Origin of the sequence: Pseudomonas sp. GD03858 (assembly GCF_029840925.1) — a bacterium.
Classification (GTDB): domain Bacteria; phylum Pseudomonadota; class Gammaproteobacteria; order Pseudomonadales; family Pseudomonadaceae; genus Aquipseudomonas.
In genome coordinates this window covers 57,672-114,220 of record NZ_JAOCDM010000003.1, presented here as the reverse complement: position 1 = coordinate 114,220, position 56,549 = coordinate 57,672, and the positions used below count along the sequence as shown (strand labels likewise).

Annotated in this window: 53 protein-coding genes and 1 pseudogene (2 of these 54 cut by a window edge); 30 read left to right on the top strand and 24 right to left on the bottom strand. The window is 66.2% G+C overall.

What is annotated here, in order from left to right:
- Positions 1-1,021, top strand: partial view of a TonB-dependent siderophore receptor gene (locus tag N5D48_RS02055; RefSeq protein ID WP_279880537.1) — the 3' end only. Its footprint begins 1,373 nt before the window's first position; 1,021 of the gene's 2,394 nt are visible here — the last part of the coding sequence; its start codon lies off the left edge, out of view; it ends in the stop codon at positions 1,019-1,021.
- A gap of 32 nt (positions 1,022-1,053) precedes the next feature.
- On the opposite strand, the gene N5D48_RS02050 is transcribed toward N5D48_RS02055, so the two are convergent.
- Both N5D48_RS02050 and N5D48_RS02045 read right to left on the bottom strand, forming a co-directional pair.
- Positions 1,054-1,695 carry a DUF1109 domain-containing protein gene (locus N5D48_RS02050; RefSeq protein ID WP_279880535.1) on the bottom strand — a complete coding sequence of 214 codons (642 nt, stop codon included), beginning with the start codon at positions 1,693-1,695 and terminating at the stop codon, positions 1,054-1,056.
- Positions 1,682-2,269 (bottom strand): sigma-70 family RNA polymerase sigma factor, encoded by a 588-nt coding sequence (locus N5D48_RS02045; RefSeq protein ID WP_279880533.1) that lies wholly within the window; start codon positions 2,267-2,269, stop codon positions 1,682-1,684. Before N5D48_RS02045 ends, N5D48_RS02050 begins: the two co-directional genes overlap by 14 nt.
- A gap of 215 nt (positions 2,270-2,484) precedes the next feature.
- Between N5D48_RS02045 and N5D48_RS02040 the strand changes: the two genes are divergently transcribed.
- Genes N5D48_RS02040 through N5D48_RS02025 form a run of 4 tightly spaced genes read left to right on the top strand, consistent with a single transcriptional unit; the run spans position 2,485 to position 4,842 of the window.
- A complete protein-coding gene (locus tag N5D48_RS02040) occupies positions 2,485-2,760 on the top strand; it encodes a DUF2282 domain-containing protein (protein ID WP_279880531.1) in 276 nt (91 codons plus the stop codon).
- Positions 2,761-2,776: 16 nt separating this feature from the next.
- Entirely contained in the window at positions 2,777-3,610 is an 834-nt protein-coding gene (locus N5D48_RS02035) for a DUF692 domain-containing protein (RefSeq protein WP_279880528.1), read from the top strand.
- Positions 3,607-4,362, top strand: a complete 756-nt coding sequence (locus N5D48_RS02030; protein ID WP_279880526.1) for a DNA-binding domain-containing protein — start codon at positions 3,607-3,609, stop codon at positions 4,360-4,362. The genes N5D48_RS02035 and N5D48_RS02030 overlap by 4 nt, the downstream gene beginning before the upstream one ends.
- A 12-nt stretch (positions 4,363-4,374) precedes the next feature.
- A complete protein-coding gene (locus N5D48_RS02025) occupies positions 4,375-4,842 on the top strand; it encodes a DoxX family protein (RefSeq protein WP_279880524.1) in 468 nt (155 codons plus the stop codon).
- 50 nt (positions 4,843-4,892) lie between these two features.
- Here N5D48_RS02025 and N5D48_RS02020 read toward each other — a convergent pair whose 3' ends face one another.
- Positions 4,893-7,085, bottom strand: a complete 2,193-nt coding sequence (locus N5D48_RS02020; protein WP_279880522.1) for an OsmC domain/YcaO domain-containing protein — start codon at positions 7,083-7,085, stop codon at positions 4,893-4,895.
- A gap of 862 nt (positions 7,086-7,947) precedes the next feature.
- Here N5D48_RS02020 and N5D48_RS02015 point away from each other — a divergent pair.
- Together N5D48_RS02015 and N5D48_RS02010 are read left to right on the top strand one after the other, a co-directional pair.
- On the top strand, positions 7,948-8,436 hold the full coding sequence (locus tag N5D48_RS02015; protein ID WP_279880521.1) for a sigma-70 family RNA polymerase sigma factor: 489 nt from the start codon (positions 7,948-7,950) through the stop codon (positions 8,434-8,436).
- Positions 8,433-9,371 (top strand): FecR domain-containing protein, encoded by a 939-nt coding sequence (locus tag N5D48_RS02010; RefSeq protein WP_279880519.1) that lies wholly within the window; start codon positions 8,433-8,435, stop codon positions 9,369-9,371. The genes N5D48_RS02015 and N5D48_RS02010 overlap by 4 nt, the downstream gene beginning before the upstream one ends.
- Before the next feature lie 133 nt (positions 9,372-9,504).
- Here N5D48_RS02010 and N5D48_RS02005 read toward each other — a convergent pair whose 3' ends face one another.
- The 3 genes from N5D48_RS02005 to N5D48_RS01995 are packed head-to-tail and all read right to left on the bottom strand — an operon-like array spanning position 9,505 to position 16,802.
- Complete coding sequence (locus tag N5D48_RS02005) at positions 9,505-12,318, bottom strand: M16 family metallopeptidase (RefSeq protein WP_279880518.1); 2,814 nt, start codon at positions 12,316-12,318, stop codon at positions 9,505-9,507.
- Positions 12,308-14,005 carry an ABC transporter ATP-binding protein/permease gene (locus N5D48_RS02000; protein ID WP_279880516.1) on the bottom strand — a complete coding sequence of 566 codons (1,698 nt, stop codon included), beginning with the start codon at positions 14,003-14,005 and terminating at the stop codon, positions 12,308-12,310. The genes N5D48_RS02005 and N5D48_RS02000 overlap by 11 nt, the downstream gene beginning before the upstream one ends.
- Positions 14,006-14,021: 16 nt before the next feature.
- Entirely contained in the window at positions 14,022-16,802 is a 2,781-nt protein-coding gene (locus tag N5D48_RS01995; RefSeq protein WP_279880514.1) for a TonB-dependent receptor, read from the bottom strand.
- A gap of 245 nt (positions 16,803-17,047) precedes the next feature.
- Between N5D48_RS01995 and N5D48_RS01990 the strand changes: the two genes are divergently transcribed.
- The 11 genes and pseudogenes from N5D48_RS01990 (at position 17,048) to N5D48_RS01940 (ending at position 27,630) form a co-directional block, all read left to right on the top strand.
- A complete protein-coding gene (locus N5D48_RS01990) occupies positions 17,048-18,259 on the top strand; it encodes an MFS transporter (protein WP_279880512.1) in 1,212 nt (403 codons plus the stop codon).
- 146 nt (positions 18,260-18,405) lie between these two features.
- On the top strand, positions 18,406-19,329 hold the full coding sequence (locus N5D48_RS01985; RefSeq protein WP_279880510.1) for a LysR substrate-binding domain-containing protein: 924 nt from the start codon (positions 18,406-18,408) through the stop codon (positions 19,327-19,329).
- 158 nt (positions 19,330-19,487) lie between these two features.
- The gene (locus N5D48_RS01980) at positions 19,488-20,351 is read left to right on the top strand and encodes a sensor domain-containing diguanylate cyclase (protein ID WP_279880508.1); all 864 of its coding nucleotides are present in this window, start codon (positions 19,488-19,490) and stop codon (positions 20,349-20,351) included.
- Positions 20,352-20,535: 184 nt separating this feature from the next.
- Entirely contained in the window at positions 20,536-20,907 is a 372-nt protein-coding gene (locus N5D48_RS01975; RefSeq protein ID WP_279880507.1) for a hypothetical protein, read from the top strand.
- Between the two features lie 123 nt (positions 20,908-21,030).
- Positions 21,031-23,313 (top strand): AAA family ATPase, encoded by a 2,283-nt coding sequence (locus tag N5D48_RS01970; RefSeq protein ID WP_279880505.1) that lies wholly within the window; start codon positions 21,031-21,033, stop codon positions 23,311-23,313.
- Positions 23,310-24,080 carry a hypothetical protein gene (locus tag N5D48_RS01965; RefSeq protein ID WP_279880502.1) on the top strand — a complete coding sequence of 257 codons (771 nt, stop codon included), beginning with the start codon at positions 23,310-23,312 and terminating at the stop codon, positions 24,078-24,080. Before N5D48_RS01970 ends, N5D48_RS01965 begins: the two co-directional genes overlap by 4 nt.
- A 188-nt stretch (positions 24,081-24,268) precedes the next feature.
- Positions 24,269-24,607, top strand: a complete 339-nt coding sequence (locus N5D48_RS01960) for a hypothetical protein (protein ID WP_279880499.1) — start codon at positions 24,269-24,271, stop codon at positions 24,605-24,607.
- Positions 24,604-25,260 (top strand): HD domain-containing protein, encoded by a 657-nt coding sequence (locus N5D48_RS01955; RefSeq protein ID WP_279880497.1) that lies wholly within the window; start codon positions 24,604-24,606, stop codon positions 25,258-25,260. The genes N5D48_RS01960 and N5D48_RS01955 overlap by 4 nt, the downstream gene beginning before the upstream one ends.
- Before the next feature lie 107 nt (positions 25,261-25,367).
- A complete protein-coding gene (locus N5D48_RS01950; protein WP_279880495.1) occupies positions 25,368-26,537 on the top strand; it encodes a MerR family transcriptional regulator in 1,170 nt (389 codons plus the stop codon).
- 25 nt (positions 26,538-26,562) lie between these two features.
- Positions 26,563-27,123 (top strand): annotated as a pseudogene (locus N5D48_RS01945) (HD domain-containing protein); the annotation flags it as partial.
- A 6-nt stretch (positions 27,124-27,129) separates the two neighbouring features.
- The gene (locus N5D48_RS01940; protein WP_279880544.1) at positions 27,130-27,630 is read left to right on the top strand and encodes an N-acetyltransferase; all 501 of its coding nucleotides are present in this window, start codon (positions 27,130-27,132) and stop codon (positions 27,628-27,630) included.
- A gap of 145 nt (positions 27,631-27,775) precedes the next feature.
- On the opposite strand, the gene N5D48_RS01935 is transcribed toward N5D48_RS01940, so the two are convergent.
- Positions 27,776-29,008 (bottom strand): DUF1835 domain-containing protein, encoded by a 1,233-nt coding sequence (locus tag N5D48_RS01935; RefSeq protein WP_279880494.1) that lies wholly within the window; start codon positions 29,006-29,008, stop codon positions 27,776-27,778.
- 224 nt (positions 29,009-29,232) lie between these two features.
- Between N5D48_RS01935 and glsB the strand changes: the two genes are divergently transcribed.
- Positions 29,233-30,150, top strand: coding sequence for a glutaminase B (gene glsB, locus N5D48_RS01930; protein ID WP_279880493.1), 918 nt, complete (start codon positions 29,233-29,235; stop codon positions 30,148-30,150).
- On the opposite strand, the gene N5D48_RS01925 is transcribed toward glsB, so the two are convergent.
- The 3 genes from N5D48_RS01925 to N5D48_RS01915 form a co-directional block, all read right to left on the bottom strand.
- Complete coding sequence (locus N5D48_RS01925; RefSeq protein ID WP_279880492.1) at positions 30,033-31,421, bottom strand: MFS transporter; 1,389 nt, start codon at positions 31,419-31,421, stop codon at positions 30,033-30,035. The genes glsB and N5D48_RS01925 overlap by 118 nt on opposite strands.
- A 28-nt stretch (positions 31,422-31,449) precedes the next feature.
- Positions 31,450-32,520, bottom strand: coding sequence for a C45 family autoproteolytic acyltransferase/hydolase (locus N5D48_RS01920; RefSeq protein WP_279880491.1), 1,071 nt, complete (start codon positions 32,518-32,520; stop codon positions 31,450-31,452).
- Positions 32,521-32,620: 100 nt separating this feature from the next.
- Positions 32,621-33,538 (bottom strand): LysR family transcriptional regulator, encoded by a 918-nt coding sequence (locus N5D48_RS01915; RefSeq protein WP_279880490.1) that lies wholly within the window; start codon positions 33,536-33,538, stop codon positions 32,621-32,623.
- Between the two features lie 186 nt (positions 33,539-33,724).
- Here N5D48_RS01915 and N5D48_RS01910 point away from each other — a divergent pair, with 186 nt between their 5' ends.
- The 10 genes from N5D48_RS01910 to N5D48_RS01865 all read left to right on the top strand — a co-directional run bounded on the left by N5D48_RS01910 (position 33,725) and on the right by N5D48_RS01865 (position 44,978).
- Positions 33,725-35,446: an amidohydrolase gene (locus tag N5D48_RS01910; RefSeq protein ID WP_279880489.1), complete on the top strand. Its 1,722-nt coding sequence runs from the start codon at positions 33,725-33,727 to the stop codon at positions 35,444-35,446.
- A gap of 154 nt (positions 35,447-35,600) precedes the next feature.
- Positions 35,601-36,059: a GNAT family N-acetyltransferase gene (locus N5D48_RS01905; protein ID WP_279880488.1), complete on the top strand. Its 459-nt coding sequence runs from the start codon at positions 35,601-35,603 to the stop codon at positions 36,057-36,059.
- Positions 36,060-36,355: 296 nt separating this feature from the next.
- Positions 36,356-37,858 (top strand): glycine betaine/L-proline transporter ProP, encoded by a 1,503-nt coding sequence (proP, locus tag N5D48_RS01900; protein WP_279880487.1) that lies wholly within the window; start codon positions 36,356-36,358, stop codon positions 37,856-37,858.
- Positions 37,859-38,007: 149 nt separating this feature from the next.
- Positions 38,008-38,463 (top strand): 2Fe-2S iron-sulfur cluster-binding protein, encoded by a 456-nt coding sequence (locus N5D48_RS01895; protein WP_279880486.1) that lies wholly within the window; start codon positions 38,008-38,010, stop codon positions 38,461-38,463.
- A complete protein-coding gene (locus N5D48_RS01890; protein ID WP_279880484.1) occupies positions 38,463-40,709 on the top strand; it encodes a molybdopterin cofactor-binding domain-containing protein in 2,247 nt (748 codons plus the stop codon). Before N5D48_RS01895 ends, N5D48_RS01890 begins: the two co-directional genes overlap by 1 nt.
- A gap of 17 nt (positions 40,710-40,726) precedes the next feature.
- The gene (locus N5D48_RS01885) at positions 40,727-42,061 is read left to right on the top strand and encodes a cytochrome c (RefSeq protein ID WP_279880483.1); all 1,335 of its coding nucleotides are present in this window, start codon (positions 40,727-40,729) and stop codon (positions 42,059-42,061) included.
- 169 nt (positions 42,062-42,230) lie between these two features.
- Positions 42,231-43,247, top strand: a complete 1,017-nt coding sequence (locus N5D48_RS01880; RefSeq protein ID WP_279880482.1) for an XdhC family protein — start codon at positions 42,231-42,233, stop codon at positions 43,245-43,247.
- 167 nt (positions 43,248-43,414) lie between these two features.
- Entirely contained in the window at positions 43,415-43,990 is a 576-nt protein-coding gene (locus N5D48_RS01875; RefSeq protein WP_279880481.1) for a hypothetical protein, read from the top strand.
- 63 nt (positions 43,991-44,053) lie between these two features.
- Positions 44,054-44,605: a lipocalin family protein gene (locus N5D48_RS01870; protein ID WP_279880480.1), complete on the top strand. Its 552-nt coding sequence runs from the start codon at positions 44,054-44,056 to the stop codon at positions 44,603-44,605.
- Positions 44,606-44,672: 67 nt separating this feature from the next.
- Entirely contained in the window at positions 44,673-44,978 is a 306-nt protein-coding gene (locus N5D48_RS01865) for an NIPSNAP family protein (protein ID WP_279880479.1), read from the top strand.
- A gap of 20 nt (positions 44,979-44,998) precedes the next feature.
- On the opposite strand, the gene N5D48_RS01860 is transcribed toward N5D48_RS01865, so the two are convergent.
- The 10 genes from N5D48_RS01860 to N5D48_RS01815 form a co-directional block, all read right to left on the bottom strand.
- Complete coding sequence (locus tag N5D48_RS01860; RefSeq protein ID WP_279880478.1) at positions 44,999-45,280, bottom strand: hypothetical protein; 282 nt, start codon at positions 45,278-45,280, stop codon at positions 44,999-45,001.
- Positions 45,281-45,351: 71 nt separating this feature from the next.
- Positions 45,352-45,912 (bottom strand): EndoU domain-containing protein, encoded by a 561-nt coding sequence (locus N5D48_RS01855; protein WP_279880476.1) that lies wholly within the window; start codon positions 45,910-45,912, stop codon positions 45,352-45,354.
- A gap of 80 nt (positions 45,913-45,992) precedes the next feature.
- Positions 45,993-46,775: a glycoside hydrolase family 19 protein gene (locus tag N5D48_RS01850; protein ID WP_279880474.1), complete on the bottom strand. Its 783-nt coding sequence runs from the start codon at positions 46,773-46,775 to the stop codon at positions 45,993-45,995.
- Between the two features lie 91 nt (positions 46,776-46,866).
- Positions 46,867-47,256 (bottom strand): hypothetical protein, encoded by a 390-nt coding sequence (locus N5D48_RS01845; protein WP_279880473.1) that lies wholly within the window; start codon positions 47,254-47,256, stop codon positions 46,867-46,869.
- Between the two features lie 31 nt (positions 47,257-47,287).
- On the bottom strand, positions 47,288-47,461 hold the full coding sequence (locus tag N5D48_RS01840) for a hypothetical protein (protein WP_279880471.1): 174 nt from the start codon (positions 47,459-47,461) through the stop codon (positions 47,288-47,290).
- 43 nt (positions 47,462-47,504) lie between these two features.
- A complete protein-coding gene (locus N5D48_RS01835; protein ID WP_279880470.1) occupies positions 47,505-47,810 on the bottom strand; it encodes a hypothetical protein in 306 nt (101 codons plus the stop codon).
- A complete protein-coding gene (locus tag N5D48_RS01830; protein WP_279805420.1) occupies positions 47,810-48,082 on the bottom strand; it encodes a hypothetical protein in 273 nt (90 codons plus the stop codon). Before N5D48_RS01830 ends, N5D48_RS01835 begins: the two co-directional genes overlap by 1 nt.
- 86 nt (positions 48,083-48,168) lie before the next feature.
- The gene (locus tag N5D48_RS01825; protein ID WP_279880469.1) at positions 48,169-48,786 is read right to left on the bottom strand and encodes a DUF2589 domain-containing protein; all 618 of its coding nucleotides are present in this window, start codon (positions 48,784-48,786) and stop codon (positions 48,169-48,171) included.
- Between the two features lie 11 nt (positions 48,787-48,797).
- The gene (locus N5D48_RS01820; protein ID WP_279880467.1) at positions 48,798-49,277 is read right to left on the bottom strand and encodes a DUF2589 domain-containing protein; all 480 of its coding nucleotides are present in this window, start codon (positions 49,275-49,277) and stop codon (positions 48,798-48,800) included.
- A gap of 185 nt (positions 49,278-49,462) precedes the next feature.
- The gene (locus tag N5D48_RS01815) at positions 49,463-50,512 is read right to left on the bottom strand and encodes a helix-turn-helix domain-containing protein (RefSeq protein WP_279880466.1); all 1,050 of its coding nucleotides are present in this window, start codon (positions 50,510-50,512) and stop codon (positions 49,463-49,465) included.
- Positions 50,513-50,735: 223 nt separating this feature from the next.
- On the opposite strand from N5D48_RS01815, the gene glpT reads away from it, so the two are divergent.
- Positions 50,736-52,088 (top strand): glycerol-3-phosphate transporter, encoded by a 1,353-nt coding sequence (gene glpT, locus N5D48_RS01810; protein ID WP_279880464.1) that lies wholly within the window; start codon positions 50,736-50,738, stop codon positions 52,086-52,088.
- A gap of 96 nt (positions 52,089-52,184) precedes the next feature.
- Here the strand turns inward: glpT and N5D48_RS01805 are convergent, their stop codons facing one another.
- From N5D48_RS01805 to gnd, 4 genes are all read right to left on the bottom strand, one after another.
- Positions 52,185-52,532 carry a hypothetical protein gene (locus tag N5D48_RS01805; RefSeq protein WP_279880463.1) on the bottom strand — a complete coding sequence of 116 codons (348 nt, stop codon included), beginning with the start codon at positions 52,530-52,532 and terminating at the stop codon, positions 52,185-52,187.
- Between the two features lie 194 nt (positions 52,533-52,726).
- Positions 52,727-54,541: a glycoside hydrolase family 15 protein gene (locus tag N5D48_RS01800; RefSeq protein WP_279880462.1), complete on the bottom strand. Its 1,815-nt coding sequence runs from the start codon at positions 54,539-54,541 to the stop codon at positions 52,727-52,729.
- A 160-nt stretch (positions 54,542-54,701) separates the two neighbouring features.
- Positions 54,702-56,195, bottom strand: a complete 1,494-nt coding sequence (zwf, locus tag N5D48_RS01795; RefSeq protein ID WP_279880461.1) for a glucose-6-phosphate dehydrogenase — start codon at positions 56,193-56,195, stop codon at positions 54,702-54,704.
- A protein-coding gene (gene gnd / locus N5D48_RS01790; RefSeq protein WP_279880459.1) for a phosphogluconate dehydrogenase (NAD(+)-dependent, decarboxylating) crosses the window boundary here: on the bottom strand, positions 56,196-56,549 show its 3' end. Its footprint extends 828 nt past the window's final position; the window shows 354 of its 1,182 coding nt (coding positions 829-1,182); its start codon lies off the right edge, out of view; it ends in the stop codon at positions 56,196-56,198.

Here is a 56,549-nt window from a genome sequence, read left to right as displayed (position 1 = left end):
CGCCGACTACCTGCGCGGCCATCGCAGCCAGGACGTGCGCCACGGCGACGCGCCGTCGATCAACATCTATGCCCCCGCGCGCGGGGTGAACATCGACACCTCGCGCTATACCTCGCTGCTGTCCAGCGCCCGTGACGACCGCCAGCTGGGGCTGTACCTGCAGGACCAGATCCACCTGGACAACTGGGTCGCGACCCTTGGCGTGCGCCACGACTGGGCGCGCCAGGACAGCACCAACCGCATCGCCGACAGCCACCAGGTGATCACCGACGAGGCCACCACCACGCGCGCCTCGCTGGGCTACAGCTTCGACCTGGGTCTGTTCCCCTACGTCAGCTACAGCGAGTCGTTCAAGCTGGCCAGCGGCAACAGCTTCGATGGTTCGCCTTTCGAGCCGGAGACCGCCAAGCAGTACGAGGTCGGCATCAAGTACCAGCCGCCCGGCACGGAGAACTACCTCACCCTGGCGGCCTTCGACCTGCGCCGGCAGAACGTCGCCACCTCGGATGTCGCGCATCCGGGGTTCAGCGTGCAGCAGGGTGAAGTCACCTCCCGCGGGATCGAGCTGGAAGGCGTGGCCAAGCCGGTCGATGGCCTGAACCTGATTGCCGCCTACACCTACAACGATGTCGAGGTGAGCAAGGACAATCCCAACGCGCTGGGCCTGAGCAACAAGGGCAACATGCCGGTGCGCGTACCCCGCCACCTGGCCTCGCTGTGGCTCGACTACACCCTGCAGGGCGGGCCGCTGGCCGGGCTGGGCGCGGGGCTCGGCGTGCGCTACACCGGCGCGACCTACGGCGATGCGCAGAACACCTTCGAGGTACCGGGCTATACCCTGGTCGATGCGATGGTGTCCTACGACTTCGGCAAGGCCGACCCGGGCCTGGAGGGGCTGTCGGCCCAGGTGAACGTGAAGAACCTTACCGACAAGTACTATGTGGCGGGCTGCTTCGCCACGGTCGCCTGCCTGCTCGGCACCGGACGCACGGTAACGGCGGACCTGACCTATCGCTGGTGATGGCGCGCCCCGGTCGGCCTGGCCGGGACCGCTCACCAACGCAGCAGTCGAGGCCCCATCAGCGCTCCGAGGACGGTCGGCAACAACATCCCCAGCAGGTACCACAGCCCCCAGAACGGCACCGCCATTTCCGGGCAGTGCAGGCAGTACACGAGGGTCGCGGTGGATCCGGCGAGCAACCCGCCGGCTGCGCCGGCCTGGCGCAGCCGGGTCGGCGCCAGGCCGCGCAGGGCCCAGAACACGGCGGCGAACACGGGCGCCGACAGCAAGGCGATGTTCAACGCGCAGGTGCGCCAGGTGCGACCGAAGATCAGCTCGGCGCGGGCCTCCACCGGCGCGCCGGCCAGGCTCACGGCTGCCCCCAGCCACACCAGCAGCAGCGGCAGGCCGAGCCACCCCCACAGCGCGCCACCGCGCACACCCGGCCTGGCCAGACGCTGGGTCAGCCACAGGGCCAGCAGCCCCAGGCTGGTGGGCAAGGCCAGCTTGGCCCAGAACAACGGCGTGCGCGCCACCTCGGCCAGATCGCTGCGCACGCCGTAGATGGCCAGGGTCATCAACAATGCGCCCAGCATGCCAGCCAATAGCGCCAGCAGCAGGCGTCGCGCCAGCGCATGACGATCCACCGGCTCTGTGGCGGTCGCCAGAAGGCTGATCAGCTCATCGGTCTTCATGGTCGTCTTTACCTCGAATCAACCTTCCCAGGGCCTTGAGCCCCCGGTGTATGCCCACCTTCACCGCCGAACTGGACAGCCCGGTGATACGCGCGGTCTCCTCCACCGACAGCCCTTCCAGCTTGACGTGGACGATGGGCAGGCGCTGCCGGTCGGGCAACTGCCCGAGCAGCTTGTTCAGATCCCGGCTGGCCTGGGCCGGCTCTTCTTCGCCACAGGCGAACAACGCGCTGTCATCCTCCAGCGGCTCGTGGCGCGCCTCGCGCCGGGCCTGGCCGCGCCAGTGGTCGGCCAGCTTGTAGCGGGCGATCGCCTGCACCCAGGCGGTCAGCGGTTGCTGCGCCTGGTAGGTGTGGCGGGCATTGTGCACCGCCAGCAGCACCTCCTGCAGCAAGTCCTCGACCTCGGCCGGCCGCTGCGCCAGGCGCCGACGCAGATAGCCACGCAGGTGCACCGCCAGCGCGGCGAGGAATTCGCGATAGGCCCCGGCGTCACCGGCCAGCCCAAGCAACAGCAGGGCCTGCAGCTGTGACTCACGTGCGCTGAGCACATCCTGTGGGTTAGTTCGTTGCATCGGCCGCCGGGGTTACACCGTCAGTGGGTTTCTTTTTTTATCCAACCATCGCCGCCACGCCGCGCGCAAGCATCGACGCCGCTTCCTTACCTTAGGTGGCCGGCGCAGGTGGCGAAAAAAATTTTGCAGGCGCTGTAACCGCCTCGCCCATCACCGCGAACTACTCCATGAGCCGCCGGTACATCGCCACGGCCCCACCTTCTGGAGACGACACCATGAAAACCCTCGCCCTCGCCACCGCCGCCCTTGCCCTCGCCTCCCTGGCAGGCGCAGCCATGGCCGACGACACCACCAAGGCGGCCACCATGGAGAAATGCTACGGCGTGGCCATGGCCGGCAAGAACGACTGCAAGGCCGGCGCCGGCACCACCTGCGCTGGCAGCGCGAAAAAGGACTACGACGGCATGCACTGGAAAAACGTGCCGACGGGTACCTGCACCTCGATCAAGACCCCCAACGGCATGGGTTCGCTGACCCCGGTCAAGTCCTGAGCAGAGGCCACCGACCATGAACGCACCTGTGCGAATGGGCGCCGGGCTCGGCCTCAAGGCCGAACACTATGCCCAGGCGTGGGACTGCCGCGCCGAAGGGCTGTGGTTCGAAGTCCATGCGGAGAACTACATGGTCGGTGGCCCGCGCCTGGCCTGGCTGCAGCGGATCGCCGAGCGCCATCCGCTGTCGCTGCACGGCGTGGCGCTGTCGCTGGCGGCGGACACCGAGCCGGACGCTGCACACCTGCGGCGCCTGCGCACGCTGATCGACCAGGTACAGCCGACGCTGGTGTCGGAGCACCTGGCCTGGTCGAGCTGGGGCGGGCTGTATTATCCCGACCTGCTGCCGTTTCCACGCAGCCATGAGGCGCTGGCCCGCATCGCCGCCAACATCCAGCGTACCCAGGACGCGCTGGATTGCCGGATTTCCATCGAAAATCCCAGTCACTACCTGCGCCTGGACGGCCATGACTGGGATGAGATCGAGTTTCTCGCCGAGCTGGTGCGGCGTACCGGTTGCGGCCTGCTGCTGGACGTCAACAACGTGCATGTCAGCGCCCACAATCTGGGTTTCGACGCCTGCGACTACCTCGCCCGCTTCCCCGCAGGCGCCGTCACCGAAGTGCACCTGGCCGGACACAGCCAGGACGACCAGGGTGTCCTACTGATCGACTCCCATGATGCCGCCATCACAGCACCGGTATGGGCATCGTACCGGCAGTTGATCGCGCGCATCGGCTCGCGTCCGACCCTGATAGAACGTGACGGCAACCTCCCCGCGTTCGAGGCACTGCTCGCCGAACGTGCGATCGCCCAGTCCACCCTCGACCTGGCGGGAGCCTTGCCATGAGCCTCTCCCTGACACAGTTCCAGAACGCTTTCATCGACGCGCTTTACCTGCGCCCCGCGCCCGAGCTCAGGGTGTTGAGCGCGCAGGCCGCGTTCGCGGTGTACCGCAATACCGTGCTGGCCGGTTGCGTAGACGCACTGCGCGCCAACTTTCCCAGTGTCGAAACCCTGGTGGGCGCGCAATGGATGCACGACGCGGCCGCAGCCTATGCCAGACAATCGCCGCCCTGCGACGCGCGACTGGTGCACTATGGCGCGGCGTTCCCAGCGTTTCTGGATGAGCTCGCAGGCTTCCATTGCTTGCCGTACCTGGCCGATGTCGCACGCCTGGATCATGCCTGGAACGAAGCCTTCAGCGCCCCGGACGACCCTTGCCTGGCACTGGCCGACCTGGCCGGCATGACCGCCTCGGACCTCGAGCACTGCTGCCTCAGCCCTCGTGCCGGCGTGCGCTGGCACTGGTTCGGCCAGCATCCGGCCTACAGCCTCTGGCAGCACTGCCGCGAGGGCCGGGCATGGCCCGAGGATCACCCTTGGGAAGCCGAAGGCGTGCTGTTCGGCGGCGGCCGTGAAGGCGTCATCCACCAGGCACTCGGCCTCGGTGGCTGCATCTTCGTCGATGCCTGTGCCGCCGGCCTACCGCTGGCAAAGGCCTCCCAACTTGCCCAAGGTGCCCAACCCGACCTGGACTTCGGCGCCCTGCTCGGCGCGCTGCTGCGTGCCCAGGCCTTTGGCCCACTGACCTTCGCCTGAAAAGGAGCCGCCATGGACATCAGCCACTCCCGTGCAGCACCCCACGGTCTGCGCCATCACTACAATCGCCTGGCCGAGCGTGCGCAGCACCTGCTCGGCGACAACGTCCTGTGCCTGGTCGCGCGCCTGGGCATCGCCTCGATCTTCTTCCTGTCCGGCCGCACTAAGGTCGAAGGTTTTCTCAGCATCACCCCCGGCACCTACGAGCTGTTCCAGAGCGAGTACGCCTTGCCGCTGGTGTCACCCTGGCTGGCCGCGCACCTGGCGACCTATGCCGAGCACCTGTTCCCGCTATTGCTGGTGCTCGGACTGTTCACCCGACTGTCGGCCCTGGCCCTGCTGGGCATGACCCTGGTGATCGAGATCTTCGTCTACCCCGACGCCTGGCCAACCCACCTGTCCTGGGCAGGTCTGCTGCTGTTGCTGATCGCCCGGGGCGGCGGGGCACTGTCCCTGGACCGGGTGTTGCGGTTGCGCTAAAGAAAAAGGGTCGCCAAGCGACCCTTTTTCCCGACTCGAAGCGGCTCGGCTCAGAGCCCTGCCGCGCGAGCCCGCGCGGCGTGCAGCTTCTTGTAGCTGTCCACCAGGCGCAGGTGGCGGTCCAGCCCTTCGAGCTGCATGCTGGTCGGCGTCAGCCCATGGAAGCGCACGCTGCCCTCGACCGAGCCCAGCACCGCGTCCATCCGCTCGTTGCCGAACATGCGGCGGAAGTTGGCCTCGTAGTCGGCCATCTCCAGCTCATCGTCCAGCACCACCTCGAGCACCACGTTCAGCGCCTGGTAGAACAGCCCGCGCTCGACCGTGTTGTCGTTGAACTGCAGGAACATCTCGACCAGCTCCTTGGCCTCCTCGAAGCGCTGCAACGCCAGGTGGATCAGCAGCTTCAACTCGAGGATGGTCAGCTGGCCCCACACCGTGTTGTCGTCGAACTCGACGCCGATCAGCGTGGTGATGGTGGTGTAGTCATCCACCTCGGCATTGTCCAGGCGCTTGAGCAGCAGCTTCAGCGAACGGTTGTCCAGCTTGTGCAGGTTGAGGATGTCGGCACGGAACCCCAAGGCGCGGTTGGTGTTGTCCCAGATCAGGTCCTCGACCGGGTAGATCTCCGAATAGCCCGGCACCAGGATGCGGCAGGCGGTGGCGCCGAGGTCGTCGTAGACGGCCATGTACACCTCCTTGCCCAGGTCCTCGAGAATGCCGAACAGGGTGGCGGCCTCCTGTACGTTGGAGTCCTCGCCATGACCGCTGAAGTCCCACTCGACGAACTCGAAGTCGGCCTTGGCGCCGAAGAAGCGCCACGACACCACGCCGCTGGAGTCGATGAAATGCTCGACGAAGTTGTTCGGCTCGGTCAGCGCGAGGCTGTCGAAGGTCGGCTGCGGCAGGTCGTTCAGGCCCTCGAAGCTGCGGCCCTGGAGCAGTTCGGTGAGGCTGCGCTCCAGCGCCACCTCGAAGCTCGGGTGGGCGCCGAACGAGGCGAACACACCGCCTGTGCGCGGGTTCATCAGGGTCACGCACATCACCGGGAACTCACCGCCCAGCGACGCGTCCTTGACCAGCACCGGGAAGCCCTGTTCCTCCAGCCCCTGGATGCCGGCGACAATGCCTGGGTACTTGGCCAGCACCTCCTGCGGCACGTCCGGCAGGCACAGCTCGCCCTCGAGGATCTCGCGCTTGACCGCCCGCTCGAAAATCTCCGACAGGCACTGCACCTGCGCCTCGGCGAGGGTGTTGCCGGCGCTCATGCCGTTGCTCAGGTACAGGTTCTCGATCAGGTTGGACGGGAAGTACACCGTCTCGCCGTCCGACTGGCGCACGAACGGCAGCGAGCAGATGCCACGCTCCTTGTTGCCCGAGTTGGTGTCGTACAGGTGCGAGCCGCGCAGCTCGCCGTCGGGGTTGAAGATCTCCAGGCAGTGTTCATCGAGGATCTCGGTCGGCAGCGCGTCCTTCGGTCCTGGCTTGAACCACTGCTCGTTGGGGTAGTGCACGAACGGCGCGTTGGCGATGTCCTCGCCCCAGAACTGGTCGTTGTAGAAGAAGTTGCAGTTCAGCCGCTCGATGAATTCGCCCAGCGCCGAGGCCAGCGCGGCCTCCTTGGTGGCGCCCTTGCCGTTGGTGAAGCACATCGGCGACTGCGCATCGCGCACATGCAGCGACCAGACGTTGGGCACGATGTTGCGCCACGAGGCGATCTCGATCTTCATCCCCAGGCCGGCAAGGATCGCCGACATGTTGGCGATGGTCTGCTCCAGCGGCAGGTCCTTGCCGGGGATGTAGGTGGTGCTGTCGGACACCGGCATCAGCAGCGCCTGGGCGTCGGCGTCGAGGTTGTCGACCTCTTCGATGATGAACTCGGGACCGGTCTGCACCACCTTCTTCACGGTGCAGCGGTCGATGGAGCGCAGGATGCCCTGGCGGTCCTTCTCGGAGATATCCTCGGGCAGCTCGACCTGGATCTTGAAGATCTGGTTGTAGCGGTTCTCGGGGTCGACGATGTTGTTCTGCGACAGGCGGATGTTTTCCGTGGGGATGTCGCGGGTCTGGCAGTACAGCTTGACGAAGTACGCCGCGCACAGGGCCGAAGAAGCCAGGAAGTAGTCGAACGGCCCCGGGGCCGAGCCGTCGCCTTTGTAGCGAATCGGCTGGTCGGCGATCACCGTGAAGTCGTCGAACTTGGCTTCGAGACGGAGGTTGTCGAGAAAATTGACCTTGATTTCCATGCGCAGGGGTACCAGAAAACGGGCGGGAACGAATAAATGGCGGGCATTATCCGGGATTTTTGCCGGTAAGTGTTGCTTCACCGCCCGGCGTGACTGCGGCCACGGCTCGCCGTTGAGCCGGGAGAAGGGGATGCTCCGGATTCTTCTGAGGCCCTAGGTGCTCGCCGGAAGTGTTGTAGCGCTTACAAGATCGAGCGCCGCCCGCGCGGCGCATCGCGACGCAAGGCCGCTCCTACATCTGTTTCGGGCCAGTCAATCCTGTGCCATCACCTGGTCCGCCTTGTTGACCCGACGCGGTTTCAGCGTGGGCACCACCGCCGCTCCACCTGTCTCAAGACATGCGCCAAGGCAGGCAACCATGGCCTGACAGGTTCGGCACGTTGCAACAGATGTAGGAGCGGCCTTGCGTCGCGATGCGCCGCGCGGGCGGCGCTCGATCTGATAGGCGCTGCAAAAACATCGGCGAACACCTGGTGGCCCTCACCGAATATCCCGACATGCACCTAGCCGCCCTCACGCGATCTCAGCCAACAATCAAAGCCAGGTGCCAGACGAAGGCCTTGTAGCGCCTATCAGATCGAGCGCCGCCCACGCGGCGCATCGCGACGCAAGGCCGCTCCTACATCTGTTTCGGGCCAGTCAATCCTGTGCCATTACCTGGTCCGCCTTGTTGGCCCGGCGCGGTTTCAGCGTAGGCACCACTGCCGCCCCACCTGTCTTGAGGCATGCACCAAGGCGGACAGCGGTCCCCTCACAGGCATAACTGGCCCGAAACAAATGTGGGAGCGACAGCAGGAAGGCTAATGGCACAATGATTCACAAATGATTATCATTAGCCTTTATTTCGCATGTCGACTCTCCCATGAACTCCAACGATGTCGTCGCCAACCTCTACCAGGCGCACAACAGCTGGCTGAAAAGCTGGCTGCAACGGCGCCTGGGCTGCTCCAGCGAAGTCGCCGACCTGGCCCAGGACACCTTCGTCAAGGTACTGGGCCGCAACCTCGACGGCCTGCGCGAACCCCGCGCGTTCCTGCGCACCATTGCCCACGGCCTGCTGGTGGACAAGGTCCGGCGCAAGGAGCTGGAGCGCGCCTACCTGGCCACCCTGCAGACACTGCCCGAGGCGCTGGCGCCCTCCCCCGAGCTGACCTGCTCGCTGCTCGAAAGCCTGTACGCCCTCGACCGCCTGCTCGGCAGCCTGCCGCCCAAGGTGCGCCAGGCCTTCCTGCTGTGCCAGCTGGACGGCCTGAAGTACGCCGAGGCCGCCGAGCGCCTCGGGGTGACCGTGAGTTCGGTGAAGAAATACATGCGCACCGCCTTGCTGCACTGCCTGGAACTGGAGGCATGAGCGACAGACAGTCGAGCCTGGACAGCGCGCTGGATTGGTACATCGAGCTGCGCGAAGCCCATGCCCAGGACCCCCGCCGCCAGCGCTGGCAAGCCTGGCTGGACGAGTCCGAGGCGAACCGCCAGGCCTGGCAGCGGGTGCAGGCGTTGCAGCAACGCTGGGCGGGCGACGACGGCAAGCTGTTGCTCTCGGCCTGGCGGGCGACACCGCACGCCACCTCACGGCGCGCCTTCGTCGGCAAGCTGTGCCTGTTGCTGGGTGGCACCGGTGCCCTGGCCTACACCGGCCAGCAGCTCGCCTGGCCGACACTCGACGCCGACCTGCGCACGGCCACCGGCGAACAGCGGCGCCTGGAACTGGACAACCAGCTGGTGCTCGACATCAATACCGCCAGCGCCCTGGACATCAAGGCCCGGCACCAGGACACGCTGATCGAGCTGCTGCGCGGCGAGATCATGGTCGACTCCCGCCAGGCCCTGCCGTTGTCCACCCAGGTACGCAGCGGCCAGGCACTGATCCAGGCCGGCCACGCGCGCTTTGCCGTACGCGCCCTGGACGACCAGCCAACACGCATCTCGGTATACCAGGGCCAGGTCGGCGTGCTGCTGGCCGATGGCGAGCACAGCGTGCCAGCAGGCCAACAACTGCTGCTGGGCGCCAGCCATCTGCAACGCGTGCCCTTGCCCCTGGCCTCCGATGCCTGGACTCGCGGCCTGCTGATCAGCGAAGGCATGCCCCTGGGCGAGTTCGTCCGGGAACTCGACCGCTACCGCCCCGGGATCCTGCGCTGCGACCCACAGGTGGCGCAACTGCGTATCTCCGGTTCGTTCGACCTGCATCAGCCCGAGCAGGTCCTGGCCACCCTGGGCCAGGTGCTGCCGGTGCAAGTGCGCTACCGTAGCCGCTACTGGGCGACAGTGGTGCCCGTCGCGTGAACTCGAATGTTCCCTCACCTCGAAAGCCCTGTACTGCCCCTGCGTGATCAACCGCCTGTGGGAGCAACTGTCTTGCTCAATTTTTAGAATCTGAGCAAGCTAGTTGTTCCCTCCGAAAGCCGACGCCCTGGTGCTATCCCTGTGGTCCCGCGACCTGCGGCGCCAGGACGAACTGCTTGGGATTGCGCCCCAGCCACTGCGCCGCCAGGCGGTTGACCGTCTGCAGGTCGAGCGCACGCAGCCGTTCGGGCTCGCTGGCCAGACTGGCAAAATCGTCATCGACCATGGCCACCTGCAGCAACGCCTCGCTCCAGTACAGCGCGCTGCGACGCTGCTGGCGCTGGTCGTTGAGCAGCGCCTGACGGGCCTGCTGCAGTTCGCCGGCACTGATGCCGGCATCGGCGATCCGCTGGATGACATCACGGGCCTGGGCGGCCAGCGCCTCGGCCCGCTCGGGAGCGGCGGTGAAGTTGAGCCGCGCCAGGTAATAGGACGACGGAAGGCGCGTGAGCAACTGGGAGAAGCCGATGGCATAGACCCCCGAAGCCTGCTCGCGGATCGCCTGGCGCAAGCGCAGGCTGGCGACCTGATCCAGCAGTTGCAGGGCCAGCACATCGTCGCCACGCCACTGCGCGGGACTGCTGTAGAGCACGCTGACCATGCTTTTCGGGCTGCTCGACCAGGGGTAGGTTTCATCCATGACGCGATGCAACGGACGCACGCCCCGGTCCTGCCAGTGCGGGCGCACGCTGTCGGCAAGCGGCAGGCCGGCGACCCAGGTCCGAGTGAGCGCGCGCAACTGCGTCAGGTCCGCAGGCCCTGCGATCACCAGGGTCATGCCTGGGCGCACGGAGAACAGCTCGCCATGCACGCGAGCCAGCTGCGCCACATCGAAGTGCCGCCATGGCCCTTGCGCATCGCTGACCATGCGCTGGCCATTGGCATAGGCATCGCGGTTGATCGCGTCCATGTAACGCCGCTCGGCCGGCTGGTGTCGCAGGCCCTCGGCCATGCTTTGGCGCATCTGCGCCAACGGCGCGGCGTCGAACCGGGCGGCCGTCAGCTTGAGGTTCAGCAACTTGAACAGTGTCTCCAGCTGGTCCGCCGGCGCCGTGCCGCGCAGGCCATGGAACAGGCTGTCGCTGAACGGCTGCACACGCACGCCGTGACGGTCGCCCAGCCGTGTCAGCTGGCGTGGCGAGTAGGCACCATAGCCGCTGCGCTCGGCGAGCTGGATGGCCCAGTGCTGCTGCCCGGCCTGGTCGTCGGGCTCCAGCGAGCTGCCCCCGGCCTGGCGCAGCTCGAGGCGCACGTTGTCCTGCAGGCTGGGGTCGGTCTTGACGATGACCCGGATACCGTTGCCCAGGCGCCACTGCTGCGCACCCACTTCGGCCAGGTCCGGCAAATCGTCCAGGCGGCCGGACGCGGGCGCCGCCAGGGCCAACTCCTGGGTCTCTGCCTGCAAGGCGAAGCGCTCCAGCTGGCTGGCCTGCACACGCTGCCACACGGCCTGGAAACGGGCGTCGTCGAAACGCCCGGCATCGCTGTCCGGGCCAATTACCGCCAAGCGCGGCGAAGCCTGTTGCAGCAGCTCGGCGACCGCCGCGCGCAGATGGTCGACGCCGATGCGCGGCAACCAGGCTTCGGTCAGGGCCAGTTGCTGGCGCTTGTCGAACATCGGCATGCGGTACTCCAGCGCATCGGCCAGGCCATCGGCCAGCACGGCATGCCCGTAGCGCTGCTGCCCGGCGGCCTGACCCTGCAGTTTTTCCAGCAAGCGGCGCTTGGCCGAGGCCAGCTCGCTGGCCGTCACCGGCTGGACGGCCAGGCGCCGCACTTCGCTGAGCAGCCGCTCGGCGGCGCCCGGCAGGTCGTCATCGCGCAGGCTCGCCATGAACAGGTACTGGGCACGACGGGCATCGAGCAGGCTGGAACGCTCGGCGGTGCCGGCACTGGCGAAGCCACCCTGTTCGACCAGCAGGTCGAGGCGCTCGTCGAGCACGCCGAGCCACAAGGCATCGATCAAGTCCCGCCACTGGCCGTTCTGGGTGTCGAGCGAGGCCGGCAGGTCGCGCTGCAAGGCGAACTGCAACAGCCGCTGGCCTTGCTCGCCGTCGAACACCTGGGCCACGCGCAGCGTGGTGTCGCCATGGAAGCGCGGCGCCGCCGGGTTGACGGCCTGGCCACGCGGCTGGGTGGCAAACGCCTGGTCAATCGCTTCGCGCACCTTGCCCTCGTCGAAGCTGCCGACCAGCACCAGGGTCATGCGCTGGGGCTGGTAGCCGTCACGGTAGAAGGCCACTGCCTGCTCCAGCGGCGCATGGCGAATGATCGCCAGGTCGCCGATGGGGTCGCGCCGCGCATAATCACTGTCGGCATAGCGCAGCCTCTCGAGCTGCTGGTTGATGCGCTGGCCGACACCCTGGCGCAGGCGCCACTCCTCGACGATCACCTCGCGCTCGGCTTCGAAGGCCGCCGGGTCGAAGCTGACCTGCCCAGCCCAATCGGCCATCACACGCAGGGCCAGGTCGGTCTGGCCGTCGGGCAACGACAGCTTGTACAGGGTGCTGTTGAAACGGGTCGCGGCATTGATGTCCGGCCCCAGGCTGATGCCCTCGCGCTCCAGCGCCTGCAACCCGGCCTGTCCGGGGAAATGCCGCGTACCCTTGAACGCCATGTGCTCGACGAAGTGCGCCAGGCCACGCTGCTGCGCCGTTTCCTGCATCGAGCCAGTGGCCACCAGCAGACGCAGTTCGACGCCCGGCTCCGGGCGTGGCAGCAGCAGGACGCGCAGGCCGTTGTCCAGCCGATAGTCGCGAAGGCCGGGGCGCACCGGCAGCTCGCCGACGGCGCTGACGGTCGCGGCGCTATCGGTGTTGTCGGACGACGTGACGGTACAGGCCGCCAGGCACAGCATGCTGGCCAGTAACAGTGTTCTAGAGAGCATCGACGGGGAGTTCCTTGACGGCGGATTGAGGCACGCCCAGCTCGATCACGGTGTCGGCCAGGGCGGCAAGGTGAGGCTGGTGACTGACCAGCAGGATGGCACTGTCAGGCAAGCGTTCACGCAGCAGCGACAGCAGTTCGCTGGCTGTCTGCGGATCGAGGGCCGAGGTGATCTCGTCCAGCAGCAGTAACCGTGGCTGGTTGAGCAGCAGGCGGGCGAACAGCAACCGTTGCCGTTCGCCGCCCGATAGCCGTTGGTTCCAATCGGCGCGCTGCCACGCCCGCCCGGCCCATTCGCCCAGCCCGACATCGGCCAATGCCTGCACGAGCTGCGCCTCAGGGAAATCCGCCGCCGGCCGTGGGTAGGCCAACAGCTCGGCCAGCGGTTCGTCGGCCAGGTAGGCTTGCTGGGGTATCCAGAAGGCCTCTTCACGTCGCATCAGACGCCCGCTGTAGTGCGGCCAGAAACCGGCCAGCGTGCGCAACAAGGTCGATTTGCCCACGCCGGAACGCCCATGCAACAGGGTCAGGCTGCCGGGGCGCAGGCCCAGTGCCAACGGCGCCAGCAAAGGGTCGTCATCGGCTTGGCGCACGCTCAGATGCGCCTCCAGCAGGACGCTCGTGCGCGGCGCGAGCGGCGCTGTTGCCCGGTCGGCCTCGAGCAGGCGGACGAACCCATGCAGACGCTCCACGCAAGCCGACCACAGCGCGATATCGCGATAGGCGTGGATGAACCAGCTCAGCGAACCCGAAACCTGGCCGAACGCCGACTGGATACGCATCAGCCCGCCCAGCTGCAACTGCCCCGCCAGGAAGGCCGGCAAGGCGAAGAAGAACGGTGCGATGATGGTCACCTGCTTGTAGCCGACCGTGAAGAACGCCAGGTTGCGCTCCGCGCGCATCAGCCGGTACCAGTTGCCCACCACCTCGGCGAAGCGGCGCCCCAGGGCCCGGCGCTCACTGCCCTCGCCGTGCTGCCCGGCGATCGCCTCGGCGTGCCGCCGACGCAGGATCAGCGCTCCACGGTAATCGGCCTCGCGTTGTTGCTGCTGGTAGTTCAGCCGCTGCAGCGAGCCGCCGATCCACTGGGTCAGGCCGATGCCCAGCACCGTGTACAGCACGCACGCCCAGACCATGTAGCCAGGCAATCGATACTCGCTGCCCCACAGGCTGAAAGCGAAGCTGCCCGACAAGGCCCAGAGGATGGCGACGAAGGACACCAGGGTCACCAGCGCGCGGACGAACGACAGCAGCAGCTGCAAGCTCAGCTCGATCATCTGGCGGATGTCGTCGGCGATGCGCTGGTCCGGGTTGTCCGGTTCATGCCCTTGCAACTGCAGGCGGTAGTGACAGGCATCGGTGGCCAGCCAGCGCCCGACGACATGCTCGGTGAGCCAGGCGCGCCAGCGGATCAGCAGCTGCTTGCGCAGGTAGTCGGCGTACACCACCGACAGAATCATCGCCAGCGCCAGGCCCGCGAACTGGTACAGCAGGCGGTACAACGCAGGGCCATCGACAGCTTGCAGGGCGTTGTAGAAGGCGCCGTTCCATTCGTTCAGGCGCACGTTCAGCCACACCCCGAACAGGGTCAGGCCAAGCACCGTGGCCAGCAGCCCCCAGGCCGGCCAGGCCTGGCGCGAACACCAGAATGGCCGGGTGACGACCCAGAACTGACGCAGCCGGTTCATCGACGGCGCCCGCGGCTCAGAAGTCATAGGACAGCCCCAGCCACAGTTGACGTCCCGGCTGGTAGACCTTGTAGGTGCCGCCGCGCCAATTCAGGGTGTCGCTCTGGTTGCGGGTATTGAACAGGTTGCTGACCTCGGCGGTGAAGCCCAGCCCACCGGCGAACGCCGGCTTCCATTGCAGGCTGGTGTCCCAGCGCCACAGCGAGCCGATGCGCGCCGAGCTGTACTTGCGCACCCGCAGGCCGCTGTCGGGCAGCGTGTAGTAGCCGTCGGCATCGGTGTCGTGCTTGTAGACCTGGTCGCGGCTGCTCTCGAACGTCACCCGATTGAACAGCGACAATCCTTGCGCCTGCCAGCTCGCCTGCCAATCGAGGTTGAGCTTCCATGGCGCGTTGAAGTCGGTGGCGGGCAGGTCCCTGGCACTGATCACCTTGCCGTTGTACCAAGCCTTGTCCGGATCGAGCTTCATGCTCAGGTCGATGTCGCTGTAGCCCAGCTCCAGCGCGGTATCGCTACGGGTACGCTGCCAGGCCAGCGAGGCGCCGAAGAGGTGCTCGGCGCCCTGCCAGCGCAACGGCTCGAGCATGCTCACGCTCAGGTAGACGTTGTCGCTGTCGGTCCGGCTGTCGTTGGTGAACTGCTTGATGCTGCGCTTGCCGCTGTCGCGGCTGTCCGGGTACTTGGGCCGGCTGCGCACTTCGTCGCGGTGCTTGCGGTTGACGTACTGCAGCGACCACAGGCTGTTGCCCCAGCGCTGGCTGAGGCCGACCATCAGCTCGTCGCTGTACGGGGTCTTGAGGCCCTCGAGCCCCTCGTAGTCGGGGGTCGCGTCCCAACTGCCATCGCCGTTGTCGGTCAGGTCCAGGCAGCTGGGGTCGTAGTAGCAATGCTTGAGGCCGCCGTTCTGCGCACCATACAGGGCATAGGTCAGCATCGAGCTGCCGTAGTAGCGGTTGGCACCGGCCTTGAGCACGGTGTCGCCATTGCCCTGCACGTCCCACGAGACGGCCAGGCGCGGTGCCAGGTTGTTGCGCCCGACGAAGTCGTCGCGGTCCAGGCGCACGCCGGGGCGCACGGTCACCCGCCCCCACTCCACGGCATCCTCGGCGAACAAGTGGTAGCTGGTGTAGCGGGTGGAGGCGGAGCCGGCGAAGAACGCATCGACCTGCTGCAGGTTGTAGTAGTCCTGCATGCCGGTGAAGGTCGCCGAGTAATAGGTCTGGTCGCGCTTGAACTGGGCATCGACCTGATTGACCCCGGCCCCCACGGTCAGCTGGTGGCCCAGCACGCCGGTGCGCAGCTGATCGAAGGCGAACTGGCCGGACAGCTCGACGGTGTCCTGGTAGCTCTGCAGGCTGCCGGGACCGCCGTACTGGTAGTTCTTCGGGCTGCGCCAGTCGCTGAAGTCACGGACCATGATGCGAAAATCGGTGTCGCCGTCGCGCTCGTCGGTCATGTGCCGGTAGCTGGCCGAAAGGTCCAGGCGCCCAAGGTCGGTCAGTTGCTCGAGCTTGAGGATGCTGCCCAGGCCGTCGTGACGGCTGCGGTAGCCGGAGTCGGCGATGGTGTTCTGGAACATCTGCTCGTCATAGCCCGAGTACAGCACCGTCCAGTGCAGCGTGGTCTCGGGCGTGGCGTAGAGGCTGAACTTGGCCGAGAGGTTGTCGGACTGGCGGCGTTGCTGGCGATTGCGCGCGGGGTTGTCCGTGGCCACCAGCTCGTCGCCCGTGACGACGAACCCCTGCCCGCCCAGGTCGCGCATGGGGATCTTCGAATCGCGTCGCGAGACGCTGAGCACCACGCCGAGATTTTCCGCCAGCTGGGTTTCGGCCCAGGCGCCGTAATCGCTCTTCTGGTACTTGGGCTGAAAGCGCGCCGGGCGGTCGACGCTGTTGTTGGCGCTGTCGAAGTCCAGGCGGCTGTCGCTGAAGCTGCGGTTCCAGTCGGCGTCGCTGTGCCGGTAGTACACCCGTCCACCCTGCCCGCCGCGCCAGCTGCGCGAGGTGGCTTCGACAACGCCGCCGGTGAAGCCGCTGTAGCGTGCGGAAATGTTCGAGTCGTGCACTTCGAGGCTGTCGATCAGGCGGCTGTCGAGGTAGAAGCCCTGCTCGCTGGAGGTTCCCGAGGCCAGGGTTACGCCATTGCCGGGATCGACCGGATCAAGGTCGTTGTTCATGCGCATGCCGTCCAGGCTGAACAGGCCCTGGTAGGGCCGCGAACCATGGATGGAAATCGAGTCGGGCTTGATCTCGCCCTGGTTCAGGCCGCTCTGGCTGCTGTTGGAGAACTGCACCACCGGGTGGCTGCGCAACAGATCGGTGAGGTTGCTGTTGGCCTGCGGGCGTTTCTCGATCTGTTCGGCGGTGAGCGCGAACGGGTTGGAAAAACGCTGCTCGTCCTCGTTGTGCACGCTGTTGACGGTGGTCGGCTGCAGGCGCACGGCATCTTCAGCGCTGGCCTGGTCCCGACGGATCAGGTAGCCGTTGCCGGTAGCGATGGCGCTCAGGCCAGTTCCGCCCAACAACGCTTCCAGGGCGCCTGCGACGCTGTAGTGACCCTCCAGGCGCAGGGCCTGATGGCCGTCCACCAGGCGCGAATCATAGGCCAGGCGCACACCGCTGTGCTCGGCGAAACGCGTCAGGCTCTGGCCCAGCGGGCCGGCAGGAATGGCGAAGTAGCGGCGCTCGCCGGACTGCTCGCGGGAGGCCGGCGCATCATCGGCCAGGGCGCAGGGGACGGCTGCCAGGAGCATTGAAGCGCAGAGCAGTACCGGGAAACTCGAGGTATCGGAAGGCATCGATCGTGATCCGTGCAGGGCATTGTCGATCCCAGCGAACTGGGAATCATTATCGATTTGTTATGCCGAACAAGATCGCGAAAGGGACAATGGCCAACGCCCGCATCACCAACAACGCGCATTCAATCCCAGTAACAGCCGCACCATTGTGGAATTCAAGTAAACAATAGAGCGAATAATTGCCCGAGATAGGAATTTATCGCCTACATAGACTAGCGCGATCTACCTTGCCTGGATTGCCTGCCATGCCACACGCCCCCTCACCCGCTTCGGCGACGCCACGTCGCAGCGCCGGCTCCATCGCCCTGCTCGCCATCGCCGCCTTCGTGATCGTCACCACCGAGTTTCTGATCATCGGCCTGCTGCCTGCCCTGGCCCGCGACCTGGACATCTCCATTTCCGCCGCGGGCCAACTGGTCACCCTGTTCGCCTTCACCGTGATGCTGTTCGGCCCGCCCTTGACCGCCGCACTGGCGCATATCGAGCGCAAGCGCCTGTTCATGGTCATCATGCTGATCTTCGCCGTCGCCAACGCCCTGGCGGCCATGGCCCCGAACATCTGGGTGCTGAGCCTCGCCCGGTTCATCCCGGCGTTGCTGCTGCCGGTGTTCTGGGGCACCGCCAGCGAAACCGCCAGCCAACTGGTCGGCCCCCGGCAGGCGGGCCGCGCCGTGGCCCAGGTGTACCTGGGGATCGCCGCGGCCACCCTGTTCGGCATCCCGCTGGGCACCGTGTTCGCCAACCTGATCGGCTGGCGTGGCGCCTTCTGGGGGCTGGCCGCGCTATCGCTGCTGATGCTGGTGCTGCTGGCGCGTTACCTACCGCCCCTCGCCCGCTCCGAACGCAGCAGTATCGGCCAGCAGATGCGCATCCTGCGTGACGGTCGCTTCATCGGCAACATCGTGCTCTCGGTGGTGGTGTTCACCGCCATGTTCACCGCCTACACCTACCTGGCCGACATGCTCGAACGCCTGGCCGGCATCGCCCCGGTGGCGGTCGGCGGGTGGTTGATGGGGTTCGGCGCCATCGGCCTGGTCGGTAACTGGCTGGGGGGACACTGGGTCGACCGCAACCCGCTGGGCGCCACGGCACTGTTCGTGCTGGTCCTGGCCGCCGGCATGGCCCTGAGCATGCCTCTGGCCAGTTCGTCCGTTGGCCTGGCGCTGGCACTGGCCGTCTGGGGCATTGCCTATACCGCGCTGTACCCGGTGTGTCAGGTGCGGGTGATGAGAGCGGCCAGTCATGCCCAGGCCCTGGCGGGCACCCTGAACGTCTCGGCCGCCAATGCGGGCATCGGCCTGGGCGCCATCATCGGCGGCTACAGCATCGAAAAGACCGGCCTGGCCAGCATCGGCTACATCGCCGCCACGATAGCCCTGGCGGCGGCAGTGATCTGCCTGCTGCTGATCCAGCGTGAGGAACGCCGCGCCACCGATGCTGGGACGCTCCTGCGATGACCGAGCGAGGCGTATTTCGCCTGACGGCGAAGGCGCCACCTCGGTTTCGGCCCGCCGTGCTTGCTGCTACCCTGGCCGCCACCCCGCGCACTCAACGCATGCAGCGTGTATACCCACCTCGGGCGCGAAAGGTAGAAGGATTTTCAATGAGGCTCACCGAGCACCTCAAAGGCATCGAGGTTTTCGTCACCACGGCGGACGCCGGCAGCTTCACCGCCGCCGCCACGCAGCTCAATCTTTCGACCTCGGCCGTGAGCAAGGGCGTCGCCCGCCTCGAAGCACGCCTGGGGACTCGATTGTTCAGGCGCACCACCCGCAGCCTGGCCCTGACCGACAGCGGCGAGGCGTTCTACCGTACCTGCGCGCGCATCCTGGCCGAGCTCGAAGAAGCCGAAACGGTTCTGGCCGCACAGCGGCACGAACCTGCCGGGCGCCTGCGCATCGATGTGCCGGTGACCTTCGGCAAGCAACATGTACTGCCGTTGCTGCTGAATTTCACCGAACACAATCCGCGCCTGCGTCTGCATGCCTCGTTCACCGACCGCTTCGTCGACCTCATCGAGGAAGGGATCGACCTGGCGGTGCGTATCGGCAGCGTCGAGCAACTGCCCAACCTGCTGGCGCACCAGCAGCTCGGCCAGGAACGCCTGATCTTCTGCGCAGCGCCCCAGTACCTGGGCCAGCACCTGGACATCCAGCACAGCCATCAACTCGACCAGCTCGAGTGCATCATGTATGGCCGTGCCGATGGCAGTGTCAGCCCTTGGCTGTTCCGCGGTCCCGATGGCCAGATCGAGCGGCGCACCATGAACGGCAGGATCACCGTAGGCAGCGGTGAAGCCCAGGTGCAGGCGGTCAAGGGCGGCTACGGTATCGCGCAACTGGCGACCTGGATGATTGGTGACGAACTGCGCCGTGGCGAGCTGGTGGAAATCCTGCCGCACCTGGCAACGCCGGGGTTGCCGGTACACCTCATCTGGCCGCGCAGTCGGCAACTGCTGCCCAAGGTCGACCTTATGCTGCGTTTGCTTGCCCGCCATTTGACGCCGTTGCTTTTCGACCACGACTAACCGCAAAAGGCCACCACGGGGCGATTTCAACTGGCCCCGTAGTGCCCGCATACATCCATGTGTATGCTGGCCAGGCGCTGCGATCGGCCTTGCGGATCCGCCGCCGCCCTTCGCGATCGGGCCACGATCGAGCCATTTCGTAGCGGACGCCCTGCCCCATGCCCGTCGACCTGAACGCGCTCTACCCCAAGCTGATCCACCTGATGCTGGACACGGTGTTCGTGGTCGACCGGGACAACACCATCGTGTTCGTCAGCAACGCCTGCGAAGCCTTGCTCGGCTACCGCGCCGACGAGCTGACCGGCACGCCGATCACCCGCTACCTGCACCCCGACGATCTGGACAGCACACGGGCCTCGATCATCCGGGTGATGAACGGCCATGCGCACTTCGACTTTCGCAACCGCTATATCCGCAAGGATGGCGGTATCGTGCATATTCTCTGGGCGGCGTTCTGGTCCGACGAAGTGGGCGCGCGAATCGGCGTGGCACGCAACGTGACGGCGCTGACCGAGGCCGAGGAGGAACTGCGCTTTCTCGCCCATCACGACCCGCTGACCCGTCTGTGCAACCGCTCGCTGTTCAACGAGCGCCTGCAGGCGGCCCTGGGCACGGCGCAGCGCGAAGGGCAGGTGCTGGGCTTGCTGTTCCTGGACATCAACGACTTCAAGGGCATCAACGACGTGCATGGCCACGCGGCGGGAGACCGTGTGCTGTGTACCGTCGCCCGGCGCCTGCAGGGTTGCGTGCGGGCCAGCGACACGGTGGCCCGCATGGGCGGTGACGAATTCACCGTGCTGCTGCCGGCTCTCCCGTCGGCCAGCGCCGTGGCCGAAAAGGTGGCGCAGATTCTCGCCGTCATGGCCGAACCGTTGGGGGATGAGTTCGGCGCGATCCGCATGCCGTCGTGCAGCATCGGCGTGGCCTGCTACCCCATGGACGGTACCGACGCCGACACGTTGCTCAGCCTGGCGGACGACGATATGTACCGGCGCAAGCGCTGTCGCCCCAGGGCGGGATGATATGAGCAAAGACCAGCGGCTGGCGCCATGCCTGCCGAACGCAAGGCCCCCTGGATAGCGATCCGCGACCTGCCGCTCGCCAGAACTTTTTGCGCTTTGGCGGTCTATTGGTCAGCACGCCACAACGATGTCGCGCGCTCCTGTCGTCAGCGGTCCAATTGCCATCCAGAGGTTGCCCTTCACCATGAAACTGCCTGCCTCACGCCTGCTGATCGCCGGCCTGCTCGCGCTCGCGACGGCGCTGCCTGTCGCCGCCAAGCAGCTCAAGACCGTCAGTCCATCCTTCACCCCGGAACCTGCGGCCAGCAGGGCTGCGCCCTGGCCAAGCATGGCCGGCGAGCACGGCGGCCCATTGCTGGCCCATGACGATCGCTACCGTCACGATGATCGCTGGCATGACCGTCGGGACGACTGGCGGCGAGAGCAATGGCACCGTGAACAATGGCGCAGGGAGCAGCACCGCCGGGCGATGGAGCGACAACGCTACTGGGAACGCCATCATGATCGCGCGTGGCACCATCGCTACGAGGACGATCACCGCCGTTATCGTCGCTAATCCCCTGCCGGCATTGCCCCTTTTGCTGTCAGCCAGGTGGCGAACCCGAAAATGGCCACTCGCCACCACTCGATCCCTTGCGTAGACTTCTCTGCCAACTGAATCTGCTGGCATGTGACACCCATGGACGAAAGCATCATCTGGCTGGGCCGACTGTTGGCGCAGGCCAAGGAGCAACAGCTTCAAGGCAAGCGCCCCGACCAGGAGTTCGAGCAAGTCCTGCTGTACACCTTTGGGGCGCAGCTTGTCGACTGGACACGTGAACCGTGGTCCGGCGCCCTGATGCGCCAGGACAAGACGCTACCTCGGACCTCGACACTTCTGACCCGGACGCTGGTGGATGCCTGCAAGGCCAAGGCCTCGAAGACCACGCTCGATCTTTCCCGGGTGGAAGAGTGCGCGAACCTGTTGTCGAGTTGGGCCAGGCTCAGGCCACGGGAGGAGTGTCTGGCGCTCTTCGACACACTGTTCTATCGCATCATCGGTCGCGCGAAATTCAATCGACATCACGCGGATTTCGTCGCGCAACTGACCGCGGGCCTGGCGGGCAAGCGCGGTATCACCGACCTGTACGCCTACAACGGTGAGGCACTGATCAGGCACGGCAATCCATTGGCCGACAAAGACCAGCATGAAGTCAGGGATACAGGGGGCCCCTTCATGCACCTGATCCATCTGCGGCTCGCCGTGCAGGGCATTGGCTGCAAGCGCATCGATGACGCCGCAAAAGGCAATGCGGCGAACCTGGCCTTGCTGGACAACCCCGCTCTGCTTGCGCATCCCTTCACCCACTTGTTCTCACTTGCCGTCGATAACCGGTTCAGTGGCGAAACGCTGATGGTTTTTCAGGTCACCAAAGGTGCGGAGGACCCGGCACAGAAAGCTGTCAGGCGCCTGTTGAGCGAGCAGGACCTGCTGGAGGCAATCGTCGACTTCACCAGCTACAGCCATGCGGGTAAGACACGACCACACACCGCCTGGTTGTTGAACAGCGCCAAGCTGCGGGGTGGACAAACCCTGTGCATCGATACCCGTCAGACCCTCGAGCCTGTCAAAGGCGCCAACGTGCGTCACATTGCCGAGTTCGCTATCGCCATCCTTCAGAAGTGGCGATCCAACGACAGACCGAAGGCAGGCAACAAACACCAAGCGCTCGGCCCACTCAATGGTTTGTACGCTCAGTGGTTCGACCGCGGATACCAGGATATCGACGGCGTATGCCGAGTTGTCGAGACACGTCAGGCACTGAGATCCGCGGTCAGCAGCAAACGCGTTCCCCCGCGTAGTTCCTTGCCGAGCTTTTCGCTGCTCGACAACAGGCCCCTGACACGCCTGCTGGACGACACACGGGAAGTGCCCCTTTGCGTGTACATCATTGGCAACAACGGCGCGGGCAAGAGCTGGCTGCTGGCCTCGCTCATCAGCAGATTGAAAGAGCAGGACACGCCATGCTCGGCGATCGCCATCGGCCCACAGGACCGTTTCCCCCATTGGGCCAGGCAACTGGGCGACTACCGCTACCTGGGCGACAGGACCGAAAACGGCTACTCCGTGCCGGCCATCGAAGGCAAGCTCATCAGCCTCATGGTCGAGCTGCACAAGGACGAAGCCCGGGTAAGGACGCTCGACCATGTCATGGATCGGCTGGGCTTCAAGCATCAGACCTACCTCGTCCCGAAAAACGAACTGAACGATGTGCTCAACCCCCTGGCCTTGAGTGAGTCACTCCAGCCCTTCGGCCAGCACATCAAGCAAACCCGTGGAACCCGAGACAAGTCACTGGCTGTCGCCCGGCAAGGCAGCACGCAGTTGTTCCATTTCAGCGAGCTGAGTTCCGGAGAGCAGCAAGTGCTCGTGCTGTTCACCAAGATCATCGTGGCGGCGCAACCTGGCAGGGTCTTGCTGATCGACGAGCCAGAACTCAGTCTCCATGTGCATTGGCAACAATTGCTGCCGCAATTACTCGGTCTGATTGCCAGGGAACGCAGTGCACGGTTGATCGTCGCCACCCACTCGCCAACAGTGGTCGCCAATGCGCAAGACCCCATCGACCACTGCTTCCTGGCCAAGGACCAGCAGCTGACCGACATCGCCCCGGAACGTCGCCACTCGGTGGAAACCATCCTGCTCGAAGGCTTCGAGACCTACACCCCGCACAATCGCGAGATGCCTGAGCGCTGCGCCGCGTTGGTCGCTGACGCGATGCGCGCCATCAACCAGGAAAAAAGCGCCATGCGCGCGCGGCACAAGCAGCTCACCGACAAGCTCGGCGAGTTGCGCGACCTGATGAAAGCCTCAGGCGCGCTGCGTGATGATCGCTTCGAACGAGACGCTCAGCTGATTGACCAGGCACAAAGAGCCATCGAGGAAACCTTCAAGCTGGCGAAAAGGCAGAGCACCGTATGAACGCCAAGGCTCCGCCCGCCCCCACGGTGAAGTTCGGCCCGTACCTCACCAGAGCGCAACGACAGACGCTGCAACAACGCCAGCGATTCAGGGCGATGCGTAATCTGCAACGTGACGCCAAGGCCGGCGACACCAAGGTCTGGAAAAGATTGAGCAATGACCCCCTGCCGCATCACAAGTATTGGAAAGAGCTCATTCGCGACCGTCTCAAGGACGAACAAGAGCCGCGCTGCTGCTACTGCAAGCGATGGCTGCTTGCCTACGCCCATGCGACCCCCATCGAGCATGTGCTGCCCAGCAGCCGCTACCCGGCGCGGGCGCTACGGTTGCGCAACCTCGCATTGGCATGTCACGACTGCAACTATCTGAAGGGCGATAGCGACTGGAACGAGCACGCGGGGCCATACCGCTCATGCGACGGACTGGGTTTCTTTCATCCCCGGTACCATGCCTATGACGAGCACATCCAGTACATCCACTATGAAACCAATGACCTGGAATACATTGCCTATCAGGGCTTGACGACCCAGGGCCGCCATTTATGCCGGGCGCTGCTGAGCGATGTCGTGGGGAAAAAGCGACTGGTGGAGTACTTCCCCGGCCTGCGCAGCTGGACGCAAGCCGCCAGCAGTTTCGCTGCCACCCCCCAAGGGGCGAGTGAACGCCCGCAGCTGGACAGCTTTGCCAGGCTGCTGAGTCAGACGGTTACCGACCAATTGGCCGATGGCGCGAAGATCAGTGCGATGTGGGTACGCAAATCGCCGTAGAATGAGCGTCGCACGCCAGCCACCCGGCCTGTCCGACAGGCGCGAACCTGCCGGCGACACAACGCCGACGTCGGTCCGCGCCTCGACCGTTCGGCGACTTCACGTACAAACCTCGGAGCACCCTTGTGCTGCCTGGCAAAAGGTAAGACAGTAACCCACTGCCACTGCCAAGAAACGGAGATTCGCCCTTGAGTACCGATCGTCTGAGCCTGCTGCAATTCGAGCACCTCAGCCTGAGCCCCGCGGCCGCCGAACAGTTTGCCCTCGCACGCAAGGCGCTCGAGAGACTCTCGCTTTCCGAGAGCATCACCCATCATGTGGCGCACTACCTGGGCGACCTGGCCGAAGCGCAAGATGCACTGCAATTGGCTGAGGCCGTAGGCCTGGGCATCGGGTACATCTGGGAACTGCGCGCCGCCCGCGCCCTCAAGGTTTCCCAGGAGAAGGCGCTGCTGGAGGTCTTCAGGGAAGCCCGCGAGCGCGCCATTGCACTGGCTGAAAAGAACGCCCACGCCCGTCATTCATGACCCACACGCCTTTCTCCCCCTTGCAGCCCCTGGCGGACAGGCTGCTGGCCTGCCTGCCCGCCGCACCCGGCGACGGTTCCCATGACCTCTCTCACCTCCATCGGGTCTGGGCCAACGTCCGGCGGATCCAGGCCTGGGAGGGCGGCGACCTGGAGGTGCTGCTCGCCGCCACCGTGCTGCACGATTGCGTGGCGGTGGAGAAGAACTCACCGTTGCGCACCCAGGCGTCGAGTCTTTGCGCCGACAAGGCCGCCGAAATCCTCAGCGCCATGGGCTGGCCCGCGCCCCGCATCGAACAAGTGGCCCACGCGGTGAAAACCCACAGCTATTCGGCAGGTTTCGCGCCACAGACCCTGGAAGCGAAGATCCTCCAGGACAGCGACCGCCTCGACGCCATCGGCGCGGTGGGCATCGCGCGCTGTTTTTATGTGTCCGGGCGCCTGGGCTCGGCACTGTACGATCGCGACAACCCGGGCGCCCAGGGTCGCGACTATCAGGACAACACGTTCGCCATCGAGCACTTCCATGCCAAGCTGCTCAAGCTCGCCTCTGGCCTGCAGACCCGCGAAGGCGCCCGCCTGGCCGCGATCAGGCATGCACGGCTGGCATCGTTCGTCGACGACTTCATGGATGAGATCGGCGCCGCCGAGTAACGCCTGATCCACGGCACATGCACCCATGCCGATCGTCGTCACTTTCGCGCTTTACCTGTCTATAACTTCAGGGTTCATCATCGCCCCAGCGCATGAGGGGAGGACAGATGTATCGCATTTCCGAATTGGCAGCCAAGCTCGGCCTTGCCCGCTCCACGCTGCTCTACTACGAAAAGCTGGGGCTGCTATCGTCCCGGCGCCAGGCCAACGGCTATCGCCACTACAGCGAACAGGACCTGCAACAGCTGCGTCTGTTGCAGCAGCTGCAGGCCGGCGGTCTGAGCCTGAAGGAATGCCAGGCGTGCCTGCAGGGGCGCATGGACCGTTCCGTCCTGCTCGCCCGCCTGCATACCCTGGACGAGCAGATCGCCGCCCGGCAGCGCTCGCGTGACCTGCTCGCCGCCATGCTCGGCCTGTCGTCCATGCGCCCCTGGCACCAAGTGCTCGAACGGCAGGCCCCCGGGGCTCACCTGGCGTGGCTGCGCACCCAAGGATTCAGTGAAAAGCAGGCCCTGCGCCTGAAATGGTTATCCCGCGACATGAACGAACACGAACGCTACATGGCCGACTTCGAGCGTATCTTCGATGGCCTGCAACACCTCGGCCCCGGCTCGTCGCACGACTCGCTCGAAGCCCTGCGCGCCCTGCCCCGGGCACCGACCACACTGCTGGAAATCGGCTGTGGCCGTGGCGCCACCAGCGTGCTGCTGGCCGAGCACAGCCAAGCGCGCATCACCGCGCTGGACAATGACGAACACAGCCTCGGCTGCCTGCGGGCCACCCTCGCCGACAAAGGCCTGCAGGATCGCGTCACGCCGGTATGCGCGAGCATGACCCGCCTGCCGTTCGCCCAGCCGGGCTTCGACACGCTCTGGGCCGAGGGCTGCGCCTACATCATGGGCTTCGACAATGCCTTGAAGTACTGGCGGCCCTTCATCAAGCCACAGGGCTGCCTGGTGGTCAGCGACCTGGTGCGGGTGGCCGACAGGCTCGCCCCGCAAGCCGAGGCATTCTGGCAAGCCGGCTACCCGGACCTGCAGAGCGTCGACACGCGTCTGGCCAGCATCGCCCGGCTGGGCTATCGCACCTTGCTGCACTTCCCCTTGAGCCCGCAGGCCTGGGCCAACTACCTGGGGCCGCTGCGCGAACGCGTGTCCGCCCTGGCCGACGAAACGTTCGCCTCCCAGGCCCTGGCCGATATCAAACGCGAACTCGAGATCCACGAAAACCACCTGGGCGAGTACGGTTATCATCTGTTCGTCATGCAGACACGCTGAAACCGCCCCAGGACATGGAGTCACCATGAACATCGAAAAACTGCAGAACCGCCTGACCTTCCTGCGCCAGGCCGAACAACTCAAGAGCGTGATCCGCAGCGCCCATACCTCCACCGGTCGCGCCGAAAGCACCGCCGAGCACACCTGGCGACTATGCCTGATGGCCATCACCTTCGCCGACGAACTGGGCGAGCTGGACCTGCTCAAGGTGCTGAAAATGTGCCTGATCCACGACCTGGGCGAGGCGATCCATGGCGACGTGCCTGCCGTCAGCAAGCAGGGCTTCCCCGACAAGAGCCAGCAGGAGCGCGAAGACCTGCTGCACCTGATGGCGTCGCTGGACGCCACGCTGCGCGACGAAATCATGGCGCTGTGGGAAGACTACGAAGCCGCGACCTCGCCCGAAGCCCAGGCGGTAAAGGCCCTCGACAAGCTGGAAACCCTGCTGCAGCACAACCAGGGCCGCAACCCACCAGGCTTCGACTACGCCTTCAACCTGAACTACGGCAAGCGCTACACCGCCGCGACGCCGTTGTTCGAGGCCCTGCGCGGCCTGATCGACGCCGACACCCAAAGGCACCTCGACAATGGCATCGCCCTGCGCGACGAACGCCCGCAGGACAGCGCGGCCATCAGCCAGCTGACCGAAGCCGCCTTCGCCAACGTCGAGCACAGCAGCCACACCGAGCAGTTCATCGTCACGGCCCTGCGCCGGGCGGGCCAGCTCACGGTGTCGCTGGTGGCCGTGGCGGCCGACGCCGTGGTCGGCCACGTGGCGATCTCCCCGGTGACCCTGTCGTCAGGCACCGCTGGCTGGTACGGACTGGGGCCGGTCTCGGTGTCACCGCAGCGCCAGGGACAAGGCATCGGCTCGGCACTGGTCAACGCCGCGCTGGCCCGCTTGCACGCGCTGGGTGGCCGGGGCTGCGTGGTGCTGGGCGACCCGGGCTACTACAGCCGCTTCGGCTTCAAGGCCCATCCAGGCTTGACCTTGCCCGGAGTCCCCGCCGAGTACTTCCAGGCCCTGGCCTTCGCTGGCGATGTACCAGAGGGTTCGGTGCAGTACCACGCGGTATTCGAGGCCACGCAATAGCATTCGTCAAGGCCGTGCCAGAGTACTGCGGTGCCTGGCACCGGCTGCGCCGGTGTTCGCGGCTGAAGCCGCTCCCACAGAGTGGACTGCCAGATCGAGGAGTCTGAGCAAGACAGTTGCTCGGATCTCTCCCCAAGGGAGCGGATCACCGACGTTGCCACACCTGCCCTTGCGCGCCGACCACCCACGGCGCCTGCCCGGCATCGATGCGCACGCCGCCCACCCAACGCTCGGCAGGCCCCTGGTCCAGCCAGTTCGCCTGCCCTGCCAGTACCTGCTCGCCCAGCGCGGTCAGGCGCAGCGAGCGCTGCTGCCAGTGCTCGCCGGGGCTTTCGTGCAGCAGTGGGCGTGGCGTGTCGATCAACGGGCGCAGCAGCACATGGAACATCAGGTCGCCCAGGTACGGCAGCGGCTCGTCGCGCGTCATCAGCTCGCTGAACACGCGCCCGGCCGGCAACTCGCCGTATCGGGCAAGGATGCGCAGGCTCAGGCGCTCGGTCAGGCTCAGGCCGTCATCGGCCCCTGGCAGCTCCTGCAACTGGCGGGCGAGCGCGGCGCCAAGCAACGGCAGCGCCGTGTGTCGATGCGTGGCGAGCTCGGCCCAGGCCGACGGATCGGACGCTGTGTAGGCAGCCCAGGCCTGGCGCGCCAGGGCCAGGGCGTCCTCGCCCAAGGCCCGGCGTTGCGGCCATAGCCAGGCCAGCAGGTCCGGAGCGAGCTGGCCGATACCGACGAAACGCTCAACGCCCGGCACCCGGTCGACCTCGACCAGTTCCAGACGCCTGGGCAGCGCGGTCAGGCTGGCCAGCACACGCACGAGGAACAGCTGATCATAGGCATCCGCCTCGCACCACAGCACCATCTGGCTGTCGCCACTCAACTGCGCCAGTGCCGTGCGTTGCCGCGCCTGGCGCCGGGCCAGGTCGACGGGGTCGAGCTTGAACACGCGCTGCACGTAGGCGGTGCGTACACGCCAGTAGTCATCCTCCGGCAGGGCCGGCACGGGGCCCATCACCATGGGATCGTCGAACATCCAGAATGCCCCGGAGAATCCGGCGATACGCAGGCTGTGTTCGATGTCGTTGCCACAGCGCCAATGCTGCACCTGCGCCTGGTCATCGGCAGCGAAACCCGGATGGCGCGCGGCGAAGCTCACCGCGTCGGCATGCGCCTTGAGCTTCGGCCAGCTGGCGAAACCGGCCTGGCGGGCCACCAGCCACTGGGTATCGGCCAGACGGTAATCCGGGCCGTGCAGGCCCAGGGCGTGCAGTTGCGTGCGGGTATCGGGGTCCAGCGCCTTGAGCAGGCGCTTGGCGCGCTTGCGCAGCGCAGGCAGGTCGAGAAGGCCGTGGTGACGGGATGCATCGATGGCGGGCATGCCAACTCCTTGTGGGGCTCGGTCCGCCGACAAGCCGGGAGCTGGAATGGAATGAGGTGTTCAGAGCCTGGGGAACCCCTTTGCGCGGACCGCGGGCGCAGCGAACGCCTGAGGCCAGACTTTAGCGGCACACGGGGCGCGATGCAAACGATGTGCTCCGGCGCCTGCGGCCATCGTCTACCTGGACGCTTCGAACGCGCCTTTCCTTCGCCCCAGGTTCCCCGATGCAAGCACTTCTGCAAGAGATCCTCGACCACGTCCGCCCCCTGCTCGCCCAGGGCCAGGTGGCGCAATACATTCCCGCCCTCGCCCAGGTCGATCCGAACCAGCTGGGCATCGCCGTGCAGAGCCTGGACGGCCAGCTGCACTGCGCAGGCGACGCGCGCACGCCGTTCTCGATCCAGAGTATCTGCAAGGTGTTCAGCCTGGTGCAGGCGATCAACCACAGTGGCGAGGACATCTGGTCGCGACTGGGCTATGAACCGTCGGGCCAGGCCTTCAACTCGCTGGTGCAGCTGGAGGTGGAAAAAGGCCGGCCACGCAACCCGTTCATCAACGCCGGCGCCCTGGTGATCTGCGACATCAACCAGTCACGCTATGCCACCCCGGCCTTGTCGATGCGTGACTTCGTCCGCCGCCTGGCGGCCAACCCACGCATCGTCAGCGACGCCGTGGTGGCCGAGTCCGAGTACCAGCACCGTGCGCGCAACGCGGCCATGGCCTACCTGATGCAGGCCTTCGGCAACTTCCACAACGATGTCGACGCAGTACTGCGCAGCTACTTCCACCACTGCGCGCTGTCGATGAACTGCGTGGACGTGGCCCGTGGCTTCGCCTTCCTGGCCAACAGCGGCTATTGCCCGCACAGCGGCGAGCAAGTGCTCAGCCCGCGCCAGGCGCAGCAGGTGAACGCGATCATGGCCACCAGCGGGCTGTACGACGAGGCCGGCAACTTCGCCTACCGAGTCGGCCTGCCGGGCAAGAGCGGCGTGGGCGGCGGCATCGTCGCGGTGGTGCCGGGGCGCTACAGCATCTGCGTGTGGTCGCCGGCGCTCAACGCCTCGGGCAACTCGCTGGCGGGGCTGCGGGCACTGGAGTTGCTGAGCGAGCGCATCACCGGTTCGGTGTTCTCGGCGGTGTGATCGCCATCGATCTGCGCCATGCCCAGGCGCGCCGTTTCCTTCAGCCCCAGTGAGCACCCGGCCACCAGCGCCAGCGCGGCGCCCCCATACAACGCCACGCCCAACGGGTCGTGGTCGGTGAGAATGAGGATCGCCGTGGCAATGCTGGAGGCCGTTCCCCCGCCCAGGGCCGCACCGACCTGGTAACTGGCAGAGATCCCCGAGTAACGCATCGAACGGGGAAACTGCTCGCCCAGGAAGGCCGGAATCGGCCCCTGGGTCGCGCCCATCAGCGCGCCGATCAGGCTATAGGCGAACAGGGCGGTGGCGAAGTGGCGCATGTCCACCAGGGCGAAGAAGGCGAACAGTCCCAAGGCCATGACCAACGCCCCGAACACCATCACCACGCGCCGCCCCAGGCGGTCCGACAAGTACCCGAACAGCGGCGCCGACAGCACGATGGCCACCGACAGGGTCAGGTCGAACATCAGGGCCTCGGTGCTGCCGTAACCCACCTGGGTGGCGTAGGTCAGGAAGAACGTGCTGCCGATATAGGCGACGGTGCAGTAACCGAAGGCGATCCCGCTACATAGCAACAGTTGCCGTGGCCGTTGCCGCAAGGCCTGGGCCAGGGGCGCCCGCACGGGTTTGGCCGTGGACGTGGCCGACGGCGTCTTCAGCCGTGCGTACAGGCCGATCAGCACCAGGGTGCCCCCCAGCCAGAACGGGATCCGCCAGGCGAAGTCCACCAGGTTGTCATCGAACGCGACGCTGACCAGGGCGAACACCGCCGCCCCGAGAATGCCGCCCACGCCAATGCCCATGCTGGTGAAGCTGCCCCACAGCCCGCGCCGCCCCGGGGGCGCCGACTCGATGCCGAACAGCGCGGCGCCACCCCACTCGCCCCCGGCGGCGAAGCCCTGGATCAGACGCAGCAGCACCAGCAGGATCGGCGCGGCCACACCGAGGCTGGCATGGCCCGGCAGGCAGCCGATGAGGAAGGTGCTCAGCCCCATCAGCAGCAAGGTGGTGACCAGCACCTTCTGCCGGCCAACGCGATCGCCGAAATGGCCGAACACCAGGCCACCCAAGGGGCGAGCGAGGAACCCCGCGCCGAAGGCGCTGAACGCCACCAGGGTAGCGGTCAGGTGATCCAGCCCAGGAAAGAAGACCTGGGGAAACACCAGCGCCGCGGCGGTGCCGTAGATGATGAAGTCGTAGAACTCGAGGGCCGTGCCCAGGCCGGAGACGCAGAAGGTGCGCAAGGCGGAACGCGAAGGGTGTGCATGCATTGTTGTTGTTCTCGTGAGGCGAATGGGCTCAGAAGCGTTGGCAGCCGGCCTTGGCCAGTTGCAGCGGGGTGCCGGCCACGTAGTCCAGATGGCCGTGCTCGGTGTCGATGGCCACGCTGAGCAGGGTCTCCCAGCGCTCGGTGTCGGGCAGCGCCAGGTCCGGATGGAAGCAGATCGGCGCGGCATCGCCCGCGGCGCCGCACATGGCCTCGGCCCGGGCACGCGGGTCGGCGCTGGTCATCTGCTCGACCACCTGCCGCAGATGGGCCAGCCGGCCCTCGGTCTCGGCGCGGTCGGCAACCTGCTCGCCGGCGCTGAGCTGCGGATCGAGGAAGTGGTTGGTGTGCAACAGCCAGCCATCCTCGCCGGGCAGCACCAGCGCCGTGCGCTCGGGGCTCAGCTCGATGCTCGCCGCACGTGGGCTGCTGTCCTCGCGGGAGAACACGGTGAGCACGGTGGAAGCGCTGACCCGCGCCGAGCGGGCCAGCTCGATGGCCTCGTCGACACTGCGTGCCTCGTCCAGCAGGCGTCGGGCGATGGCATGCACCGGCACGCCGCCTGTGGTGTTGTCGCTACGGTGGTGAAGGATGTTGAAGTGCAGACCCAGGCCCGCGCTGTTGACCCCCAGCTTGGCCAGCATGCCGAACTCGCAGAACAGCTTGACCGCCAGGCCCTGGCGGCTGCGCAGGGCCAGCATCAGGCCATGGGGGCACAGGCTGTCGTGCCAGTCCCAGGTCTGCAGGGTCTGCGGCACACGCGGGCCACGGGGGGCATGCACGGTGGTGGAGCATTCGCTGTGACGGGTGCGTGCCGCCAGCACCTCGGTGCGGGCGTTGAGGCTCGCCAGCTGCCACAACGGCAGGCCGCTGCCGCAGGCCAGGCCGGCAACTTCGGCCGCCAGGTCCGGGCTCCAGGCCTCCAGAGCCGCCAGGCTGTTCTCGCCGATGCGCTGCGCTTCGCCCAGCGTCACGCCGACACGGGGAAAGAACTCCAGGTACAGCTGGGTGGTCTCGCCGATCTGCCCGGCGAAGCGCTCGCCGACCTGACGGCCACGGGCATGGGGATCGAGGGTATCGGTGACGCAGGTATGGATCTTCACGACGGCTTTCCTGATGGGACGCAAGCGGCAAGCCTAGCGGCGAGGCTCCACCCCGATCATCGCCAGGTCCCGCACAACTTTTGTGCCCACCAGGAAAAACTCAGGCGCGCAGGCCCTGCCCACGCAAGTGCTCGTGCAACAGGGCGATGAATGCCTGCACCTTGCGCGTATTGCGCCGATGCGGCAGGTACAGCACATGCACCCAGGGGCCGAACGCGCTCAGCGCCCGCCAGTAATCAGGCATCACCTCCAGCAGCTGCCCGCTCGCCAGGTAGGGGGCCGCGCACCAGGTGGGGATGAACTGCAGACCCTGGCCATCGAGCAGGCAGGCCAGCAGGAAGTCGAAACTGTCGCTGACCAGCCTGGCCGTCGGCTGGCGCACGCGCAGCGTCTGCCCCTCGTGCTCGATCCACCAGAAGCTGCGGTTGAGCAACGGGTGACGCAGCAGCAGCCAGTCGTGCTGGGCGTAGTTGTCCAGGGTGATGACCTCGCCGCGTCGGGCCAGGTAGTCGGGGCTGGCGCACAGGATCACGCGATTCTCGATCAGCGGCTGGGCGATCAGCTCGGGCTGGTCGGTGGGGCCGTCGCGCAGCGACAGGTCGTAGCCGCCATCGATCAGGTCCTCGTTGGCATCGTTGAGGTTCACCTCCAGGCGCACCTGCGGATGCTCGCGCATGAAGCGGCAGCACACCTGGTTGAGAAAGGCCGGGCCGAACGACGGTGGCGCGGTGATGCGCAGGGTGCCGCGCAGCTCATGCTGCAACTGCTCCACTTCCTCGGTGACCCGCTGCAGGTGCATCAAGGCCTGGCGCGCGCCCTCCAGGTAGAGGGTGCCGGCTTCGGTCAGGGCCATGCGCCGGGTGGTGCGTTCGAACAGCCGCACCCCCAGCTCGGCCTCCAGGTGGGCGACCGCCTTGGTGATGGCCGACGGCGTCTTGCCCAGTTGCTCGGCGGCACGGCTGAAGCTGCCGTGCTCGGCGGCGGCGACGAAGATGGTCAGGGCCGTCATTTTGTCCATGGTTGCTTCCTGGTTGGCACACGTGGGGCGCCGTGGAGTATCCATGGATTCCTGCGCAGGCGGCAATCGACGGGGAACAGCAAGCACTCTTTCCAGAACGCGAATAAAGTTGTGCCTGTCGTGCCGTTTAACCGCCCTTCCCGCTTGGCTAGCCTGCCGCCTCCCCCATCAAGCACGAGGCATCGCATGAAGCAGTTCCTGAAGATCGCGCTCGGCGCCGGCCTGGCCTGCGCCGCCCTGCCCGGCTTCGCCGCCGTCGACCTGATCCTGTACAACGCCAAGGTCTACACCGCCGAGCCGGGCCAGCCACTGCGGCAAGCCGTGGCGGTGGAGGGCGAGAAGATCGTCGCGGTGGGCTCCGACCAGGCCGTGCTGCGCCTGAAGGCCACTGGCACGCGGACCATCGACCTGGGCGGCAAGGTATTGATGCCCGGCCTGCTCGACTCCCACTCCCACGCCATCAAGGGTGGCCTGCAACTGGAGCTGGCCGACCTGGCCGGTGAACAGCTCCCCCTCGACGCCCTGGAGCAACGCCTGCGTCAGTGGCGTGACGACGGCAAGGCCCGCCGCGGCGAGTTCCTCAGCGTCGGCGGCCTGCCGCCGATCTACTGGGACGACCTGGCCGCGCTCGAGCAGCGCTTCAACCAGGGCGAATGGGCCGACCAGCCGATCCTGTTCGCCGCCAACGACATGCATACCGGCTGGGCCAACCGCGCCATGCTCGCCCGTGCCGGCATCGATGCGGCAAAGATCGCCGCCCTGCCGGCAACGGCCCGCAACACCATCGGCCAGCACCCGGACGGCACGCCGAACGGCTTTCTCGTCGATGCCGGGCTGTACCCGGTCACCGACCTGCTGCCGGCACTGACCCACGACACCCTGATGAGCGCCGGGCGCCAGGCCCTGGACCACTACAAGCGCCTGGGCGTCACCGGCTGGATGGACCCGCTGGCCAACGAACTGCCCGGTGCCGACGTGCACAACGATTCGCTCGGCGTATTGCCGGTGTACAAGGACCTTGCCCTGCGCGGCGAACTGACGGCCCATGTAGCCGCGCTGCTGCTGGCCGACTCGAGGGCGCGCCCGGCCGACCTGGATGAGCTGGACAAGGTGCGCCGGCAGTTTCTCGGCGTGCCCAACCTCACCCTGCCCGGCATCAAGGTGTTCGCCGATGGCGTCGCCGAGATGCCGGCGCAGAGCGCGGCGATGCTCGCGCCTTACCGCAACTCGGGGCAGCACGGCGAGCTGCTGCTGGACCCGGCGCACTTCGGCGAGCTGGTGAGCGCCGCCGATGCCCGTGGCTGGCTGGTGCATGTGCACGCCATCGGCGACCGTGCCGTGCGCGCGGCGCTCGATGGCGTGGCCCAGGCCCGCCGCGACCGCGCCAGCGGCATCGCGCACTCGATCACCCACCTGCAGATGGTCAACCCGCAGGAGTACCCGCGCTTCAGGCAGCTGGACGTGATCGCCTCGATGCAGTTGTACTGGGCCAGCGCCGACGAGGCCAATCTGGAGCTGGTCAAACCCTACGTCGAGGCCATGGCCTTCCTGCATACCTTCCCGGCGCACTCGCTGCTCGCCCACGGCGCCACCATCGCCGGTGCCAGCGACTGGCCGATCAGCACCCCTGACCCGTGGCAGGCCATCTACCAGGCCATCAGCCGCAAAGGCCCCAGGGGCGTGCTCAACGCCGCCGAGGCCCTCGACCGCGAGACGATGTTCCAGGCCTACACCCTCAATGCCGCCCGGGCCATGCGCCTGGAACGGCAGATCGGTTCGATCAAGGCCGGCAAGCAAGCCGATATGATCGTGCTCGACCGCGACGTCTTCAGCGTCGCACCCGAGGCGCTGCGCGATACCCGGGTGCTGCAGACGTGGTTCGCCGGGAAACGCATCTACGCACGCTGAGCCAAGCTCACACGTGTCGTGCATCCTCTGGGAGCGCCAGATCGGGGCGTCTGGACAGGACAGTCGCTCTTGCCCGCGATCACTGACTACACACCGCGGTGTATGCTTCAGCGCGGCTCCCTCTTGCGCTCCCTCGACCGACAAGGACATCGTCATGCCTCGCCTGGACTGGCTGAAACACCACATGGCCCACTGCGATACCCTCGCCCAATGGCTGCACCAGCAATTCCACTACGAGTACGCGCACGTGCCGCTGCCCGACTGGCAACGCGAGTTCGCCGAAGGCCAGCACAACGGTCAATGGCAATGCCTGGTGGCCCTGGACGGCGACCGCCTGCTGGGCAGTGCCGCCCTGGCCAGCGACGACCTGCCCGGGCGCAGCGATCTCGGTCCGTGGCTGGCCTGTGTGTTCGTCGCCCCAGAGGCGCGCGGGCAAGGCCTGGCGGAACTACTGATCGAAGGCATCTGCGAGCATGCCCGCAGCAATGGCGTCGCCATGCTCTACCTGCATACCCATGACCAGGACGCCTACTACGCCAAGCGTGGCTGGGCGCACATGGAGCCGTTCGAGGCCTGGGGGCACAGCCATTGGTTGATGTCTCGCACGCTTTGACCAACAACGCCCTCAAACCTTGCGCCCTCCCCTGTGTAGGAGCGGCCTTGTGTCGCGAAAGGGCTGCAAAGCAGCCCCGGGATCTCAGCGGCGACGCATAAATCGCCGGGGGCTGCTGCGCAGCCCTTTCCGACCGGTCCGACGCCTCGGCAAGGCCGCTCCTACACGAATCGCGCATGGTTTGCTGCACGCAAATGACCCGGCAGGGAATTATTTAGCGCGCCGTCGTATCTGACCTTAGGTACAAGGCTGGCCAAACCATGGCCATGCCCCCAAGCCTCAAGGACAACGGCCCCATGAAATCACGCAGGAAATCCGTCAAGCCCATCGGCCTGAAGGACATCACCATCGTCGACGACGCCAAGATGCGCAAGGCCATCACCGCCGCCGCCCTGGGCAACGCCATGGAATGGTTCGACTTCGGCGTCTACGGCTTCGTCGCCTATGCCCTGGGCAAGGTGTTCTTCCCCAACGCCAGCCCCGGCGTGCAGATGATCGCCGCCCTGGCCACCTTCTCGGTGCCGTTCCTGATCCGTCCGCTGGGCGGGCTGTTCTTCGGCGCCCTGGGCGACCGCTACGGGCGGCAGAAGGTGCTGGCCGCGACCATCGTGATCATGTCGCTGAGCACCTTCGCCATCGGCCTTATCCCTTCCTACGCCAGCATCGGCATCTGGGCGCCGATCCTGCTGTTGCTGGCGAAGATGGCCCAGGGCTTCTCGGTGGGCGGCGAATACACCGGCGCGTCGATCTTCGTCGCCGAATACGCCCCGGACCGCAAGCGCGGCTTTCTCGGCAGCTGGCTGGACTTCGGCTCGATCGCCGGCTTCGTGCTCGGCGCCGGGGTGGTGGTGGTGATCTCGACGGTACTCGGCGAGGAGCAGTTCCTCGAATGGGGCTGGCGCCTGCCATTCTTCCTGGCCCTGCCGCTGGGCCTGATCGGCCTGTACCTGCGCCATGCCCTGGAGGAGACCCCAGCCTTCCAGCAACACGTGGAAAAGCTCGAACAGGGTGACCGCGAGGGCCTGGCCAGCGGCCCCAAGGTCTCGTTCAAGGAGGTCGCCACCCAGCACTGGCGCAGCCTGCTGACCTGCATCGGCGTGGTGATCGCCACCAACGTCACCTACTACATGCTGCTCACCTACATGCCCAGCTACCTCTCGCACAACCTGCACTACAGCGAGGACCACGGCGTGCTGATCATCATCGCGATCATGGTCGGCATGCTGTTCGTGCAGCCGATCATCGGCCTGCTCAGCGACAAGTGGGGGCGCAAGCCGTTCATCATCGTCGGCAGCGTCGGCCTGTTCCTGCTGGCGATCCCGGCCTTCATGCTGATCACCAGCGGCAAGCTGGCGGTGATCTTCGCCGGCCTCCTGATCCTTGCCGTGCTGCTGAACTTCTTCATCGGCGTGATGGCCTCGACCCTGCCGGCGATGTTCCCCACCCATATCCGCTACAGCGCCCTGGCCAGCGCCTTCAACATCTCGGTGCTGATCGCCGGCCTCACCCCGACCCTGGCCGCCTGGCTGGTGGAGACCACCGACAACCTGTACATGCCGGCGTACTACCTGATGGTGATCGCCGTGGTCGGCCTGCTCACCGGCCTGACCATGAAGGAAACCGCCAACCGCCCGCTGCGCGGAGCCGCCCCGGCCGCCTCGGACATCGAGGAAGCCCGCGAGCTGCTGCAGGAGCATCACGACAACATCGAGCAGAAGATCGAGGACATCGACGCGCAGATCGCCGAGCTCGAGGCCAGGCGCAAGACCCTCGCGCAACAGCATCCGCGCATCGATTGACAGCCGCTTGCGCATTCCGCCGAGTTGCTTGCCTGATCCTCTGAATCTGCGAGGTGTATCGGTTGCGCAATGGGCCTCTGTGCTAGCGTTTCTGGATTGGGGAACAGCGTATTCCCCTTCTCCATAACCGTTGATCAGCAGGTGAGCCCATGGAACTACGAATCAACCAGCAGACCTATCAGGTCGAGGCTGACGCCGACACGCCCTTGCTTTGGGTGATCCGCGACGACCTGGGCCTGACCGGCACCAAGTATGGCTGCGGCCTGGCCCAGTGCGGCGCCTGCTCGGTGCTGGTGGACGGCAACGTGGTGCGCGCCTGCGTCACCCCGGTGGCCGGCGTGGTCGGCCGCGAAGTCACCACCATCGAGGCCATCGAGCAGGATGCCGTGGGCAAGCGCGTGGTCGCCGCCTGGGTCGAGCACCAGGTAGCCCAGTGCGGCTACTGCCAGTCCGGCCAGGTGATGGCGGCCACCGCGCTGCTCAAGCACACGCCCAAACCCAGCGATGCGCAGATCGACGCGGCCATGGTCAATCTGTGCCGCTGCGGCACCTACAACGCCATCCATGCCGCCGTGCACGAGCTGGCCCAAGGGGAGAACGCCTGATGAACGCGCGCATCGACTCCCCCGACGACCTGCTGCGCCTGCGCAACGGCGAAACCGTCAACCTGTCGCGCCGGCGCTTCCTCGCCAGCACCGCCATCGGCGCCCTGGTGCTGGGCTTCGGCCTGCCGCTGGGCTCGGCACGGGTGCAGGCCGCTGCCGCGACCACCGAGCGCGGCACCCAGGTGCCGGCTTTCCTGGAGATCCGCCCCGACGGCAGCGTGCACCTGCTCAGCCCGTTCATGGAGGGTGGCCAAGGCGTCAATACCGCCATGGCCCAGATCATCGGCGAGGAACTGGACGCCGACCCGGCCACCTTCGTTGTCGACAGCGCGCCGCCGGGCGAAGCCTACGTGGTGATGGAGAACGGCTGGCGCATCACCGGCGGCAGCATGTCGGTACGCATGAGCTACCCGACCATGCGCCGTCTCGGCGCCCTGGCCCGAGCCATGCTGTTGCAGGCCGGCGCCGAACAGCTGGGCGTGCCGGTCGCCGAGCTGAGCACCGAGCCGGGCAAGGTGGTTCACGCAGCCTCGGGCCGCTCGCTCGGCTATGGCGAACTGGCCGCCAAGGCCATGGACCTGCCGGTGCCGGACCCGGCCAGCGTCAAGCTGCGCGACCCCAGCCAGTTCCGCTGGATCGGCAAACCGGTGCAACGCCTCGATGCCCATGACAAGTCCACCGGCAAGGCCATCTACAGCATCGACATCAAGGTCGACGGCATGCTCCATGCCGCCGTGCAGCATGCGCCGCGCCTGGGCATGACCGTCGGCGGCCTGCGCAACGAAGAGCAGGTCAAGACCATGAAGGGCGTGCACTCGGTGCACCCGTTGCCCGGCGCGGTGGCCGTGGTCGCCGAACGCTGGTGGCACGCCAAGCGCGCGGTCGAAGCGTTGCAGGTGGACTGGAAGGAGGCCGCGGCCGACAGCCAGGTGCGGCCGATGCCCGCCGATTTCTCCAGCGACGGCTGGCGCGAGCACCTGGCCGCCCAGACCGGTCCAAGCCGCGACGAGGAGAATGAAGGCGACGTGGCCACCGCCCTGGCCGGCGCCAAGAGCACGGTCGAAGCCACCTACCACAACCAGTTCCTCAACCATGCGCAGTTGGAACCGCCCTCCGCCACCGCTCGCTTCAACCCCGACGGCAGCCTGGAGGTGTGGCTACCCAACCAGGCGCAGGACATGTTCCGCGACGACATCGCCAAGCGCACCGGCCTGGCCCCGGCGCAGATCACCCTGCACTCGCCGCTGCTCGGCGGCTTCTTCGGCCGCCACTTCCTGTACGACTCGGCCAATCCCTACCCGCAGGCCATCGCCCTGGCAAAGGCCGTGGGCCGCCCAGTGAAGCTGATCTGGAGCCGCGAGGAGGAATTCCTGCGCGATGCCATGCGGCCGATGGCCGTGGTCAAGTTCCGCGCCGGGCTGGACGACAAAGGCATGCCGGTCGCCATCGAGGCGATCAGCGCCACCGAAGGGCCGACCGAGGCCATCGCTGGCAAGCAGGGCGACAAGGTCGATCCCACCGCCCTGGAAGGGCTGTCGGGCAAGGCCTACGCCATCGCCAACAAGCGCACTGCGCAGATCTATGTCAAAGGCCCGGCCATGCTCGGCTACTGGCGCTCGGTGGGCAATTCGCTGAACGATTTCTTCTACGAGTCGTTCCTCGACGAGCTGGCCGACAAGGGCGGCCACGACCCATACGAACTGCGCCTGCACCTGCTGCAGGGCAACCCACGCCTGACCACGCTGCTGCAGGCGGTCGGCGAGTTGTCCGGTGGCTGGAAGCGCGGCCCGTTCACCGCCGAGGACGGCAGCAAACGCGCGCGTGGCGTGGCCATGGCCTCGCCGTTCGGCTCGGAGGCGGCGGTGATCGCCGAAGTATCGCTCGAGGGTGGCCAGGTCAAGGTGCACGATATCTGGCAGGCCATCGACCCGGGCAGCATCGTCAACCCGGCGATCATCGAGGCCCAGGTCAACGGCGCGGTGTCCCTTGGCCTGTCCCAGGTGCTGCTGGAGGAATCGGTGTGGCTCAACGGCATGCCACGGGCGCGCAACTACGACCTTTACCCGGTGCTGCCGCCGTCGCGCATGGCCCGGGTGCATGTGCGCATCGTCGAGAGCGGCGCGAAGATGGGCGGCATCGGTGAGCCACCGCTGCCGGCGGTGGCGCCCGCGGTGGCCAACGCCGTGGCACGACTCACCGGCCAGCGCGTGCGCAGCATGCCCCTGAGCCGCCATACCTTCAGCTGACACGACAAGGACAGCCCATGAACAACAGCCGATTCGCAAGAACCGCAGGCTGGCTGGCCTTGCCGTGCCTGGTCGCGGCAGGCCTGCTGGCCTGGTACGTCACCCGCGAGCCCGCCTCGCCCTTCAGCGCCACGGACAGCGCCGACGCCGCCCTGGTCAGCCGCGGCGAATACGTCGCCCGGCTCAGCGACTGCGTGGCCTGTCACAGCCTGCCGGGCAAGGCACCGTTTGCCGGTGGCCTGGAAATGGCCACGCCGCTGGGGGCCATCCATGCCACCAACATCACCCCGGACCGCGAGCACGGTATCGGTGCCTACAGCCTGGCCGACTTCGACCGCGCCGTGCGCCAGGGCGTGACGCCCGATGGAAGGCGGCTGTACCCGGCCATGCCCTACCCCTCCTACGTCAAACTCAGCGACGACGATGTGCGGGCGCTCTATGCGTTCTTCATGAAGGGCGTGCAACCGGCTGCCGAGGCCAATATCCCCAGTGGCATTCCCTGGCCGCTGAACCTGCGCTGGCCCATCGCCCTGTGGAACGGCCTGTTCGCGCCGACGACCGCCTACGCGCAGAAGACCGACCAAGATCCTCTGTGGAATCGCGGCGCCTACATCGTCCAGGGCCCCGGCCACTGCGGCAGTTGCCACACGCCTCGGGGGCTGGCCTTCAACGAGAAGGCCCTGGACGAAAGCGGCGCGCCGTTCCTCGCCGGCGCCCTGCTCGATGGCTGGTACGCGCCAAGCCTGCGCCAGGACCACAACACCGGGCTCGGGCGCTGGAGCGAGCCGGAGATCGTGCAGTTTCTCAAGACCGGGCGCAACAAACACGCGGTGGTGTACGGCTCGATGACCGAGGCGTTCAACAACTCCACGCAGTTCATGAGCGACGACGACCTGGGTGCGATTGCGCGCTACCTCAAGTCGCTGCCCGGCGACCCGGGGCGTGACGGCGCACCCTGGCAGTATCAGGCGGTTGCCGCAGGGCTCGACACGCCGGGGGCTCATACCTACGCGACCCGCTGTGCCAGCTGCCATGGCCTGGACGGCAAGGGCCAGGCCGAGTGGATGCCGCCACTGGCGGGCGCCACCTCGATGCTGGCCGCGCAGAATGCCTCGGCGATCAACATCACCCTCAACGGCTCGCAACGCATCGTCGCCGCCGGGGTGCCTGACGCCTACCGCATGCCGGCGTTCCGCGAGCAGTTGTCGGACCAGGAGATTGCCCAGGTACTGAGTTTCGCCCGCAGTGCGTGGGGCAATCACGGCGGCGCGGTGGAGGCCAAGGCGGTGGGCACGTTGCGCGGGCATACCGACCCGGCCAGCAGCAGCCCGATCATCCTGCATATGCGCTGAGCGGCGCCGTGGGAGCGGGTTCACCCGCGAAGCAGGCACTGCGGTGGATGGCACGGGCTTCGCCCGTGTTCGCGGGTAAACCCGCTCCCACAGGGATGGTGTCAGCTTTTGGAAATCGAGCAACACAGTTGCTCCCACAGGCACACGGCAAGACGAGGTTTCACACATCATGGAAAGCATCGACCTGCTGGTCCTGCGCACCACCTTCGACTGGCTCCAGGCCGGCCACCGCGTGCTGCTCGCCACCGTCGCCCGCACCTGGGGCTCATCGCCGCGCCCGGTCGGTTCGATGATGGCCTTGCGCAATGATGGCCGGGTGGTTGGCAGCGTGTCCGGTGGCTGCATCGAGGACGACCTGATCCACCGCTACACCACCGCCTACGGCGGCCCCGGCCTGCCCCAGCGCGCCCCCGAGGTGGTCCGCTATGGCGTCAGCGCCGACGAGGCCCACCGTTTCGGCCTGCCCTGCGGCGGCACACTGGAGCTGATTCTCGAGTTCAGTCCCGCCGCCGCGGCCTTGCGGCAGCTGCTCGCACGGCTCGATGACGGCCAACTGATGCGCCGTCACCTGAGCCTGGCCAGCGGAACGATCAGCCTCGACGTCATCGCGGCGCCGGAGCAGTTCGCTTTCGACGGCCAGCACATGGTCAACACCCTCGGCCCCGGTTACCGCATGCTGCTGATCGGCGCCGGCGCGCTGGCCGAATACCTGGCGACCATGGCCTTGTTCAACGGCTTTCGCGTGACCGTCTGCGACCCGCGCCCCGAACACATGGCCACCTGGTCGGTGGCCGGCGTCGAGCACCGCCGAGGCATGCCCGACGACGTGGTACGCGAATTCAGGACGGACCTGCGCACCTGCATCATCGCCGTCAGCCACGACCCCAAACTCGACGACCTGGCCCTGCTCGAGGCCCTGCACGGCCCGGCGTTCTATATCGGCGCCATCGGTTCGCGGCGCAACAGCCAGCTGCGCCGCGAGCGGCTGATCGAGCATTTCGGCGAAACCGAACAGTCGCTCGAGCGCCTGCATGGCCCCATCGGCATCTACATCGGCAGCAAGACCCCGGCGGAAATCGCGGTCAGCGTCATGGCCGAAGTGCTGGCGGCGAAGAATGCCGTGAGCTTGCCGGGGGCGGTGAGTGTGTCCGGAGCCAAGCGCGAGCGTGACCATCAACCTTTGTAATGCCTGAACCGCGGCCTTATCGCGGGGCAAGCCCGCTCCCACGACCATCCGACGTGGGAGCGGGCTTGCCCCGCGATAAGGCCAGCATTGGCCACACACCTGCCAACCAGTGTCTATGCTTCTTCTCGCATACACCCACCGGTATCGACCACAAGGAAGACAGGCCAATGAACCCGACCCGCGCCATCGCTCTCGCCTCGCTCATCTTCGCCGCCAGCCTCGCCGCCCACGCCGCCGAACTGCCTATCGCCAGCGAGGCGCTGGAAAGCCATGTCACCACCGAAGTGACCAAGATCGACCTGCCCAGCCGCCAAGTCACGGTCAAAGGGCCACACGACAAGGACGTGACCTTCCAGCTCGGCGAACAGGCCAAGGCCCTGCCCAACCTCAAGGTCGGCGACCAGGTCGATATCTACGTGACCCGCGCCGTCGCCTACGTGCTCAACACCAACGAAGGCGGCGCGCCGAAGGCTTCCGAAGAGTCCGGCACCATCCGCGCCACCAAGGACAACCCCAACCCCGGCGGCGAAGCGTTCCGCCAGGTGAAGGTCACCTCGCAGATCAAGAAGATCGACCTGAACACCCATGAAGTCACCCTGCTGCCGCCCGAGGGCAAGCTGCAAGTGGTCAAGGTCGAAGACCCGGACCTGCAGGCGCGCATGAAGAACCTCAAGGTCGACCAGACCGTCGATGCCATCTACACCGAGATCCTGCGCGTGGAGACCTCGCGCCCAGCCCAGTAAAACCTTTGGCCGGCCCGCGCATCGAAGATCATGTGAGCCTTTCTCCCCTTCAGGAGGTTTCCCATGGCGATGCGCCTGGCCGTGCCGTTTTGCTGCAGCCTCATCCTTGCGCTCGCGGGCTGTGGCAGCGCCCGCGAGCAGCAGCCGCCCACCACGCAACAGGTCGAACTGCAGCGCTACCAGGGCACCTGGTACGAACTGGCGCGCCTGCCGATGTTCTTCCAGCGCAACTGCACGCAGTCCGAAGCCCGCTACGGGCTACGCGAGGATGGCCGTATCGACGTGACCAATCGCTGCCTGGAGCAGGACGGCCAGTGGAACGAAGCCCGAGGCATCGCCGAGCCGCAGGTGCCTGGACGTACCGACAAGCTCTGGGTGCGCTTCGACAACTGGTTCAGCCACCTGGCGCCGAACCTGACCAAGGGCGAGTACTGGGTGCTCTACCATGACGCGGATTACCGCGTGGCGCTGGTAGGCCATCCGAACCGCGAATACCTGTGGTTGCTGTCACGCACCCCGACGGTCAGTGACCAGACCCGCGAGCGGTTGCTGGCCCTGGCACGCGAGCAAGGCTACCCCACCGAACAGCTGATCTGGCGCCAGGCCAGTCCCTGACCCCATCGACGCTGCCGTCCGCCCGCTGTAAGGTGAGCCTCCCGGCTCAGCCAAAGGATTGCGTGCAATGATCACCTGCCACCTCAAGTACATCATCGACCCGTACCAGATCCCGGCCTTCGAAGCCTACGGCAAGCTATGGATCGACCTGGTCAACCGCATGGGTGGCAGCCATCACGGCTACTTCCTGCCCAGCGAAGGCGCCAACAACGTTGCCTACGCCTTGTTCAGCTTCCCCAGCCTGGCAGCGTACGAGCAGTACCGAAAAGCCTCTGAGACCGACCCGGAATGCATCGCCGCCTTCGCCCTGGCCCGCGAGCAGCGCTTCATTCTCAGCTACGAACGCAGCTTCCTGAGACCCCTACAACCGTAATAGGAGCAACCCTTCGCGACTCAAGGTCGCCCTGCTCCCTTGCCGCCCACTTCAGGCCCTGCCTGCAAGGCCTCGATGAAGTCGTTCAGAGGCAGACGCACGGCGGGCCAATCCTCGACGTAATGGTGCTCGATCACCACCATCTGCCGCTCGAACGCGACATGGTAGGCATTGCCGCTGTAGGACTCCACCGCCTGGTCCTGGCGTGCCGCCAGGGCCTTTTTCAGCAGATCCTCACGGGCCAAGGCGGTCACCTCCTCGGCGAGAAATTGCCGAAAACCAGGGTTCTGGGGGTTGGACATGAAAAGCTCCTTCACTGCGGTAACGAGAAGAGCCGGGCATGATGCCCGGCCCTGGTGATGATGACGCAGGATCAGTAGTCAGGATAGGCGGTGGTCACCACCGTGCCAGTGGCATCCAGGTAGCCGACGATGTTGAACGACGCCGCCGGTGCCCCGGCCTGACAGCTCGCCCCCGAAGGCCCGCGGAACTGATTGCCGTTCAGCGCGGTACGGTTGTTGTAGGCGTTCTGGATGGCAGCCACCACGTTGGCTTGCGAGCAACTGTCGGGGAACATCGTCGAGATGCTCTTGGTGCCGCTCGCGCCGTTCTCGGTGATGGTGAAGTTGCGCAGTACGTAGATCCCCGCAGGCCCTTGCGGTGTGCCGGCGCCAGCCCCGGTCACCGTCGCCGGCGACTGACCGTTCGGCCTGCTGTGAAAGCCCTTGGCCCGGTTACCGGATGCTCGCACCTCCACCTCCCCGCAGAACACGTGCTGCTGGTTGACCGCCGGCGCGCCAGCGGAGTTGGCCTGTGGGCACGCCACGGCGGCCTGGGCCGCCGTCATCGGCAGCAGGCCGAGTGCCAGGCTGCCGCTGACCGCCAGGGCAGCCAGCGCGGTGCGCGCATGCGTTATAACGAAAGTCTTTTTCATCATGAAGCTCCTTTTTGCAGTGACAGGACGTTGACGTCCTCGAGGGTCCGCCGCTGGCGGCGGAAAGCGCGGTAAAGCGTTCAGCCGATCAGCAGCCACTTGGCCCGGGCGAGGTAGGCGGCGCGGTCGTCAAGGCCGTTGAAGCCGCCATTGACGCGCCGGGTGACCTCGCGCAGATCGTCCTTGTCGGCCCAGTCGTTGAGCTTGCGGTTGGCCCAGAACCAGCCGGCGACATCCACCGCCAACGCCGGATCGCTGCTCACCAGGGCGGGGTCGTCACGGCTCTCGAAATCACGTTTGCAGTACTGGCCGTACTGGCGGTAATTGGCGCGACCGGTCAGCTGGATCAGCCCGCGGCCCTTGAAGCGGGGGCCGTCGCCGGGCTGCAGGTTGCCCAGGTCCTTGCGCCCCTCGTAGGCCGAGCCTGAGGCCAGCTCTTCGGTGTAACGCAGGCAGCCGCTCTCGTGAGCGATCTGGGCGAGGAAGTGGGCGATGCGCAGCGGCGTGTCGATGCGGTAGCGGGTCAGCACGTCGAGCACCGGCTGATGGAAGGCGTCGATGCGTGTGCCGTTGGCATTGATCAGCGCCAGCCACAACTTGGGCGCGACCAAGCCACCGGGCAGCCCCACCCGCAGCGCGCCCAGGGTCGCGTCGCCCGGCGCCACCGGCTTGCCCACCGGGCTGCCGATGATCTGCTGGAAGCGCTCCAGCGCGCCGCGCGTCCCCGCGCCCCACAGGCCGTCGGTGCCAAGCGCGCAGTTGAAACCGCGTTGCCCGCTGTTCAGGTTGAGCAGCAACTGCAGGCTGCGCACATCGGCGGCGGCGTTGTTGCCGCCGGTGCCTACGGTGTTGGTGATGCACATGATCTGCTCCTTGCTCCGGGCAAGCCGCTCCCCGTGGGGCAGCGGCCTGGCCGTGCCTTGATGTCGAACCGGTTGGAAGTCGGGTGGGGCGTTACTGGTTATCGGGCGGCGCGAGGGTGACGCGCTGGGCGAGCGTATTGCCCGGGGTGAACAGCTGGATCTGCAGGCCACTCGCGCTCGCCTGGCTCTGCAGGTGGCCGAGCGTCAACGGCCCACAGCGGCCAGCGCCGGACTTCTTCAGGGCGTAGCTGCGCGCCTGTCCGTCGGTACCGGTCAGTTGCAGGTCGAAGCCACAGGCCCAGGCACCTTCGAAACGGATTGTGCCGGCGGCCTTGCCCAGTCTCGCGGCGGGGTCGATGTTCAAGGTCACGGGGACGTCGACGCCATTGTCCTTGAAGCTGCCTTCGTACTCGCCGGCCCATGACGGAGCCAGGCTGGCCAGCGCCAGGGCGCCGACCAGTGCGGTTGCCAGGTGTTTCATGATGACTCTCCTTGTTGTGTGGTTGCGGGGTTCAGAACGCCAGCACCAGCCCCGCCCACTTGGCGATGGCCAGGGCCAGTTCGGGCTGGATCACGCCCAGCGAGACCAGCGCCGACAGCAGCGCCGCGCCGATCGCGCACAACACCCGTTTGCCGACGGACATCCGCGCCGGGCGACCTGGCTTGTTCTTCAGGATCGAGCGCATGGTCCGTGTCTCCTCGGTTGACAGCAGCAACCTCATCGAGCGGTCAGTTCGCCTGGCCATCGCTGGGCCTCCTGTAGTGCCCGAACAGTTGGCCGTCGAGGCGCACGACGATCGCCTCGCGGGCATCACCGGGCACGGCGATACTCAGTTGGTGCAGCATCTGCTTGCGCCGTGGCGCGCGGCCGATGCGCAGGGCCAGGGCGCCCGGGGCATCGCCGGACTCGACGGTGGCCGCCAGCACCACTTCCATCGAGGCGATGCGGATGCCTGGCCAGCGCGCGCCAGTGGCCTGCTGAGCGCAGTGCATGGCGCCGCCCAGGGCCTGGATGAATGATTCGAGACGGTTCATCACGAGGCCTCCTGGTCGTCGGCCAGCCAGAACGGTCGACGGGCGAAGCCCACGTGGTAGATCAGGGACTGCAGCACCACCTGGTGCTCGCCGATATTGAGCAGGTTGAAGGTCTTTTCGATGCCGACGATGCGCCCCTTGGGCGGTTCGCTCAGGCAGCGGTTGAGCAGCGCGGTCTGCGCCTGGATCACGTCCTGCGACGTCAGCTTCTCCGGATCGGTGCTGCCGACGACGATGCGTTTCACATATCCCACGTCCGTTAGATCGAACATCACGGAACTCCTTTCCGGAAAAGACTGACGGCCAACCCTGGCGAAAGCTCAGCGGGCCAGAAGGCTGGCGTTGGCCAGATCGCCCGTTACTGCTGGGTGATGGCTTTTGGCGCGACCGACTGGGCAATCATGTCCAGCACCCGTGCCAGGCCTTCCGGCATGCCGTCGTCGGCCGCATGGACCTCGACGTGGTACTTGGCCGACTGGTCGGTGGAGCGGGTGTTCTCCTTGTGCGAGGACACCGAGCCGGAGATGTTGACCTTGGCGCTGAACGGTCCCCAGCCGATGCTGGCCTCGGCCGTCATCGCCGCCTGGGCATCGGTGGCTTCGCGTGATTGCTCGGAGTTCTTCACCTCCATGTCGAAGGTGATGTCGACCTTGTTGATCGACAGGTTCGGCACCTTGACCACCGCCAGCAGCGGGACTTCCAGCTCGACCCGTTCCATCGGGATGGAGCCGTCGTCGGGCTTGCTGGTGGAGGGCCGGTCGTAGCGGAAGCTGACGGTGCGCACGTCACCGACGGCGTTGGGGTCTGCCGGATTGTTGGGGTCAGGTGGCGGCGGCAGGAAGCCGATCACCTTGATGAAGTCGGCGGTGGCATTGGCCAGGCGCACCTGGGCGTCGCAGGCGGCGGTCAGCGGCCCGCCGATCAGGTCGCCCATGGGCAGGCCGCGGAACTGATCACCCATCGAGAAGTTAGCCATTTCTGTTTCTCCTAGATCAATTTATCGAGGTTTTGCAGCAGCCGAGCCATCCCCTCCGAAGGGGGCTGGGTTTCGACTTTGAGGGTGACGCGCGCCAGTGGCCCGCCTTCACCATTGCGGCGAACGCCCAGATCGACGTTCAGAGCCTTGTGGGTCTCGCTCGGCCAGCCAGAGCCGTCATCGCCATGGCCCTCGTCGGCGGCCATGCCGTCGCCGCCGTTGAGGCCGACCTCGAACGAGATTTCCATGTCCTTGACGGCCATCAGCCGGGCGCCCACGAGCGACAGCAGCGGCACCCGCACCACGCGCTCTTCGCCGTCCTGCGCCTGGGGCGAGTGCGAAGGCAGCCGCACATCGATGCTGACCGGTCGATTGTCCTCGTCGAAGTACTGGCGCACGGTGGAGACCTGGAAGCGCTGGATCTTGTCCTGCGCTTCGGCCACCGCGCCGGCGATGCTCTGGATGAGGTGATGGAGGGATTGATTCGCCACGTCCGACGCTCCTTGTCACATTCGGTGCCGATGCCGTCCGTCTGGCGTCGGTATGGGCCGTGAAGACGGCACCGGGGGTGGGTGGATGATGGGGTTGTCAGGTGGGACCAGATTACGGTCGGCGCAGGGCCACGTCCGCGGACAGGCGTCCCGAAAACCTGGCTGTGCGTCCCAGAATCAACAGTTCAATCACTGCCCAGATCATGAATCCAGCGCGCCAGCGCCGGCCCGTCCGCGCCCACCGGCGGCAAATGGGCCATGACCGCCAGTTCACCCCGTTGCAGCGCCAGGCGCGCCGCCCGTGGCGACAGGCCGAACGTCTTGCGAAACAACTTGCTGAAGTGCGCCTCGTCGGCAAAACCATGGGCGTAGGCCACATCGCCGATGCGGCGTGCGGCGTGACCCGGCTCGCCCAAGGCCAACAGGCTGCGGCGCAGGCGCCGCCGTTGCAGGTAATGGCCAACCCCACCAAAGCGCTCGAACGCCCGGTACAGCTGGCTGCGAGAGGTGCCCAGGGCCTTGGCCAGCAGCGCGGGCGTGAGGTCCTCGCGATGCAGGTTGAGCTCGATATAACGGCGCACCCGGCGTCCGAGTTCGTCGTGTCCTGAGGGGGTGATCGCCGCACGCTCCGCCACCGCGCCGGCCAGGCAGGCCGCCACCATGCTCAGCACCGGCTGGCTCAGGTGCAGGCCCTGATCCTGGGTCAGGTCGGGCGCGGCCACGGCAAGGGAAGACAGCAGGCTGGCCAGCAAACGCCCCGGCGCGCTCTTGCCGCACAGGCGCAGGCCATGCAGCCGATCGCTGTCATGCAGCAGCGCGGTGCGTGGGATCACCAGGCTCAGCGCCGTACCGCTGGTCATGCGAAAGGCCGCTGGCTGCGCCAAGTCCAGCAGCACGATATCTCGCGCCCGCACGCGCAGGCCGTTGCCGCAGGCCAGCCCGCGTTGCAGCGGCACGTGCAGGAGGTAATGGTCGAGGTCGCACCAGCCCAGGCGAGCCCGATCGCGGCCATAGCGGGCGCCATCCAGACGCCCGCTGCAAAGCAGAAACCGATGGAAGTGAAAAACCTTGAACGAGGCGTTGAAGGCATCCCCTGACCGACTTGACGGGTTGAACAGCAGATCGGCGGTGAGGCGCCAGGTGGCGAAGGCATCGGTGGCGATGTGGAGGCTGGGCAGTGCTGCGGTGCGTGGGATGGCGGGCGTGCGTTCTACGTGCGAAGCAGTGATTTCCATAGTGCGGGCTCATCTATCCATGAATTGAGCCGGAAAAGTGGTTCACTTCCGAAGAATGCGTAGCTTTTTGCCATCATTCATAAGAGGGGATTGCCCGCTCCAGGTAGGCTCCCTCCTACAAGGCGTTCACAAAACAACAACGGCTTGCGACAAAAGCGATATTTTTTCTGTAACGAAAATGTAAAATTCGCTTTCGCATACCTATAACAACCTGGAGCTTCACATGTTCGCCTTCTTCCGCCCTGCCGCGCACCAGGCGCCGCTGCCCGACGAGCGCGTCGACAGCACCTACCGGCGCCTGCGCTGGCAAATCTTCGCCGGGATCTTCATCGGCTATGCCGGCTACTATCTGCTGCGCAAGAACTTCTCCCTGGCCATGCCCTACCTGATCGAGGAAGAGGGCTACAGCCGTGGTCAACTGGGCGTGGCGATCTCCGCCATCGCCATTGCCTACGGCCTGTCCAAGTTCCTCATGGGCCTGGTATCGGACCGCTCCAACCCGCGCTACTTCCTGCCGTTCGGCCTGTTGGTCTCGGCGGGGGTGATGTTCATTTTCGGTTTCGCGCATTGGGCCACCTCCAGCGTGGCGATCATGTTCGCGCTGTTGTTCATCAACGGCTGGGCCCAGGGCATGGGCTGGCCGCCGAGCGGACGGACCATGGTGCACTGGTGGTCGCAAAAGGAGCGTGGTGGCGTGGTCTCGGTATGGAACGTCGCCCACAACGTCGGCGGCGGCCTGATCGGCCCGCTGTTCCTGCTCGGCCTGGGCTGGACCAACGACTGGCATGCGGCCTTCTACGTGCCCGCCGCCGTGGCGGTGCTGGTGGCCGTGTTCGCCTTCGCCATGATGCGCGATACCCCGCAGTCGGTGGGCCTGCCACCGATCGAGCAGTACAAGAACGACTACCCGCAAGGCTACGATGAAAGCCACGAGCAGGAATTCAGCGCCAAGCAGATCTTCGTCGAGTACGTGCTGCGCAACAAACTGCTGTGGTACATCGCCCTGGCCAACGTGTTCGTCTACCTGCTGCGCTACGGCGTGCTGGACTGGGCGCCGACCTACCTGAAGGAAGCCAAGCACTTCAGCGTCGATACCACCTCGTGGGCCTACTTCTTCTACGAGTGGGCCGGCATCCCTGGCACGCTGCTGTGCGGCTGGATGTCCGACAAGATCTTCCGGGGCAACCGCGGCCTGACCGGCATCGTGTTCATGGCCCTGGTGACCGTGGCCACCCTGGTGTACTGGCTCAACCCACCAGGCAACCCGACCATCGACATGATCGCGCTGTTCTCCATCGGTTTCCTGATCTACGGGCCGGTAATGCTGATCGGCCTGCAGGCGCTGGAACTGGCGCCGAAGAAAGCCGCCGGCACCGCCGCGGGCTTCACCGGGCTGTTCGGCTACCTGGGCGGCTCGGTGGCGGCCAGTGCGGCGATGGGCTACACCGTCGACCACTTCGGCTGGGATGGCGGCTTCGTATTGCTGGTAAGCGCTTGCGTACTGGCGATCGCGTTCCTGATTCCGACGCTGCGCCATACCAAGGTGGCGAGCGCCGGCCGTGAGGCAGTGGCGTGAAGTCATAAGCGATGTGCAGGTCGATCCCGAGAGACGCCTCTCGGGATCGACTGGCCAGCCCGGTGAATGCTTGCTCAAGCCCGCACCAGGCGGTCGTCAGTAACCGTTTGCCGTGAAGGCGAAGTTCGCCAGACACAGAAGCAAAGCCATGCATCCCAACAGCGTATCGAGGATGCATCGACATCTGAGCTGTTCACCCCGATCGCGCAGGGTGGCGTCCGCCAACCCTTGATAACGGCGCGTGTAAAGAAAGGACATCATCCTGAACTCCACGCCCGTCTTGAAATAAACAGGCCCCTTGGTCTCCGGCAGGAACTCGGGACAGCGCACGGTCAAGTCGCCCAGGTACTTTCTGGAGCGGTACTGCGTGATCAGCGTTCTGACGAACCCGACTGCAAAAACCAGCAACATCAGAACTCGGGACCACATTGCCAGATCCTTCACAGCTCACCCTCCTGTGCCAAAGCAAATATGGGAAACTCCACGTTTAACCCGTGGCGACAACCATGGCTGGCGCCCTAGCACCATAGCTGATGTTGCCATCGACCCCATTTAGTGGTGCCCGCATTCACTGCCGCCGAAACTCAAGCTCCATGACCCAAGCGCGGCTTCGATCGAAAATGCCGCCGAGAACACGCTCATTGCCTCGGCTCGGCAGCGGCGCAACGTGCCCTCGCTCTGACCGGACATTGCGCCCGGTGAAGGTTCAACGCGGTATTGATGATCCCGATATGGCTGAACGCCTGCGGAAAATTCCCCAACATCCGCTGCCCCGCCGGGTCGTACTGTTCCGCCAGTAACCCCACGTCATTGCACAGCCCGATCAGCCGCTCATAGAGCCCTTGCGCTTCTTGCTGGCGCCCCAGCAGCACATAGACATCCGCCAGCCAGAACGAACACACCAGGAAAGTACCCTCCCCCGGCGTCAGGCCGTCGCTGCAATTGTCACTGTCGTAGCGCAGCAGCAGGCCGTTGCGCAGCAGGCGTCGTTCGATCTGCCGCAGCGTGCGCTGAAAGCGCGGATCCTGTGCCGGTAAAAAACCGGTCAACGCAATCTGCAGCAGGCTGGCATCCAGCTCAGTGGAGCCATAGGCCTGGACGAAGTGACTGCCGCTGGCATCCAGTCCACGGCGACACACCTCATCACGGATCTCATCCGCCACCTGTCGATAATGGCGCCCCCTCTCGCGGTCTTCCTCGGTGGTATCGGCCAGGCTCGCCGCGCGATCGAAGGCGACCCAGGCCATGACCTTGGAATGCACGAAATGCTGGCGACCGCCGCGCACTTCCCACAGCCCTTCGTCCGGCTCGCGCCAGATGCGCTCGAGGTACGGCAGGATCGCCCGGGCGATCGCCGCGCTGCGCGGATGGCGCGGCAGGCCACCCTTGATGGCCTGGGTCATGGCGTCGGCCAGCTCGCCGTAGATATCCAGTTGCAACTGCGCGGAGGCGGCGTTGCCGACCCGCACCGGCTGCGATTGCTCGTAGCCGGACAGCCACGGCAAGGTGAACTCAGGCAGGTCACGCTCCCCGGCCAAGCCGTACATGATCTGCATCTGCTCAGGGTTGCCGGCCACCGAACGCAACAGCCACTCGCGCCAGGCCTGGGCCTCGTCGAAGTAGCCAAGGTTCATCAGCGCCAGCAAGGTCATGGTGGCGTCGCGCAGCCAGCAGTAGCGGTAATCCCAGTTGCGCTCGCCGCCGACGCGCTCGGGCAGCGAGGTGGTGACGGCCGCGACCATGCCGCCGGTGGGCGCGTAGGTCATGGCCTTGAGGGTCAGCAACGAGCGGCGCACCTGCTCGGTATAGGGTCCGACATCGGGGCAGCGGGCGGCGAAGGCCTGCCACTGGTCGATGGTCTGCTCGAGGGCGTGCTCGACATCGCAAGCGGGTTGCACGGGCAGGTGCGAGGCCTGGTGGCACAGGCTGAACACCTGGCGCTCCCCGGCACGCACGCGAAAGCGCGCGACGCTGTGGTGGTCGCGACCATGGGTTTCGACACTGCTGCGCAAGATCAGGCGATCGGGGCCGGCGACGGCGCTCAGGGTCAGCGGGTCGATCTTTTCCACCCAGGGCACGCTGCGGCCATAGTCGAAGCGCAGCACCAGGTCCATCTCGAAGGCCGTCTCGCCGCTCAGGCCCTCGACGATGCGCAGCACGGCGTTGTGCTCGCCCAACGGCATGCAGTCGAGCACCCGGGCGCGGCCACTGGCGGTGGTCCAGGTGGTTTCCAGCACCAAGGTGTCGTCCAGGTAACGCCGGGTACGGTGTTCGACGGGGTCGCTGGGGGCGATGCGCCAGCGGCCGTTTTCCTCGTTGCCCAGCAGAGCCGCGAACACGGCAGGGGCATCGAAGCGTGGCAGGCACAGCCAGTCGAGGGCGCCATCGCGGTTGACCAGGGCGGCACTGCGGCAGTTGCCGATGAGGGCGTAGTCTTCGATCAGAGCGGGCATCGGGGATCCTCTGGCGGGGTGGGCCTGAGTTTGGATGCCTTGGCGGTTGCAGTCGTTCCGCTGGGAGTTGCGCAGTGACCTCAGCCCTCACGCGGGGCCAGCCCACTCACACAGGCACAGCGCAAGCTGGTCCCGCAATGAGAGCTGAGCCGATCAGCATTCACCCCAAGTCATGCCACTCGCGCTTGTCCCGCGTCAGCAACTCGTCACCCGCCTCGGGGCCATCCTCCCCTGCCGCATACCCATGCACCTCGCCGCCCTCCGCCGCCCAGGCATCGAGGAACGGCTGCACGGCACGCCAGCCGTTCTCGATGTTGTCGGCACGCTGGAACAGGGTCTGGTCACCGGTGAGGCAATCGTAGATCAACGTCTCGTAGCCGGTCGCCGGGGTCATCTTGAAGAAGTCCTTGTAGGCGAAGCCCATCTCGACATTCTCCATCACCAGCTCCGGCCCCGGGCGCTTGGCCTGCAGGTCGAACCACATGCCTTCGTTGGGCTGGATCTGGATCTTCAGGTAGTTGGGCTTGGGCCGCTCCAGCTCGCTTTCGCGGAACTGGGCGTAGGGCGCCGGCTTGAAGCAGATGGCGATCTCGGTGTCGCGCACGCTCATGCGCTTGCCGGTGCGCAGGTAGAACGGCACGCCGGCCCAGCGCCAGTTGTCGATCATCACCTTGAGGGCGACGTAGGTCTCGGTCTGGCTGTGCGGGGCGACGTTGGCCTCCTCGCGGTAGCCGGGGAGCTGCTTGCGGCCTTGCTTGCCGGCGGTGTACTGGCCACGCACGGAATTGCGCAGGGCCATCTTCTGCGACCAGGGGCGGATGGCGCCGATCACCTTGGCCTTTTCGCCGCGCACGGCATCGGCGCCGAAAGCCGCCGGTGGCTCCATGGCGACCATGGCCAGCAGCTGGAACAGGTGGTTGGGCACCATGTCGCGCAGGGCGCCGGTGTTGTCGTAGAAGGCCCCGCGCGTCTCGACGCCGACGGTCTCGGCGGCGGTGATCTGCACGTGGTCGATGTAATGGTTGTTCCAGAACGATTCGAACAGGCCGTTGGAAAAACGGCTGACCAGGATGTTCTGCACGGTTTCCTTGCCCAGGTAATGGTCGATGCGGTAGATCTGCCGCTCGCTCATCACCTTGAGCAGGCGGGCGTTGAGCGCCTCGGCACTGGCCAGGTCGGTGCCGAACGGCTTCTCCACCACCACCCGGCGAAAGCCCCCGCCCGACTCGTCGAGCAGGCCGGCATCGCCCAGGCGCTGGGCCACCTCGGGGAAGAAGCGCGGCGAGGTGGCCAGGTAGAAGATGGCGTTGCCGTGGCGCGTCTTGTCGATGCGCCGGGCCAGCGCCTGGTAGGTCTGCGGATCGAGGAAGTCGCCGGTCTGGTAGTCCAGGCGCTTGGCCAGGCGTGCCCATACTTTCTCGTCCAGGCACTTGCCCGCGTCGCGCTCGGCCATGAAGGCGTGCAGGCGCTCGGCGAACGCTTCAGCCGTGGAGGCGTTGTGGTCGACCCCGACGATACGCATGTTGCGGTCGAGCAGGCCGTCACGGCTGAGGTTGTAGAGCGCCGGCATCAGCAGGCGCTTGACCAGGTCGCCGCTGGCGCCGAACAGGAACAGGGTGCACGGCGGCGCAGCGGGAATGGTCGATTTGCTCATTCAGTCCTTCTTCTTCTCGACGTGGCCGCCAAAGCCCAGGCGCATGGCGGAGAGGATCTTGTCACCATAGGTGCCCTGCTGCTGGCGCGAGCGGAAGCGGGCGAACAGCGCGCTGGACAGCACCGGCACCGGCACGGCCTGCTCGACGGCGGCGTCGATGGTCCAGCGCCCTTCGCCGCTGTCGGATACCGAACCGCTGAATTCGCTCAGTTGCGGGTCGGCGACCAGCGCGTCGGCGGTCAGGTCCAGCAGCCAGGAGGTGACCACGCTGCCGCGGCGCCACACTTCGGCGATCTCGGCCACATTCAGGTCGAAGCGCTGGTCTTCCGGCAATTCCGGGCCGCCCTTGCTGCG

Bases quoted from the DNA above. Each gene is read 5' to 3' on its own strand.
- N5D48_RS02050 (WP_279880535.1), bottom strand. From the start codon at position 1,695: ATGAAGACCGATGAGCTGATCAGCCTTCTGGCGACCGCCACAGAGCCG.
- N5D48_RS02045 (WP_279880533.1), bottom strand. From the start codon at position 2,269: ATGCAACGAACTAACCCACAGGATGTGCTCAGCGCACGTGAGTCACAG.
- N5D48_RS02040 (WP_279880531.1), top strand. From the start codon at position 2,485: ATGAAAACCCTCGCCCTCGCCACCGCCGCCCTTGCCCTCGCCTCCCTG.
- N5D48_RS02035 (WP_279880528.1), top strand. From the start codon at position 2,777: ATGAACGCACCTGTGCGAATGGGCGCCGGGCTCGGCCTCAAGGCCGAA.
- N5D48_RS02030 (WP_279880526.1), top strand. From the start codon at position 3,607: ATGAGCCTCTCCCTGACACAGTTCCAGAACGCTTTCATCGACGCGCTT.
- N5D48_RS02025 (WP_279880524.1), top strand. From the start codon at position 4,375: ATGGACATCAGCCACTCCCGTGCAGCACCCCACGGTCTGCGCCATCAC.
- N5D48_RS02020 (WP_279880522.1), bottom strand. From the start codon at position 7,085: ATGGAAATCAAGGTCAATTTTCTCGACAACCTCCGTCTCGAAGCCAAG.
- N5D48_RS02015 (WP_279880521.1), top strand. From the start codon at position 7,948: ATGAACTCCAACGATGTCGTCGCCAACCTCTACCAGGCGCACAACAGC.
- N5D48_RS02010 (WP_279880519.1), top strand. From the start codon at position 8,433: ATGAGCGACAGACAGTCGAGCCTGGACAGCGCGCTGGATTGGTACATC.
- N5D48_RS02005 (WP_279880518.1), bottom strand. From the start codon at position 12,318: ATGCTCTCTAGAACACTGTTACTGGCCAGCATGCTGTGCCTGGCGGCC.
- N5D48_RS02000 (WP_279880516.1), bottom strand. From the start codon at position 14,005: ATGAACCGGCTGCGTCAGTTCTGGGTCGTCACCCGGCCATTCTGGTGT.
- N5D48_RS01995 (WP_279880514.1), bottom strand. From the start codon at position 16,802: ATGCCTTCCGATACCTCGAGTTTCCCGGTACTGCTCTGCGCTTCAATG.
- N5D48_RS01990 (WP_279880512.1), top strand. From the start codon at position 17,048: ATGCCACACGCCCCCTCACCCGCTTCGGCGACGCCACGTCGCAGCGCC.
- N5D48_RS01985 (WP_279880510.1), top strand. From the start codon at position 18,406: ATGAGGCTCACCGAGCACCTCAAAGGCATCGAGGTTTTCGTCACCACG.
- N5D48_RS01980 (WP_279880508.1), top strand. From the start codon at position 19,488: ATGCCCGTCGACCTGAACGCGCTCTACCCCAAGCTGATCCACCTGATG.
- N5D48_RS01975 (WP_279880507.1), top strand. From the start codon at position 20,536: ATGAAACTGCCTGCCTCACGCCTGCTGATCGCCGGCCTGCTCGCGCTC.
- N5D48_RS01970 (WP_279880505.1), top strand. From the start codon at position 21,031: ATGGACGAAAGCATCATCTGGCTGGGCCGACTGTTGGCGCAGGCCAAG.
- N5D48_RS01965 (WP_279880502.1), top strand. From the start codon at position 23,310: ATGAACGCCAAGGCTCCGCCCGCCCCCACGGTGAAGTTCGGCCCGTAC.
- N5D48_RS01955 (WP_279880497.1), top strand. From the start codon at position 24,604: ATGACCCACACGCCTTTCTCCCCCTTGCAGCCCCTGGCGGACAGGCTG.
- N5D48_RS01950 (WP_279880495.1), top strand. From the start codon at position 25,368: ATGTATCGCATTTCCGAATTGGCAGCCAAGCTCGGCCTTGCCCGCTCC.
- N5D48_RS01935 (WP_279880494.1), bottom strand. From the start codon at position 29,008: ATGCCCGCCATCGATGCATCCCGTCACCACGGCCTTCTCGACCTGCCT.
- glsB (WP_279880493.1), top strand. From the start codon at position 29,233: ATGCAAGCACTTCTGCAAGAGATCCTCGACCACGTCCGCCCCCTGCTC.
- N5D48_RS01925 (WP_279880492.1), bottom strand. From the start codon at position 31,421: ATGCATGCACACCCTTCGCGTTCCGCCTTGCGCACCTTCTGCGTCTCC.
- N5D48_RS01915 (WP_279880490.1), bottom strand. From the start codon at position 33,538: ATGGACAAAATGACGGCCCTGACCATCTTCGTCGCCGCCGCCGAGCAC.
- N5D48_RS01910 (WP_279880489.1), top strand. From the start codon at position 33,725: ATGAAGCAGTTCCTGAAGATCGCGCTCGGCGCCGGCCTGGCCTGCGCC.
- N5D48_RS01905 (WP_279880488.1), top strand. From the start codon at position 35,601: ATGCCTCGCCTGGACTGGCTGAAACACCACATGGCCCACTGCGATACC.
- proP (WP_279880487.1), top strand. From the start codon at position 36,356: ATGAAATCACGCAGGAAATCCGTCAAGCCCATCGGCCTGAAGGACATC.
- N5D48_RS01895 (WP_279880486.1), top strand. From the start codon at position 38,008: ATGGAACTACGAATCAACCAGCAGACCTATCAGGTCGAGGCTGACGCC.
- N5D48_RS01890 (WP_279880484.1), top strand. From the start codon at position 38,463: ATGAACGCGCGCATCGACTCCCCCGACGACCTGCTGCGCCTGCGCAAC.
- N5D48_RS01885 (WP_279880483.1), top strand. From the start codon at position 40,727: ATGAACAACAGCCGATTCGCAAGAACCGCAGGCTGGCTGGCCTTGCCG.
- N5D48_RS01880 (WP_279880482.1), top strand. From the start codon at position 42,231: ATGGAAAGCATCGACCTGCTGGTCCTGCGCACCACCTTCGACTGGCTC.
- N5D48_RS01875 (WP_279880481.1), top strand. From the start codon at position 43,415: ATGAACCCGACCCGCGCCATCGCTCTCGCCTCGCTCATCTTCGCCGCC.
- N5D48_RS01870 (WP_279880480.1), top strand. From the start codon at position 44,054: ATGGCGATGCGCCTGGCCGTGCCGTTTTGCTGCAGCCTCATCCTTGCG.
- N5D48_RS01865 (WP_279880479.1), top strand. From the start codon at position 44,673: ATGATCACCTGCCACCTCAAGTACATCATCGACCCGTACCAGATCCCG.
- N5D48_RS01860 (WP_279880478.1), bottom strand. From the start codon at position 45,280: ATGTCCAACCCCCAGAACCCTGGTTTTCGGCAATTTCTCGCCGAGGAG.
- N5D48_RS01855 (WP_279880476.1), bottom strand. From the start codon at position 45,912: ATGAAAAAGACTTTCGTTATAACGCATGCGCGCACCGCGCTGGCTGCC.
- N5D48_RS01850 (WP_279880474.1), bottom strand. From the start codon at position 46,775: ATGTGCATCACCAACACCGTAGGCACCGGCGGCAACAACGCCGCCGCC.
- N5D48_RS01845 (WP_279880473.1), bottom strand. From the start codon at position 47,256: ATGAAACACCTGGCAACCGCACTGGTCGGCGCCCTGGCGCTGGCCAGC.
- N5D48_RS01840 (WP_279880471.1), bottom strand. From the start codon at position 47,461: ATGCGCTCGATCCTGAAGAACAAGCCAGGTCGCCCGGCGCGGATGTCC.
- N5D48_RS01835 (WP_279880470.1), bottom strand. From the start codon at position 47,810: ATGAACCGTCTCGAATCATTCATCCAGGCCCTGGGCGGCGCCATGCAC.
- N5D48_RS01830 (WP_279805420.1), bottom strand. From the start codon at position 48,082: ATGTTCGATCTAACGGACGTGGGATATGTGAAACGCATCGTCGTCGGC.
- N5D48_RS01825 (WP_279880469.1), bottom strand. From the start codon at position 48,786: ATGGCTAACTTCTCGATGGGTGATCAGTTCCGCGGCCTGCCCATGGGC.
- N5D48_RS01815 (WP_279880466.1), bottom strand. From the start codon at position 50,512: ATGGAAATCACTGCTTCGCACGTAGAACGCACGCCCGCCATCCCACGC.
- glpT (WP_279880464.1), top strand. From the start codon at position 50,736: ATGTTCGCCTTCTTCCGCCCTGCCGCGCACCAGGCGCCGCTGCCCGAC.
- N5D48_RS01800 (WP_279880462.1), bottom strand. From the start codon at position 54,541: ATGCCCGCTCTGATCGAAGACTACGCCCTCATCGGCAACTGCCGCAGT.
- zwf (WP_279880461.1), bottom strand. From the start codon at position 56,195: ATGAGCAAATCGACCATTCCCGCTGCGCCGCCGTGCACCCTGTTCCTG.